At 29.5% G+C, this 55,527-nt stretch carries 38 protein-coding genes (1 of these 38 cut by a window edge); 21 read left to right on the top strand and 17 right to left on the bottom strand.

The features are described from left to right. Positions 1-361: 361 nt before the first annotated feature. From V3V28_RS07345 to V3V28_RS07330, 4 genes are all read right to left on the bottom strand, one after another. Positions 362-832, bottom strand: a complete 471-nt coding sequence (locus tag V3V28_RS07345) for a hypothetical protein (RefSeq protein ID WP_331364374.1) — start codon at positions 830-832, stop codon at positions 362-364. Between the two features lie 93 nt (positions 833-925). Next, complete coding sequence (fabV, locus tag V3V28_RS07340; protein ID WP_331364373.1) at positions 926-2,113, bottom strand: enoyl-ACP reductase FabV; 1,188 nt, start codon at positions 2,111-2,113, stop codon at positions 926-928. 12 nt (positions 2,114-2,125) lie between these two features. After that, positions 2,126-3,073, bottom strand: coding sequence for a phosphoribosylaminoimidazolesuccinocarboxamide synthase (locus V3V28_RS07335; protein WP_331364372.1), 948 nt, complete (start codon positions 3,071-3,073; stop codon positions 2,126-2,128). An 89-nt stretch (positions 3,074-3,162) separates the two neighbouring features. Further along, a complete protein-coding gene (locus V3V28_RS07330) occupies positions 3,163-4,116 on the bottom strand; it encodes a PhoH family protein (protein WP_331364371.1) in 954 nt (317 codons plus the stop codon). Between the two features lie 129 nt (positions 4,117-4,245). On the opposite strand from V3V28_RS07330, the gene V3V28_RS07325 reads away from it, so the two are divergent. From V3V28_RS07325 to gldG, 5 genes are read left to right on the top strand one after another with little or no spacing between them, the layout of a single operon-like run. Continuing rightward, a complete protein-coding gene (locus V3V28_RS07325; protein ID WP_331364370.1) occupies positions 4,246-5,106 on the top strand; it encodes an SAM hydrolase/SAM-dependent halogenase family protein in 861 nt (286 codons plus the stop codon). 3 nt (positions 5,107-5,109) lie between these two features. Continuing rightward, positions 5,110-5,406 carry a putative quinol monooxygenase gene (locus V3V28_RS07320; RefSeq protein ID WP_331364369.1) on the top strand — a complete coding sequence of 99 codons (297 nt, stop codon included), beginning with the start codon at positions 5,110-5,112 and terminating at the stop codon, positions 5,404-5,406. A 23-nt stretch (positions 5,407-5,429) separates the two neighbouring features. Continuing rightward, a complete protein-coding gene (locus V3V28_RS07315; protein WP_331364368.1) occupies positions 5,430-5,960 on the top strand; it encodes a GNAT family N-acetyltransferase in 531 nt (176 codons plus the stop codon). Between the two features lie 53 nt (positions 5,961-6,013). Then, the gene (gldF, locus tag V3V28_RS07310) at positions 6,014-6,733 is read left to right on the top strand and encodes a gliding motility-associated ABC transporter permease subunit GldF (RefSeq protein WP_331364367.1); all 720 of its coding nucleotides are present in this window, start codon (positions 6,014-6,016) and stop codon (positions 6,731-6,733) included. Beyond that, a complete protein-coding gene (gene gldG / locus V3V28_RS07305; protein ID WP_331364366.1) occupies positions 6,726-8,366 on the top strand; it encodes a gliding motility-associated ABC transporter substrate-binding protein GldG in 1,641 nt (546 codons plus the stop codon). Before gldF ends, gldG begins: the two co-directional genes overlap by 8 nt. A gap of 164 nt (positions 8,367-8,530) precedes the next feature. Here the strand turns inward: gldG and V3V28_RS07300 are convergent, their stop codons facing one another. Continuing rightward, positions 8,531-9,292, bottom strand: a complete 762-nt coding sequence (locus V3V28_RS07300; protein ID WP_331364365.1) for an NAD(P)H-binding protein — start codon at positions 9,290-9,292, stop codon at positions 8,531-8,533. Between the two features lie 15 nt (positions 9,293-9,307). Beyond that, the gene (locus V3V28_RS07295; protein ID WP_331364364.1) at positions 9,308-9,973 is read right to left on the bottom strand and encodes an MIP/aquaporin family protein; all 666 of its coding nucleotides are present in this window, start codon (positions 9,971-9,973) and stop codon (positions 9,308-9,310) included. A gap of 109 nt (positions 9,974-10,082) precedes the next feature. On the opposite strand from V3V28_RS07295, the gene V3V28_RS07290 reads away from it, so the two are divergent. After that, positions 10,083-10,931 carry a DUF2911 domain-containing protein gene (locus V3V28_RS07290; RefSeq protein ID WP_331364363.1) on the top strand — a complete coding sequence of 283 codons (849 nt, stop codon included), beginning with the start codon at positions 10,083-10,085 and terminating at the stop codon, positions 10,929-10,931. A 177-nt stretch (positions 10,932-11,108) separates the two neighbouring features. After that, positions 11,109-12,938 (top strand): cystathionine beta-synthase, encoded by a 1,830-nt coding sequence (locus V3V28_RS07285; protein WP_331364362.1) that lies wholly within the window; start codon positions 11,109-11,111, stop codon positions 12,936-12,938. 206 nt (positions 12,939-13,144) lie between these two features. Here the strand turns inward: V3V28_RS07285 and V3V28_RS07280 are convergent, their stop codons facing one another. The 3 genes from V3V28_RS07280 to V3V28_RS07270 form a co-directional block, all read right to left on the bottom strand. After that, a complete protein-coding gene (locus V3V28_RS07280; RefSeq protein WP_331364361.1) occupies positions 13,145-14,464 on the bottom strand; it encodes a sugar MFS transporter in 1,320 nt (439 codons plus the stop codon). Positions 14,465-14,466: 2 nt separating this feature from the next. Then, positions 14,467-15,471: an isoaspartyl peptidase/L-asparaginase family protein gene (locus V3V28_RS07275; RefSeq protein ID WP_331364360.1), complete on the bottom strand. Its 1,005-nt coding sequence runs from the start codon at positions 15,469-15,471 to the stop codon at positions 14,467-14,469. Between the two features lie 89 nt (positions 15,472-15,560). Next, positions 15,561-18,494, bottom strand: coding sequence for a GH92 family glycosyl hydrolase (locus V3V28_RS07270; RefSeq protein WP_331364359.1), 2,934 nt, complete (start codon positions 18,492-18,494; stop codon positions 15,561-15,563). Positions 18,495-18,557: 63 nt separating this feature from the next. Between V3V28_RS07270 and V3V28_RS07265 the strand changes: the two genes are divergently transcribed. The 4 genes from V3V28_RS07265 (at position 18,558) to V3V28_RS07250 (ending at position 25,353) form a co-directional block, all read left to right on the top strand. After that, positions 18,558-20,849, top strand: a complete 2,292-nt coding sequence (locus V3V28_RS07265; protein WP_331364358.1) for a beta-N-acetylhexosaminidase — start codon at positions 18,558-18,560, stop codon at positions 20,847-20,849. Between the two features lie 124 nt (positions 20,850-20,973). Next, positions 20,974-21,678, top strand: coding sequence for a copper homeostasis protein CutC (locus tag V3V28_RS07260; RefSeq protein WP_331364357.1), 705 nt, complete (start codon positions 20,974-20,976; stop codon positions 21,676-21,678). Beyond that, entirely contained in the window at positions 21,671-24,157 is a 2,487-nt protein-coding gene (locus V3V28_RS07255) for a beta-mannosidase (protein WP_331364356.1), read from the top strand. The genes V3V28_RS07260 and V3V28_RS07255 overlap by 8 nt, the downstream gene beginning before the upstream one ends. A gap of 116 nt (positions 24,158-24,273) precedes the next feature. After that, positions 24,274-25,353, top strand: coding sequence for a glycoside hydrolase family 53 protein (locus tag V3V28_RS07250; RefSeq protein WP_331364355.1), 1,080 nt, complete (start codon positions 24,274-24,276; stop codon positions 25,351-25,353). 150 nt (positions 25,354-25,503) lie between these two features. Here V3V28_RS07250 and V3V28_RS07245 read toward each other — a convergent pair whose 3' ends face one another. Beyond that, complete coding sequence (locus tag V3V28_RS07245; protein ID WP_331364354.1) at positions 25,504-28,044, bottom strand: DUF559 domain-containing protein; 2,541 nt, start codon at positions 28,042-28,044, stop codon at positions 25,504-25,506. 78 nt (positions 28,045-28,122) lie between these two features. On the opposite strand from V3V28_RS07245, the gene V3V28_RS07240 reads away from it, so the two are divergent. From V3V28_RS07240 to V3V28_RS07225, 4 genes are all read left to right on the top strand, one after another. Continuing rightward, positions 28,123-29,334 (top strand): RsmB/NOP family class I SAM-dependent RNA methyltransferase, encoded by a 1,212-nt coding sequence (locus V3V28_RS07240; protein ID WP_331364353.1) that lies wholly within the window; start codon positions 28,123-28,125, stop codon positions 29,332-29,334. A 13-nt stretch (positions 29,335-29,347) separates the two neighbouring features. Next, a complete protein-coding gene (locus V3V28_RS07235; RefSeq protein ID WP_331364352.1) occupies positions 29,348-31,513 on the top strand; it encodes an endonuclease in 2,166 nt (721 codons plus the stop codon). Between the two features lie 162 nt (positions 31,514-31,675). Continuing rightward, positions 31,676-35,374 carry a phosphoribosylformylglycinamidine synthase gene (purL, locus tag V3V28_RS07230; RefSeq protein WP_331364351.1) on the top strand — a complete coding sequence of 1,233 codons (3,699 nt, stop codon included), beginning with the start codon at positions 31,676-31,678 and terminating at the stop codon, positions 35,372-35,374. A 93-nt stretch (positions 35,375-35,467) separates the two neighbouring features. After that, positions 35,468-36,697, top strand: a complete 1,230-nt coding sequence (locus V3V28_RS07225; RefSeq protein ID WP_331364350.1) for a threonine/serine ThrE exporter family protein — start codon at positions 35,468-35,470, stop codon at positions 36,695-36,697. A 157-nt stretch (positions 36,698-36,854) separates the two neighbouring features. Here V3V28_RS07225 and V3V28_RS07220 read toward each other — a convergent pair whose 3' ends face one another. The 5 genes from V3V28_RS07220 to V3V28_RS07200 all read right to left on the bottom strand — a co-directional run bounded on the left by V3V28_RS07220 (position 36,855) and on the right by V3V28_RS07200 (position 44,703). Beyond that, positions 36,855-37,601, bottom strand: a complete 747-nt coding sequence (locus V3V28_RS07220) for a head GIN domain-containing protein (protein ID WP_331364349.1) — start codon at positions 37,599-37,601, stop codon at positions 36,855-36,857. Positions 37,602-37,684: 83 nt separating this feature from the next. Beyond that, positions 37,685-40,099: an ABC transporter permease gene (locus V3V28_RS07215; protein ID WP_331364348.1), complete on the bottom strand. Its 2,415-nt coding sequence runs from the start codon at positions 40,097-40,099 to the stop codon at positions 37,685-37,687. 2 nt (positions 40,100-40,101) lie between these two features. Further along, a complete protein-coding gene (locus tag V3V28_RS07210; RefSeq protein WP_331364347.1) occupies positions 40,102-42,513 on the bottom strand; it encodes an ABC transporter permease in 2,412 nt (803 codons plus the stop codon). A gap of 23 nt (positions 42,514-42,536) precedes the next feature. Beyond that, positions 42,537-43,238: an ABC transporter ATP-binding protein gene (locus V3V28_RS07205; protein WP_331364346.1), complete on the bottom strand. Its 702-nt coding sequence runs from the start codon at positions 43,236-43,238 to the stop codon at positions 42,537-42,539. 220 nt (positions 43,239-43,458) lie between these two features. Continuing rightward, positions 43,459-44,703: an efflux RND transporter periplasmic adaptor subunit gene (locus V3V28_RS07200; RefSeq protein ID WP_331364345.1), complete on the bottom strand. Its 1,245-nt coding sequence runs from the start codon at positions 44,701-44,703 to the stop codon at positions 43,459-43,461. A 161-nt stretch (positions 44,704-44,864) separates the two neighbouring features. On the opposite strand from V3V28_RS07200, the gene V3V28_RS07195 reads away from it, so the two are divergent. The 6 genes from V3V28_RS07195 to V3V28_RS07170 all read left to right on the top strand — a co-directional run bounded on the left by V3V28_RS07195 (position 44,865) and on the right by V3V28_RS07170 (position 53,156). Further along, on the top strand, positions 44,865-46,235 hold the full coding sequence (locus V3V28_RS07195) for a sigma-54-dependent transcriptional regulator (protein ID WP_331364344.1): 1,371 nt from the start codon (positions 44,865-44,867) through the stop codon (positions 46,233-46,235). After that, on the top strand, positions 46,236-47,558 hold the full coding sequence (locus tag V3V28_RS07190) for a sensor histidine kinase (protein ID WP_331364343.1): 1,323 nt from the start codon (positions 46,236-46,238) through the stop codon (positions 47,556-47,558). It begins immediately after the preceding gene. 61 nt (positions 47,559-47,619) lie between these two features. Further along, a complete protein-coding gene (locus tag V3V28_RS07185) occupies positions 47,620-48,414 on the top strand; it encodes a pentapeptide repeat-containing protein (RefSeq protein ID WP_331364342.1) in 795 nt (264 codons plus the stop codon). A 270-nt stretch (positions 48,415-48,684) separates the two neighbouring features. Beyond that, positions 48,685-50,448: an AMP-dependent synthetase/ligase gene (locus V3V28_RS07180; protein WP_331364341.1), complete on the top strand. Its 1,764-nt coding sequence runs from the start codon at positions 48,685-48,687 to the stop codon at positions 50,446-50,448. Between the two features lie 75 nt (positions 50,449-50,523). After that, complete coding sequence (locus tag V3V28_RS07175; RefSeq protein WP_331364340.1) at positions 50,524-52,305, top strand: AMP-dependent synthetase/ligase; 1,782 nt, start codon at positions 50,524-50,526, stop codon at positions 52,303-52,305. Between the two features lie 101 nt (positions 52,306-52,406). Continuing rightward, a complete protein-coding gene (locus tag V3V28_RS07170; RefSeq protein ID WP_442957524.1) occupies positions 52,407-53,156 on the top strand; it encodes an NYN domain-containing protein in 750 nt (249 codons plus the stop codon). A gap of 61 nt (positions 53,157-53,217) precedes the next feature. On the opposite strand, the gene leuB is transcribed toward V3V28_RS07170, so the two are convergent. Next, positions 53,218-54,273 carry a 3-isopropylmalate dehydrogenase gene (leuB, locus tag V3V28_RS07165; RefSeq protein ID WP_331364339.1) on the bottom strand — a complete coding sequence of 352 codons (1,056 nt, stop codon included), beginning with the start codon at positions 54,271-54,273 and terminating at the stop codon, positions 53,218-53,220. A 15-nt stretch (positions 54,274-54,288) separates the two neighbouring features. Beyond that, on the bottom strand, positions 54,289-55,527 hold the 3' portion of the coding sequence (locus V3V28_RS07160; protein WP_331364338.1) for an alpha-isopropylmalate synthase regulatory domain-containing protein. 282 nt of this gene lie beyond the right edge of the window; 1,239 of the gene's 1,521 nt are visible here — the last part of the coding sequence; its start codon lies off the right edge, out of view — the gene reads right to left on this strand; the stop codon is at positions 54,289-54,291.

Below are 55,527 nucleotides of genomic sequence, written 5' to 3'. Positions count from 1 at the left end.
TTAATACCTCTAAAATTTTCTCGTAATTTGCTCTAAAGCTGTTCATCTATTTAAATGTTTGAAATTCAATTAAATATACGATTCTCTTAATCAATGAACAGCTTTTTTATAATGCACAACAGGTATTATTTTACAAGTATTTTCTTTGAAACCACTAACTTATTTGTAATTAATTTTACAACGTACACATGTCTAATGTACCAATTCCCCCATGAGTTAATCGTGAATTAATTGTTTGTATAAATAAAAAGCACGTAACAATAATTAAAAGAAAATTTTCTTTCTTTGAAAGAATCATAACTTTATTTTTTAGGGGGAATAACACTAAAATGTAATTAGTAAGCTTAAAAAAACTTATTTACTATAAGTTTTCTAATTCTAATTGATAATCGTATTGCAAATCTTCGTGTAAAGTTGCAATTGCTTTTTTAATTAAAAGTACCTGTCTATCAAAAGTTGCTATTAATCTTGGACTTTTATTAATTGATGGCTTAAATTCTTTTAAACAATAACAAAAGTGAAGTAATAAAGCTACTTCGGTTTCTTTCTTTTTAGAGTACCTAATAAATTTTTTAGTGAGCGTTAAAATTTTACGTACACTTTTTCTAATATAAAAATAACTCTTGGTATTTATTTCTGTAAAAAGAACATCCATTTTATCTTTTACGCTTTGTATATATTGTTCTTCATCATGAGATTCAAACAATAAATACGTCAGTAATTCTTTATTCTCTTTCTTGAATTTTGATAAATGTAAACACAGCTCTTTTAACTCATTTGCAGATTTATGAGAGAGTTCATCTTTTAATTGTTTTACGGTTACCGCTTTCATTAACTTTTTTTCACAAGATAAAAAAAGAAAACCTCACAAAACAAAATCTGTGAGGTTTATATTAAAGTTTCCGCTTTCGAAAGAATACTCGTTTTACTGTATACTTGGTACTTTTACAACTTCGTTTACATCAGCTTCATAATCTACACCATTAACTTTAAAACCAAAAAGGTTGTAAAAATCGTTGCTATACCCTTCTAAATCTCCAATATCAGATAAGTTTTCTGTAGATGCTTCTTCCCAAAGTTTTGCAACTTCTTCTTGAATATCATCTCTCATTTCCCAATCGTCAATTCTAATTCTTCCTTTTTCATCTAAAGCAATATCTCCTCCAAATAAACGCTCGCTATATAAACGTTGAATTTGTTCAATACAACCTTCGTGAATTCCTTTTGCTTTCATTATTTTATATAATAAAGAAATATATAACGGAATTACTGGAATTGCAGAACTAGCTTGCGTTACTAATGCTTTGTTAACAGAAACATAAGCTTTACCACCAATCGATTTTAAATCGTCTGTAATTGTAAAAGCAGTTGCTTCTAAATGGTCTTTTGCAGCACCAATTGTTCCGTTTCTATACACTGGTTTTGTAACTTCTGGTCCAATATAAGAGTAGGCAACTGTTGTTGCTCCTTCTGCTAAAACGTCTGCATCTTTTAATGCATCTATCCACATTTTCCAATCTTCACCTCCCATTACAGTAATTGTATTTTCAATATCTTCTCCTTCAGCAGGATTTATAGATATTTCTGATACATTTCCTGTATGAAAATCTACTGTTTTATTTGTAAAAACTTCTCCAATAGGTTTTAAAACAGATTTAAATCTTTTTCCTGATGTTGGATGTGTTCTAACTGGTGAAGCCAAACTATAAATAACTAAATCAATCCGACCTAAATCTTCTTTTATTAAGGTTACAACTTGCTCTTTAACTTCGTTAGAAAACGCATCTCCATTAATACTTTTTGCATATAAACCAGCTTTATTTGCATGTTTTTCAAAAGCTGCAGTGTTGTAAAATCCTGGTGAACCAGGTCTTCTTTCTGTTCCTGGTTTGTCAAAGAAAACACCAATTGTAGCTGCATCAGATCCAAAAGCACTTGTAATTCTAGATGCCAATCCAAAACCTGTAGAAGAACCTAAAACTAATACTTTTTTAGCTCCTTCGATTTTCCCTTTAGACTTTATATATTCTATTTGATTTACAACGTTTTGTTCACAACCTGTTGGGTGTGAAGTTAAACAGATAAATCCTCTTGTTCTTGGTTCTATAATCATTGTTGTTTGTTTTTAGTTTGATAAAAAAGAATTCACATTCTCTTCAATTCTATTCATTACATTTTCAGTTGAAGCTTTTACAAATGCCTCACCAGTAATCTGTTCGTATAATTCTATATATCTGTTAGAAATCTCTATAATTTTTTCATCAGACATTTCTGGTATTTGTTGATTTTCTAATCCCTGAAATCCGTTTTCAATTAACCATTGTCTTACAAATTCTTTAGACAATTGTTTTTGAGATTCACCTTTGTTTTGTCTTTCTTGATATCCTTCCTCATAAAAATAACGAGAAGAATCTGGTGTATGAATTTCATCAATTAACACAATTTTTCCTTCTTTTGTTTTTCCGAATTCATATTTAGTATCTACTAAAATTAATCCACGAGATGCAGCAATTTCTGTTCCTCTTTGAAAAAGTTTTCTTGTATAATCTTCTAAAACTAAATAATCTGCTTCAGAAACAACACCTTTAGATAAAATTTCTTCACGCGTAATATCTTCATCATGATCACCATTATCTGCTTTTGTAGAAGGTGTAATTATTGGATTTGGAAATTTATCATTCTCTTGCAATCCTTCTGCCATTTCAACACCACATAAAACTCTTTTTCCTGTTTTATATTCTCTAGCTGCATGACCAGACATATAACCACGAATTACCATTTCTACTTTAAATGGTTCACATAAATGACCAACAGCTACATTTTCATCAGGATTTGCAAGCAACCAATTAGGAACAATATCTGCTGTATCATTCATCATTTTTGTTGCAATTTGATTTAAAATCTGACCTTTAAACGGAATTTGACGTGGTAAAATAACATCAAACGCAGACAATCTATCTGTGGCAATCATTACTAAAAGTTCCTCATTAATATTGTAAACTTCTCTTACTTTACCTTTATATACAGACTTCTGCTCCGGAAACTTAAAGTTTGTTTCGTTAATTGTATTCATTCTTTTAGTTAGTTGTTTGTTGTTTTGTGTTTTGTTGTTGGTTGCAAAAATAAACTAAAGACTATTAACCAACAACTAAAAACCAATCCCTATTCTGTTTCTATGCTTTTATATGCACTAATAATTTTTCTAACCAATATATGTCTTACTACATCTTTATCATCTAAAAATACTTGTGCAATTCCATTAATATCTTTTAAAGCTAATAAAGATTCTTTTAAACCAGAAACTTGTTTTCTTGGTAAGTCTATCTGACCGGGATCTCCAGTAATAATAAACTTCGCACTTTTTCCCATTCTGGTTAAAAACATTTTCATTTGATTGTGCGTAGTATTCTGTGCCTCATCTAAAATAACAAAAGCATTGTCTAAAGTTCTACCCCTCATAAACGCCAAAGGCGCAATTTGAATAACTCCTTTTTCTAAATGAGATTCTAATCTTTCATGCGGAATCATATCTCTTAATGCATCATATAAAGGTTGCATATAAGGATCTAATTTCTCTTTTAAATCTCCAGGAAGGAAACCTAAATTCTCTCCAGATTCTACTGCTGGTCTTGTTAAAATAATTCTTCTAACTTCTTTTTCTTTTAAAGCTCTAACTGCCAAAGCAACAGCTGTATATGTTTTTCCTGTTCCAGCAGGACCAACAGCAAATAACATGTCATTTTCCCCCATTAACGTAACCATTTTACGTTGATTGTCTGTTTGAGGTTTTATCAATTTTCCACCAACACCATGCACTAAAATGTCTTTCCCTTTTTTAGACGCAGATGTTTTTTCTTCGTTTCCGTTTGATGTTAAAATACGCTCAATACTATTATCATCTAACTTATTATAGCGATTGTAATATTTAATTAAACGTTCTAAACGAATTTCGAACTCATCTAAAATTTCTGATTCACCATAAATCTTCATTTTAGATCCTCGTGCAACAATTTTAATCTTCGGAAAATATTTTTTTAATTGTTCAATAGTACTATTATGCGCTCCAAAAAAATCTTTTGGGTTGATTTCTTCCAACTCTATAATGCGTTCGTTCAAATGTTAATTTTTTATAGATTTATATCAATTTTATTTCAACTAAAAATAGCGAATTAAATTTCTAAAATGATTAGATTTGCGTTAAATAGTTAACAACTTTTACACATTTAATTAACAGTACAAATTTCTATGGCATTTATAACGCTTACTACAGATTTTGGAACCAAAGACCACTTTGTAGGTGCTGTTAAAGGAGCTATTTATTCTGAACTTTCTGATGCTAAAATTGTGGATATCACTCATGAAATATCACCTTTTAACATTACCGAAACTGCTTATATTTTAAAAAACTCTTACAAAAGTTTTCCTGAAGGAACCATACATATTGTAGGTGTAGATTCAGAATTAAGTGAAGATAACAAGCATATTGCGTTAGAATTAGATGGTCATTTTTTTGTATGTCCAGATAACGGATTAATCTCTATGATTGCCGCTGAAATTAAACCCACAAAGATTGTTGAAATTAATATTCATGATCGAATAGAAAGTAGTTTTCCTGTTTTAGATGTTTTTGCACAAGTAGCCTGTTTTATCGCAAGAGGTGGAAATTTAACAGTAATTGGAAAAGAAATTCAAGAATTTAAAAAAATAATTGAAATTCAACCAAAGACAAATCAACAAGAAAATCAAATTATTGGAGGTATTGTTTATATCGATAATTATGGAAATGTAATTACGAATATTAGTAAAAAAATGTTTCAAGAAATTGGTAAAGGAAGAAATTTTAAAATAACTGCAAAAAAACATTCTTTCTCTAATATATTTTCAAAATACAATGAAGTTGCCAATAATAGCGCATATAGTAATCAACAATATGAAGGTCATAAATTAGCGCTATTTAATTCTGCCCAATATTTAGAAATTGCCATTTACAGAAGCAATCTTGATACTGTTGGTGGCGCTTCTTCTTTATTAGGTCTAGCTTATAGAGATATAGTTACTATTGATTTTATTGATCAACCAGAACAAGAATTCACCACTTTAAATTAAAGCATGTTTGTACGAATTGTAAAAATGAGTTTTCACGCTAAACATATCGATGAATTTTTATCAATGTTTGAAGAAAAAAAGACATTTATTAGAGCTTCTAAAGGTTGCTGTTTATTAGAATTATATCAAGACAAAAACAATCCTGAAATCTTTTTTACGTATTCTTACTGGAATGAAGAACAAGATTTAGAAAACTACAGGAATTCAGAATTATTTAAAAATGTTTGGGCAAAAACCAAAATGTTTTTTAACGATAAACCACTCGCTTGGAGTGTAGATAAAAGAGTAAGCTTAAAATAATAAATAACAATAATTAAAAATAAATGCAAGAATTTTCTTTTTCAACTTTTCCAGAATTATCAACAGAACGTTTAACTTTACGTCAATTAACTTTTGATGACGTTAAACCTATTTTTAGATTGCGTTCTAACAAAGAAATTAATGAACTAATTACAAGAGAAACACCAAAAAACTTAAATGAAGCTGAAGCTTTTATTGACACTTGTTTAAACGAATTTGTTAATGAAAACCGTATTTTCTGGGGACTTGAACTAAATAGTACCAAACAACTTATTGGAAGTATTGCACTTCATAGAATAGATTTAGAAAATAATTTTGCCGAAGTTGGTTACGAAGTAAATCCTGATTATCAAGACGAAGGATATATGAGTGAAGCAATGAGTAAAGTTTTAGATTTTGGAATTACTTCTATGAATTTACAAAAACTAGAGGCTTTTACACATCAAAATAATACTGCTTCAATTGCGTTATTAGAAAAATATCTTTTTGTTTTACAGCCAGAAAGAAAAGATGAAAACATTGAAGATAACAGAATCTATAAATTTGGTAGTTAGTAAACTGCTAGCTTCAGAGTTCTGAAACTTTAAAACTAATAAAAAGATAAATATTGATAACAATTCTAAAAAAAGAATTCAATTCGTTTTTTGCAAGTCCAATTGCCTACTTGGTAATTGGAGTTTTCTTGCTGATAAACGGTTTGTTTTTATGGGTTTTTAAAGACAATTACAATATATTAAATGCAGGTTTTGCAGATATTAATCCTTTTTTCTTTTTAGCTCCTTGGGTTTTCTTATTCTTAATTCCTGCAATTACTATGAAAAGTTTTGCTGATGAATTTAATAACGGAACCATAGAACTTCTAAAAACAAAACCAATTTCTGATTGGCAAATTGTTTTAGGTAAATTTTGGGCTTCACTCCTATTAGTAGTAGTTGCTTTAATACCTACCCTAACATATGTTTATACTGTTTATCAACTTGGAAACCCTATTGGAAATCTAGATTTTGGTAGTACAATTGGCTCTTATATTGGTTTATTATTTTTAGCTTCAACATATACTGCTATTGGCTTATTTACTTCAACTTTATCAAAAAACCAGATTGTAGCTTTTATTTTAGGTGTTTTTATCACTTTTATTTTATTTTATGGTTTTGATGCCGTTTCTACTTCTTTTGGAAACGAATCTATCACCGTAAAAAAAATAGGAATTAACGAACATTTTAAAAGTATTTCTCGCGGCGTTATAGATACCAGAGATATTATTTATTTTATAAGTGTTACCGTTTTCTTTTTATTCATCACTAAAACACGTTTAGAAAATGAATAAGAAAATAAAGAATATAGTACTAATTTTTATTGGATTGATCGTTTTAAACTATGTGAATCAATCATTATATAAACGTTTCGATTTAACTTCGGATAAACGTTATACACTTTCTGAAACTACTAAAGAGATTGTTTCTAACGTAGATAAATTTCTTTTTGTAACTGTTTATTTAGAAGGCGATTTTCCTTCGGAATTTAAAAGATTACAAGTTGAAACAAAACAATATTTAGAAGAATTATCATCAGAAAATCCGAATATAAAAATCAGTTTTGAAAACCCTAATAGTCAACGTGAAGTGTTGGTTAAAAAAGGAATGATGCCAAGTCAATTAACTGTTGAAGAAGAAGGAAAATTATCTGAAGCTATCATATTTCCTTGGGCAGAAATTAATTATGGTAAAAGAATTGAAATTGTTTCTTTATTGCCTTCTGGAATTGTAGCATCTCAAGAAGAACAACTTCAAAAAGCGATTGAAAATTTAGAATATAGTTTTTCTAACGCCATAAATAACAGTGTTCAAAAGCAGCGTAAAAAAGTTGGAATACTTACTGGAAATGGAGAGTTACAAGATATTTATCAATATAGTTTTTTAAGTGAAGTTGCTAAAAAATACAGATTGGCAAAATTCACTTTAGATTCTGTTGCTACAAATCCACAACAAGCTTTAAAAGATTTATCAAATTTAGATTTAGTAGTAATAGCAAAACCAACTGAAAAATTCACAGAAAAAGAAAAGTTTGTTTTGGATCAATTTATTGCAAATGGTGGTAAAACTTTGTGGATGATTGACAATGTACAAGCAGACCAAGATAGTTTAGCTAATACTGGTAAAATGTTAGCATATTCAAGAGATTTAAATTTAACAGACCTTTTATTTTCTTACGGGATTCGAATAAATACAACTTTAATTAAAGATTTATATTCAGCTCAAATTCCTGTTGCAACTGGCGTAATTGGTAACCAAACACAGTTCAAAAATTTAGAATGGTTTTATCATCCTTTAGCTGGTGCAAACCCAAATAACGCAATTACAAAAAATGTTTCTCCTGTAAGATTGCAATTTGCAAATCAGATAGATACTTTAAAAAACAACATCAAAAAAATACCATTATTAGTCAGTTCTTTATTAACACAAAAAGTTGGTACACCAACAATTATAGAATTACAATCTATAGCTAAAGAACCTATAGAAACAGATTATAAAAGCGGAAATCAATTGTTTGCAGTTTTGTTAGAAGGCGAATTTAATTCAGCATATAAGAATAGAATAAAACCTTTTGAAACGTCTCTTTTTAAGGGAAAGTCAGTAAAGAATAAAATGATTATTATTTCTGATGGTGATGTTGGGAAAAATCAAGTTTTAAAGAATGAACCTTATGATTTAGCAAGAGATAAATGGACCAATCAAGAATTCGGAAATAAAGATTTTCTACTAAATTCGGTTGACTACTTATTAGATGATTCAGGTTTAATCAACTTAAGAAACAAATCTTTAAAGATTAGAACTTTAGACAAACAAAAAGCTTTTAAAGAAAGAACTTATTGGCAATTTTTAAATATTGTTTTACCGTTAATATTGTTGTTTGGTTTTGGGTTTGGGTTTAGTTATTTGAGAAAAAGGAAGTATCGTTAGTTTTTAGTTTTTAGTTTTTAGTTTTTAGGAAAAAAGAGAAAATTAAGGTTCAAAAAAAATCTCGATTTAATTTCCTCATAAATTCGAAAATCACTCGAACTGACAAACTCCACAATACTAAACCATTGAACCTTTGTCAATCTGTTACTCTGCATCTTTACAATTTAAAAACTCAATAAATCATCATGAATAAAAGTATAATCTAAAACCTCTTGTACTTTTTTAGAACTGATAATTTTCCATTCATAGTTTTCATTTTCTTCAAATTCTGGAACTTCAAAATCACTACTTAATTTAGCAATTGTATAAAACTCTCTTCTCGTTGGATGATGATTAGAACAGGCGTTAAAAGTTTCATTCCAGCAATTTTGATCTATAATAGTATTAATAATTTCGATACAATCTTCTTTATGAATCATATTCACAAAACCTTTTGGTTGAGGGATTTTTCGTCCGTTTTTAAACCAATTCTCTGGTTGTCTTTCATCACCAAATAAGCCTGCAAAACGAATAATTGTAGTTTCAAAAAAATTGTTCTGCCTAAATAACTCTTCAATTTCTGTTAAAGATGTTTTTAAAACAGCATCTTCTTCCGTTATTACTTTATTAAGTCTTCTATAAACGGAAGTTGAACTAATAAATATTACTTTTTGAATGCTAGAGTTTTCAATTTGTGAAATAAGGTTTTCAAAACCGTCAACATCTTTAGACGTAATTGCAATTATTAAAATGTCAGAATTTAAGAAACCATCAAACGCTTCAAAATCAGAAATATTAACAATAAAAGGTTCAATACTATTCATCTCTAAAAGCGCTAACTTTTCTTCTTTTGTAGTAGAACCTTTTACAGAAAAACCAGCATCCAACAAAGAAATCGCTAAAGATTTACCTAACCAACCACAACCTAAAATACTAATACTTTTCATAAAGTAAAATTGAATTTAACAAGTAATATCATTACAACAATTATCATCTTTTACTAACTTACATGAAACTACGGCTAATATTGCTCCTAAAATTGGCGCAGTAATATACATCCATAAATGTTGCAAATTACCAGATACAATTGCTGGTGCAATAGAACGTGCAGGATTCATAGAAGCGTTAGTAATTGGACCTGCAAACATGGCTTCTAACAAAACAACAGCACCAATTGCAATACCTGCAACGACTCCTATTTCCTTACTTCCAGTTGAAACATTTATAATAACCAACATTAAGAAAAAAGTTAATAATAATTCTAATACAAATGCACGCCAAACATCAACTGTTGTAATGGTTGCCCCTAAAAATTCACTTGCAGGAAATAGGAACCATAAAATTAAACTTGCTACAAAAGCACCTAAAATTTGAGCAATGATATATTTAGGAACTTCTTTCCAAGAAAACTTTTTAGCATACGCAAACGCAATTGTAACTGCTGGATTAAAATGTGCTCCAGAAGTTTCTCCAAAAGCATAAATCATTGCCATTACTATTAATCCCCAAGTTATTGCAACACCTACATGTGTTACTTCTCCACCAGTAACTTCATTAACGGTCATGGCTCCTGTTCCACAAAAAACCATAGAAAAAGTACCAATAAATTCTGATATATATTTCTTCATCTTCTAAATTGAGAAGCAAAGATACACACCTTTAATTTAAGGTTTTGTTAACAATTCTCATTTTTTGAAATCGTAATTTTGATAGAATTAAAAATAACAACCAATAATCATGAAAAAAATTATATTAAGTTTATTTGTACTCGCATTAACGTACGCTACAAATGCTCAAATTGAAACACCTGCTCCAAGTCCATTTCAAAAAGTTGAACAAAAAGTTGGACTTACAGACGTAACTTTAGAATATTCTAGACCTAGTATGAAAGGAAGAGTAATATTTGGAGGATTAGAAGATTTTGATAAAGTTTGGAGAACAGGTGCAAATGCTAGAACAAAGATCACATTTAGTTCAGATGTAACAATTGATGGTAAACCTTTAAAAAAAGGAACTTATGCTATTTTTACAAAACCAGGAAAAACAAGTTGGGACGTATATTTTTATACAGAACATAAAGGTTCTGGAGCTCCAAGAGAATGGGATGATACAAAAGTAGCAGCACAAATTAGAGTAACTGCACAAGAAATCCCTATGGATATTGAGACATTCACAATTACTTTTGATGATTTAACAAAAAATTCTGCTGTTTTAGGAATTATGTGGGAAAGAACTTATGTTGGTGTAAAATTTGAAACTCCTACAAATGCAATGGTAGATAAATCAATAGAGAAAGTAATGAGTGGACCTTCAGCTCAAGATCTATTTTCTGCATCTGGTTATTATTTAGCAAATGGAAAGGATATTAATAAAGCTCAAATGTGGATTGACAAAGCTGTGAAAATGACTTCAGAAAATCCTCGTTTTTGGTATTTAAGACAACAATCTTTAATACATGCAAAAGCAGGAAAAACTAAAAGCGCAATTGCTGCTGCAAAAGAATCTTTAAAATATGCAACTGTAGCTAAAAATGCTACTTATATAAAAATGAACAAAGCTTCATTAAAAGAATGGGGAGCAATGTAAATTGCTTATAAAATAAAAAAACCTCAAGTAAAAACTTGAGGTTTTTTTATTTTAAAACAGCTCATTTTACAATTGATTTTTTCACACAAAAAAACTAACTTCGCTATAAAAATTATAAAAACTAAATTACATCTATTAATTACCTCTTTAAGGTTGAAAAATAAGGAAGACAATAAAATGCTAAACTATATTAAAAACATATTAGACAATATGCCAACAGATTGGCTAAATCTAACAACACATCGATTAGATATTTATAACGAAAAGTTAGCTAAAATCGAATTTTTAGATCAGTTTGAAACCTTATTTAAAAAAAATAATTTTGAAGCATCTGCATTAAAGAAATTACCAACTGCGTACGATTATATTCGATTAGGTCATCCTTTATCTTGTATATTAGAATGGATTATTGGGAATTTAAATAATTTGAAATCAGAAAATATAATCAGCTTTTCATCAAATACGATTCCTATTTTAGCAATTTTAAGAAAAAACTTACTAGAAAAAAAAGACACTCAAATCATTTATAAAAATGAATTACCAACTTTTTTTGATGCTGAAGTAATTAAGCGAGTTTATGGTTATAAATTTGAGTTGAAGAAAGCTGAAAACATAAAAGATATTACTAAATTTAATGGAAGCACAATTTATATTTCTGAACAAGAAAAAATTGGAGCTTTTGAGATCAATTCAAATATTGATTTTTTTATTAGTCTTCATAAAAATCTTGGAAGTATTTTACTAGTAAACGGAAAACAAAATGAAAGTTATATTTCAGATATACAACATGTAAGAAGAAGAGAAACCATTGCAATGACACCAGGTAATTGTCTAACTGCGTTGCATTCTTTAGTTAACAAAATCGCTATTGAACTTCAAAAAAGCAACCTAAAAGTTGATAAAAAAATTGTTTTAGATGCTATTAATGAAGTTACAGAAACAAATACAAAAGCACTCGTTTCTTCAAGCGGATTATCTATTCAATATGCAATATTAATGGGTTTAGTTCATGATGCTATAGAAAATCATAAAGGAAAAGCCATTAAAATTATTGTTCCTACTAATTGTTACGGTGGTACAAATGACCAAGCAAGAAGAGTTGCTGCTTGTATTGACAATGTTGAAGTGGTAGATTTAGCAGTTGATGGAGATAACGATATGGTACAAAGTATTGATACCGTTTTAGCAAAAATTGCGAATGAAAATGCAGTTCCTTATATCATAGCAGAAATACCTACAAATCCAAGAGTTGAAGTTCCAAACCTTATAGATCTCAAAGAAGTTTTAAGTAGAGAACGTAAAACTGCAAATGGTAAAATTACTATCGACCCTGTTTTTATTTTAGATCAAACATTCTGCCCAAATATTCATTTTTTAGGTGAAGGTGAAATACTATCAACCATAAGAACAATTTCTTTTGCAAGTGGATCTAAATTTCCAAGTGGCGGGCAATGTACGGCTGGTTATTGTGTTGGAAATAAGAAAACGATTACATTAATTGAAAAGATAGAAGAACACTTACTACTTTGCGATAATGAAGCTACTAATTTTCAATATAAAATATTAGCAAAACAATTGCCATCAATGAAACAAAGAATTATTGATGCGTATAAAAACACTCGTGAATTTGTAAATTTCATCCAAGAAACGTTACCCGAAGCTAAAATTAATTTTGTTTCAGAAGAATTAGCAGCACAAGAATTTACGCCTTCTGTTTTTTCACTAGATCTTCCTACAAAAGGAAATACGGATGAGGAAAAAGAAGTGCATAAAAGAGCTTTAAATTTAAAGTTAATCAACTTAATGATTACAAAAATCCCTAATGAAAGTAAGTTCTGTGTAAGTTACGGACAGTTAAAAGGATGTTATTGGACAATACCTGCAACCTCTACTCAAGGAACTACTAAAGAAGGAGACAAAGATTATATTGTACGTGCTTCACTTTCTGGAAATATGGATATGGAATTGCATAAAAAAATTTTTTTAGAATTTGTTGAAAATATATAATAAATTAGTAATTTAGAGAAACCAAAATTATAAATCTTATTAAGATATTCTAAAATCTCAAGTGAAAGCTTGAGATTTTTTATTTTAAAAGACAGGTATTTTCACCCTTGATTTTCTTCTAAAAAAAACCGAACTTCGCTAACTACGAATATAAGTCATTAAAACGACGTCATATTCACAACAACGTTAGCGAATTTTCAAAAAAACTATTCTTTCTTCGTTTTAAAGCGTCCATAAAACAGAATATATCCATAACAAGCTATTGTTAAAACAAATGCTATTTTAAAGCCAAAACCATCAATTAAACCTCCAAAAGCAAAAGGAATAATTGCGCCACCAACAATTGCCATACATAGCAAACCAGATGCTTGAGCTTTTAAATCGCCCAAACCTTCTAAACTTAATGTAAAAATAGTTGGAAACATAATTGAGTTAAATAAACCAACTGCCAAAATAGACCACATAGAAAGTAAGCCTGTTGTGTTTATAGAAATTAAAATCATGATAATTGCTAAACTTGCAAAAATGGCTAATACTTTTCCTGGTGCTATAATTTTGGTTAAATAAGCGCCAACAAAACGCCCAATCATTGCGCCACCCCAATAAAAAATAACGAAAATTGCTAATAGCGATTTAGGATCAGAATTTGTAAAAGTTTTATTAAATGTGCTTGCAATGGTATTTGCAATACTCATCATAGTTTCATTACCTGCAACAACTACTGCTAAATTCATGTCAGAAAAATAATTGACTAAAAAGCTACCAATTGCAACTTCTGCGCCAACATAGACAAAGATTCCTAAAGCACCCATTAATAGTAACTTATTTTTAAGCAATGTTATATAACCTCCTTTTGGACTTTCTTGCATTACTTGTGGTAACTTTATAAACCCAAATATCAATGCTAAAACAGCAATGGAAATTGCGATAAATATAAATGGAGTTTGAACTGTTGCAGCTTCAGCAACATAATAATTGGTTTTTTCAACTTCTGATAACAATGCTATCTCTGTTGATGTTTTTACAGAATCGCTCAATAAAAATAATGCGCCAACAACGGGTGCAATTGTGGTTCCTAAAGAATTAAATGCTTGTGATAAATTTAAACGACTACTTGCACCATCTTCACTACCTAACAAAGCTACATAAGGATTTGCTGCTACTTGCAATATTGTAATTCCACCAGCCAATGTAAAATACCCTATTAAAAATACTGGAAAAGATCTTATTGAAGCTGCTGGATAAAATAACAAACAACCTAAAGCCATTGTTAATAAACCTAAAACGATTCCTTTTTTGTAACCAATTTTCGATAAGATAAATCCTGCTGGTAATGAGAACACAAAAAATGCTACAAAGAATGCAAATTGTACTAAAACAGTTTTTGCATACGACATTTCGAAAACATCTTTTAGTCTTGGTACTAAACTATCTACTAAAACAGTAATAAATCCCCAAAGGAAAAATAAAGTTGTTAAAAATATAAAGGCACTCTTATAGGATTTATTCGTTGTTTCTGAATACATACTTATGCTTTGTTAAAATAATCTGATTTAATATTCTTGTTTTCATTGTCTTTATATATGTTGTAACTAAACCATTCATGAATGGAATATGCGCCAGTTTCACCTTGCTTATTCACAGCAATATAACCTACTTGAAAATTCTTAAAATCTTTACCTGGTTTGTTTACAATTCGTCCAATTGCTATTTCACAAGCTTCTTGTGGACTTTTACCCTGTCGCATTAATTCAACAATTAAAAAACTACCCACCGTTTTTAATACTTCTTCTCCTAAACCAGTTGCAGATGCGCCACCAACTTCATTATCAACAAATAATCCACCACCAATAATTGGCGAATCTCCTACTCTACCAGCCAATTTAAAAGCCAATCCACTTGTGGTACAAGCTCCAGAAATATTACCGTTTTTATCAACAGCTAACATGCCAATTGTATCGTGGTTTTCTATATTTATAATCGGTTTGTACTCCGATTTTACTTTCCATTTTTCCCAAGCTTTTTTTGAAGCTTCTGTTAATAAATTTTCTCTTTCAAATCCTTTGGAAACGGCAAATTGTTCTGCTCCATCACCAACCAACATTACATGTGGTGTATCTTCCATTACTTTTCTAGCAACAGAAATTACATGTTTAATATTTTTTACGCCTAAAACTGCTCCATAATTTCCTTTTTCATCCATTATACAAGCATCCAGGGTAACATTTCCATCTCTATCAGGCAAACCTCCTTTACCTACAGATTGCCCTTCTTCATTTGCCTCTTCAATTCTACAACCTTGTTCTACAGCTTCTAAAGCTGAACCTCCTTTTTTTAAAACGTTAGCAGCTGTTTCTACCGCTAAATCTGTTTTCCAAGTAGCAATTACTAATGGTTTAACTGGTTTTAAAGTTACTGGTGCTATTTTTTTTTCTTTTGATTTAGAATCATCACAACTTATTAAAGTTGATGATACAGCCACTAAACCTAAACCTGTTACTGATGCTTTTTTTAGAAAATTTCTACGTTTCATAATTATTCTTAATTTGTCATTGCGAGTTTACGAAGTAATCTCTTTTACTAGAAAGAGGTTGCCTCAATCGTTCCTCATTCGCAATAAAGTTATTTTATCTGAATTTCATCGACAAACAACCAGCTTCTTCCATCGTGTTTATAACCTAAATGCCACTTTGGAAGTTTGCCTAACTTTTTTGCGATGATTTTTATGTATCTAACTTTTTTTGGCTTAATAGTTATTCTTGATTCTTCAATTGTTACATTTTCTTTAGATTGAACCTTTTCAAATTTTCTTTTAGTTATGGATGTAAAATTCACTCCATCAATAGATGTTAAAAAATCAATTTCAGTTGGAAGAAAAATCCAACTTCTTTGGTCTTCTAAACAATTAATCCCTATTTCTGTTATATATTTTATTTTTCCCAAATCAACAATAGCAACTAAATCTGTATCAAAATACCCTTGCCAAGTTCCAGTTCTAAAATCTTCTGCACCTACAATTCCGTCAATCAAAGCATTTGCTCCACCTCCATTGTATTGATTTGCATATTTATTTTCTAAAATTACAGTTAAGTTTGGATCAATTTTAAAGAATTCAGTAGTAATTGTTGCACTTTTTTCATTTCCTCTTTGTGCATACATTTTCAAAGAACTTTTTTCTGAAACTGTAAAAGGTTTTGTATACTCTTTAAACGCATCACCAAAAGAATACATGATTTTCTTATCAGTATCAACAGAATTTAACACCACTTCTGTACTACCTCTAAAAGCAATATCTCCAGTTGCAATAAATGGTGCTGCAACAATTATATGTTCTTCAATTTTTGTTGATGGAATAAATTTGTTTTTTGTTCCCCAAGTTGAAGATTTATTTGTCATTTCAAAAACCAAACTTCCTCCATTCATAATATCTTTATGATTGATATATGAATACTCATAAACATCTCCATTTAATTGTACAGATTTAATGTATTTATTTTCTGATGAACTATTATTTGCCTGCACTGTAAATGATTTTCCGTTTTCTAAATTGATGGTTGCTTTTTCAAACAACGGACTTCCAATAATATATTGATTAGAACCTGGTGTTACAGGATAAAAACCTAATGAAGAGAAAATATACCAAGCACTCATTTGTCCACAATCTTCGTTTCCTGAAATTCCATCAGGCGTATTTGTGTACAATTCAGTTAAAATCTGACGTACTTTTTCTTGCGTTTTAGAAGGTTTATTTACAAAGTTATACAAATATGCCATGTGATGACTTGGTTCGTTTCCATGTGCATATTGACCTATTAAACCAGTAATATCTACTTGATGACGACCAGAAGCTTTATCTTCAGCAACAAATAATTTATCAAGATTTGTTTCTAACTGCTTCTTTCCTCCTAATAAATTTATGAATCCAGAAATATCTTGAGGAACATAAAAACTGTATTGCCAAGAATTTGCTTCGGTGTAATTAAAATTCACTTCATAAGGGTCAAAAGGTGCAAACCACGTATTTCTAAACCTTCCTCTCATAAATTGAGTACTTGGATCAAAAATATTCTTATAATATTGTGCTCTTTCAGAATAGGTTTTAAAATCATCTTCTTTACCTAATTCTTTTGCCATTTGAGAAATGGTCCAATCATCATAAGCATATTCTAATGTTTTAGAAACTGATTCAGATTCTTTTTCAACAGGAATAAATCCGAAATTTTTATAGAAATCCAATCCTAATTTATCACGAGTTGCAGAATGTTTCATAGCTTCAAAAGCTTTGGCAACATCGTAATTTTTTATTCCTTTTAAATACGCATCTGCAATAATAGGAACTGCATGATAACCAATCATACAACCTGTATAATTCCCTGCTAAATCCCAAATTGGCATAATACCACCTTCATCATATTTTGCTAAAAAAGTGTTAACAAAATCGTTCGTTTTTTCTTGTTCTATAATTGTGTATAAAGGATGCGTAGCTCTGTAAGTATCCCACATAGAAAAAACAGTATAATAATCAAAGCCTTTTGCTTCGTGGATTTTTAAATCGATTCCTCTATACCTTCCATCTACATCTTGATATAAATTTGGCGCAATAGAAACATGATACATAGAAGAATAGAAATTGACTTTATTATCTTTATTTGAATCTTCTAAAACAATTTTTTCTAATTGCTTTTCCCAAAAATTTTGTACCGTTTTTTTAACTTCCTCAAAAGTTTGATCTCCTATTTCACCTTCTAAATTTTTTCTTGCTCCTTCAATATCAACAGCAGAAATTCCTACTTTAATAAAAACAGGTTCATTATTTGGATTGTTGAAATTCAAGGCAATTTTTTGCGCACCTACCATTCCTTTTTTTGATGGAGATTGTAAAACATCAGAAAAAGAATGCGATGTTTTAATTACAAAAAATAAACGCTGATCACTTGCCCAAGCTTCAGAAAAACGGTGTCCTGTAATTTCAGTATCAGAAATTCTATTAATTTTTGCGTCTAAAACTTTATCTCTGTGTAATAAATCTAAAATTACAAATTGATTTTCTGCTGAAGGAAAACTGTATTTATGAATTCCACTTCTTTTAGAAACTGTTAATTCAACATCAATATTTGTATCATCTAAATGGACTTTATAAAAACCCGGTTCTGCCACTTCTTTATCATGAGAAAACCTCGATTTATAACCTTCTTTTCCATCAGCTCCATTATTAAAAACTTGTTTGTTTGTTGGCATTAACAAAATATCTCCATAATCAGAAACTCCAGTTCCGCTTAAATGTGTGTGCGAAAAACCATAAATTTCATCATCTGAATAATGATAACCAGAACATCCATCCCAACCATCTAAACGTGTGTCTGGTGAAAGTTGCATCATTCCAAAAGGCATCGTTGCACCAGGGTATGTATGACCATGACCTCCAGTACCAATAAACGGATTTACATAAGAAATAAGTTGTTTGTCTTTTTTTGCTTCAGAAATAATTACTTTTTCTTTACAAGAAATAAAAACGAAAAAAGCTAAAATATACGAAGTTAGAAATTGATTTTTCATCAGTAAAATAAATATAAATTTTTGTCTAAATTAGCAAGATAACCATAATCAATCAATTAGCAAATGGGTACTTTTAGACGAACAACACAAATTACAATATACACAACAGTAGTTCTACTATTAGCTGCGTGTTTTAAGGAAAATAAGATTGCTACTGTACCAAATATTATTCCAATTCCTACAGAACAAGTTATAACTGAAAGAGTTTTTATCCTAAATAACGACACCAAATTAACGTATGATAATGACTTAAAAAACGTTGCTGAATTCTTTAAAAGTTATATTAAAAAAAACAATACAATCAAATTAAATGATGGTTCACAAAATACTATCAACTTTAAAATTGATAATACTATTAGTAATGATGAAGGTTATCAGTTAAAAATTACAACTAAAGAAATCTTGATTTCTGCAAAAAATCAAAAAGGAGCTTTTTATGCTTTTCAATCTTTAAGGCAACTATTACCTACTAATTTTGAAAATTCTACAGAAAGTGAATTTGCTATACAATGTTTAGAAATTAAAGATGCTCCACAATTTGGGTATAGAGGAATGCATTTAGATGTTGGTCGTCATTTCTTTGATGTTGATTTTATAAAAAAATACATCGATTTAATGGCAATGTTAAAAATGAACACGTTTCATTGGCATTTAACAGAAGATCAAGGTTGGCGAATTGAGATTAAGAAATACCCTAAACTACAAGAAATTGCTGCTTTTAGAAATGAAACCTTAATCGGGCATTATAATGATCAACCTCAAAAATTTGATGGAAAAAAATATGGTGGTTTCTATACACAAGAAGAAATTAAAGAGGTCGTAAAATATGCTACACAAAGACAGATTACAGTAATTCCAGAAATTGAATTACCTGGTCATGCACAAGCTGCAATTGCTGCATATCCAGAATTAGGCTGTACAGGAAAACAAGTTAAAGTTGCTACAAAATGGGGTGTTTTCGATGAAATATATTGTCCAAAAGAAAATACATTCAAATTTTTAGAAGATGTAATTGATGAAGTAATTACACTATTTCCTGGAAAATATATTCATATTGGTGGAGATGAGGCTCCAAAAACAAATTGGAAAAAATGTGCGCATTGTCAGAAACTAATAAAAAAGGAAGGTTTAAAAGACGAACATGGTTTACAAAGTTATTTTATCACTAGAATGGAAAAGTATATCAACTCTAAAGGAAAACAAATTATTGGTTGGGATGAAATATTAGAAGGTGGTTTAGCGCCAAATGCAACAGTGATGTCTTGGAGAGGAATTAATGGCGCAGTTGAAGCTGCTAAACAAAAACACGATGTAATTTTAACACCAAATTCTCATTGTTATTTTGACCATTATCAATCTACCAATGAAAATGAACCTGTTGCAATTGGTGGATTTCTTCCGTTAGAAAAAGTATATAATTTTAATCCGATTCCTGAAGAACTTACTATAGAAGAAGCTAAATATGTATTAGGAGCTCAAGGAAATATTTGGACAGAATATATGCAAACTTCAGATAAAGTAGAATATATGGCATTCCCTAGAATGATTGCTTTAAGTGAAGTTGTTTGGTCTAAACCAACTAATAAAAACTATGATGACTTTATAAAAAGGTTAGAATTGTTTAATGAAAGATTGGATGTTATGAGTGTAAATTATGCCAATCATTTATATGAAGTTACTGGTGAATTAATTAATGAAAACGGGCAAATTAGTTATCAATTAGAAACAACTACAAATGGAAAAAGCATACGGTTTACAACTGATGATTCTAAACCAAATAGTTCTTCAAATGTTTCTACTGATAAAATAGAAATTAAAAAAAGTCTAACTATTAAAGCTGCTATTTTTAATTCTGAAGGAAAGCAATTAGGAAGTGTTTTCGAGCAAAAAATAAACCTACACAAAGCCGTTGGAAAAAAGATTTCTTTAAGCGTTGAACCTCATAAATCTTATAATGTCGGAGGAAAAAAAGCATTAATTAATGGTATTTCTGGAAACAACAAACGCTATGGTGACAAAGAATGGTTAGGTTTTAATGGTGATGATGTAGAAATTACTATTGAATTTGATAAACCAACAGAAATCAATTCAATTTCTACACGTTTTCATAACGGAAATGGACAATGGATTTATGCGCCGAAAAAAGTTTTATTTTACTTTGATGATAATAAAAATCCATTTGAATTAAAATTAGAAAAAAGCGATGATTTATTAATCAATGCGATTATGGTTGCAGATCATATGAAAGCTACAAAAATAAAACTTACAATTCCAAATTATGGTAAAATTCCAGATGGAAAACAAGGTGCTGGTCATAAAGCCTGGTTATTTATTGATGAAATAATTGTTGAGTAAAAACATACTGTCAGTTCAAGTGAATTTTTGAAGAATGAAAAAATTTGTATCGAAAACAAAAAACATCTCGATACAATTTTGAGGAAAACTCAAAATCACTCGATGTGACATATTTTAAAAAATTATGAAACTAGAAATCTGTGCAAATTCATATCAATCAGCAATAAACGCTCAAAAAGCTGGAGCAGATAGAATAGAACTTTGTTCTGAACTTTTTGTTGGTGGAATTACACCTTCTTTTGGAGTACTAAAAAATGTTTCAGAAGAAATTACAATTCCTGTAAATGTTTTAATCAGACCCAGAAGTGGTGATTTCTGTTATACTAACGATGAGTTTTTATTGATGAAAGAAAACATCAAACTTTGTAAAAAACTGAAGTTAAACGGAATTGTTTCTGGAGTTTTAAATACTGATAATTCTATTGATATTGCAAGAACAAAAGAACTTATTGAGCTTTCTAAACCATTAACTTTTACCTTTCATAGAGCTTTTGATTGTGTTATAAATCCTAAAGAATCTTTACAACAACTAATTGATTTAGGGATTAATAGAATTTTAACTTCTGGTTTACAAGAAAAAGCAGAAAACGGAATCGAATTACTAAAAGAATTAAATCTTTTAGTAGAAAACAACTTGATACTTCTTCCTGGAAGCGGAATTAACGCAATGAATGCAAAACTTTTTAAAGAAGCAGGTTTTAAAGAAATTCATACTTCTGCTTCAAAAATTATCAGTGACGAAAAAAGTATTTTCTTTAGCAATATTCCACAAACTGTTTCAGATATAGAAACGATTAAAGAAATTTTAAAAGTGATTAAAAATGCGTAAAATAGTATTTCTATTATCAATAATATTTGCTTTTGGCTGTAGTTCTATTGAAAAAGATGTTCCATTAAAAATGTCATTAATCGATAATTGGCAATTTAAAGGAATTGATACTTTAGATTGGAAATCTGCTTCTGTTCCTGGAAATGTATTTACAGATTTATTGAATCATAAACTTATTGAAGATCCTTTTGTAAAAACAAATGAAGAAAAAGTACAATGGGTTTCTAATAAAAATTGGAAATACAAGACAACATTTCAACTCACAAATGAAATTCTAAAAAAGAAAAATATTCAACTTAATTTTGATGGTTTAGATACCTATGCAACCATTTATCTAAATGATTCTTTACTCGGACAAACAAATAATGCTTTTAAAAAATTTAGTTTTAATATTAAAGAATTCGCTAAAAAAGAGAATCATCTAGAAATTATTTTTACAAATACCCATTATAAAGAATCGATTGCTGAAAATAAAAATCCTTATAAATTACCGGAAGGAAAACGTATTTACACAAGAAAAGCACAATTTCAATACGGTTGGGATTGGGGACCAAAACTAAACACTTCTGGTATTTGGAAAGATGTTTCTATAAATTCTTGGGATGATTTAAAGTTTGAAAACATTTACATCAAACAAAAAAGCGTAAACAGAGAAAAGGCAATATTGTCCGTTGAAATTAGTATTGAAAGTCCTGCTGATAAAGACATAAACCTATTCACAAAAATTAATAGAGAAGTTATTTCTTCGAGTATCTCATTAAAAAAAGGAAAACACACATACAAAGTTCCCATAGAAATAGTGAATCCGAAATTATGGTGGACGCATAATCTAGGAGATCCGTATTTGTACAATTTTAATTTTCAATTGATTTCTGATGGGAAAATAAAAGACGAACAGTCAATTAAAAAAGGAATTAGAACTATAAAATTAATTACCAAAAAAGACGCAATTGGAGAATCTTTCTATTTTGAATTGAATGGAAAACCTGTCTATGCAAAAGGTGCGAATTACATTCCACAGAACAGTTTTCAGAATAATGTAACCAATCAACATTATGAAAAGTTATTGTCTGATGTTGTAGCTTCTAATATGAATATGTTAAGAGTTTGGGGTGGAGGAATTTATGAAAACGATATTTTCTACGAATTATGTGATGAAAAAGGAATTTTAATTTGGCAAGATTTTATGTTTGCTTGTGCCATGTATCCTGGTGATAAAGAATTTTTAAAGAATATCAAAGAAGAAGCAGAACAACAAGTTAAAAGATTAAGAAATCACGCTTCCATTGCTTTGTGGTGTGGAAATAATGAAAACTCTGAAGGTTGGAAACGTTGGGGTTGGCAAGCGGATAGAACAGATAAAGAGAAAGAAGAAATTTGGAATGATTATAAAATTGTTTTTGATACTATTTTACCAAATTCAGTGAAAAAATACTGCGAAACTAGTTATTGGAAAACTTCGCCAAAATATGGAAGAGGAAACCCGAAATACAAAACAGAAGGTGATGCACATGATTGGTGGATTTGGCATGATAGTTATCCATTTGAGCATTTAGAAAACAATGTTCCACGATTTATGAGTGAGTTTGGTTTTCAGTCTTTTCCGAGCTTTGAAGCGTTGAAATATATAAACCAGAGTGATACTATTAATTTAAAAACAGATGCTATAAAATCGCATCAAAAACATGCTAGAGGTTTTCAATTGATTAACGATTATATGAAACGTGATTATAAAATTCCTACAAATGATGAAGATTACGTTTATGTAAGTCAATTATTACAAGCAAAAGGAATTGTAATGGGAATTGAAGCTCAAAGAAGAGCAAAACCCTACAATATGGGAACACTCTTTTGGCAATTAAATGATTGTTGGCCAGCAATTTCTTGGTCTAGTATTGATTATTTTGGAAATTGGAAAGCGTTACAATATAAATCTAAAAAGGCTTTTGAAAACTTATTAATATCAACGACGGTTAAAGATAATGAAGCTTCTATTTATATTGTAAATGACAATTTTAACCTTTATTATGAAAACCTATTTATTGAATTAATCGATTTTAAAGGAAATGTACTTTGGTTTGACAAAAAGCTTGTTTCTGTTGAAGAAAATGAAAGCAAGAAAGTCTATAAATTATATATAAGAAATATGAATATTGATACCCAAAAAACTTATTTAAGAATTAAATTTGCAAACGAAACAAGTATTTCTTATTTAGAAAAACCAAAAAACTTATTATTAGAAAATAGTGAAATTATAAAAAGTATAACCAAATTTGGTGAAAAACAATTTTTGATAACTTTAGAAAGTAAAACCCTTCATAAAGATGTTTTTTTACACACAAGTGAAAAAGGGCATTTTACTGACAATTTCTTTGATTTAGAGCCCAATAAAGTAAAGGTATTATTTTTTGAAACAGATGCAAATTCTTTAAATGATTTAAAGATTAAAACACTCAATGATATTTTAACTCTTAATTAAATTAAACAGGTGTTTTCCCTCTTGACTTTTTGACTCAAAAAATCTAACTTCGCTAACTACGAATATAAGTCATTAAAACGACGTCATATTCATGTTAACGTTAGCGAATTAAATAAATGAAATTATCAATTCAAATAATATTTCTTTTCTTAGCATTTAGTTCTTGTGAAAAAGATGATACAAGTATAACTGAACCAGAGAACGATAATTCTATGTACATCTCATCTGTAGATATTTCAAACTATCCTGAAATATTTAATTCAGGCCCTACATTCTATGATTTGGAAGGAAATCAAAATGATTTTTTAAACATACTTAAGGAAAACGGAATAAATACTGTTAGATTGAGACTTTGGGTAAATCCAAGTAATGAACACTCTGGATTTAATGAAGTAAAACAGTTTTCCCAAACCTTAAAAACTAATGGTTTTAAAACTTGGCTAACTATTCATTATTCTGATACTTGGGCTGACCCTGCTCATCAAGAAACTCCAACGCAATGGCAAGGAATAAGTTTTGCCCAATTGAAAGACAGCATATATAACTATACTGAAAAAATTATGGACGAATTACAACCAAATTATATTCAAATTGGTAATGAAATCAATTCTGGTTTGCTTCACCCATCTGGACATATTTCAAATAATTATCAAAAATTTAAAGAATTAATGAATATGGGGATTACGGCAGTAAGAGCCAATTCAACTGAAACTGAAATAATTTTGCATTTTGCAGGTATTGAAGGCTCTGATTGGTTTTTTAATCAAGTAAATACATTAGATTATGATATTATAGGCTTATCATATTATCCAATATGGCACGGAAAATCTTTAAATAACCTCAAAACTAAAATGCAACATTTAAGTGAAACCCACAATAAAAAAATAGTTATTGCAGAAACATCCTACCCTTTTACACTCGAATGGAATGACTGGACAAATAATATTGTAGGTTTAGACGAACATCTAATTTTACCTGAATATCCTGCAACAATTGAAGGTCAGAGAAAATTTATCGAACAAATTAAAATTTTAACCAACGAAGTAGAAAATGGAATAGGATTTTGTTATTGGGGAGCCGAATTAATTGCTTGGAAAGGAAACCAATCTATAAATGCTTCTCCTTGGGAAAACCAAGCGTTATTTGACTTTGACAATAAAGCCTTACCAATATTAAGAGAATTTAAAATTGAATAAAAAACTACTGGCAACAAAGTATAAAAATAATAGTCAAATTGTAGTAAATATGAACATTGTAGCCCGCAATAAAAGTTGTAGTAAACTGAAAAATTCTACTTCCACAGTCGGTTACTATTCTTATACAAACCGTTAGCTAATTATAAATCTCTAACTAATCTCACTCCAAATTTTAGAAGTTTTAGACAATTCTACATACGTTTTTTTAATATTACTATTTTCTGGTTTTGATAAATTAGAATCTTCTTGTAATAAAGAAATTGCAGTATTTCTTGCCGCTACCAAAATTTTTGTATCTCTTACAACATCAGCAATTTTAAGATTTAAAACGCCACTTTGTTGTGTTCCCATTAAATTTCCTGGTCCACGTAATTTTAAATCAACTTCTGCAATTTTAAAACCATCAGTAGTATCTACCATTGTTTTTAAACGGGTTTTTCCTTCCGAAGATAGTTTATAACTAGATAGCAAAATACAATAACTTTGGTCTGCTCCTCTACCAACTCTACCTCTTAATTGATGTAGTTGAGATAAGCCAAAACGTTCTGAACTCTCAATAATCATAACACTTGCATTGGGCACATTTACACCAACTTCAATTACAGTTGTTGCTACCATAATTTGGGTTTCACCTTTTACAAAACGTTGCATTTCAAATTCTTTATCTACAGGTTTCATTTGTCCGTGTACAATACTTATTTGATATTTTGGTGCAGGAAATTCGCGAGAAACACTTTCATAACCATCCATTAAATCTTTATAATCCATGGCTTCAGATTCTTGAATTAAAGGATACACAATATAAACTTGTCTTCCTTTTTCAATTTCATCTCTCATAAACTTAAAAACAGACAATCGGTTACTATCAAAACGATGTACGGTTTTCACTTCTTTTCTTCCTGGAGGTAATTCATCAATTACAGAAATATCTAAATCTCCATAAACAGACATTGCCAAAGTTCTAGGTATTGGCGTAGCTGTCATTACTAGAATGTGAGGCGGAGCCCACCCTAACCCTCCCGAAGGGAGAGAATTATCACTGTTATTTAATTCTTGTGTAATCTTCTTGGTTACTTCTTCAATGTCACCAATAACTTCTTCATTGGTAAACCTTTTTACTTTAAAACCTAATTCTTGTAAAATTTGTGTCCTTAAATTATCTGCTTCTTGTTGTTCTTTTGTGTTATAATATTTTCCATCAACTTCAATAATTAAAGATTTTTCAATACAAATAAAATCAACTATAAATTCATCTACAATATATTGTCTTCTAAATTTTATATCTAGTTTTTTTGTTTTTAACTGTTGCCAAAGAACCTGTTCTGCTGGAGTAGTTTGTTGTTTTCTGTCTTTTTGTAATTCTTTCATCAATTTATAAACTGATGGGCGTGCAGTCATATAGTTTTGGTGTACAGTTTGGGCTCCTTCCCTTTGGAAAGATTGTGATGCGCCACCTTTTTTCCATAATTTAGATCTTTGAGCAACTCCAAATCTATGTTGTTCATCAATAATTGCGATTCCTAGGTTTTTAAACTTTACTTTATCTTCTAACAAAGCATGTGTACCAATTAGAATATGTAAAGTACCATCTTCTAAATTTTTATGAATTTCTCTTCGTTTTTTCACTCTAACAGAACCAGTTAATAAATCTACATTTAAATCCATTTCTGCAACCAATTCAGAAATTGCATAATAATGCTGTGTTGCTAAAATTTCAGTTGGCGCCATAATTGTAGCTTGAAATTCGTTATCTATTGCCAAAAGCATTGCCAATAAAGCTACAATTGTTTTTCCTGAACCAACATCACCTTGTAAAAGACGATTCATATGTGCACCAGACGCAACATCTTTTCTAATTTCTTTTAATACTCTTTTTTGAGCATTTGTTAATTCAAAAGGCAAATGATTCTTGTAAAAAGTATTAAAACTCTCCCCAACATTTTCAAAAACAAACCCTTTTATTTTAGTTTTATTTAAAAGTTTCTTTCGCAGTAACTGTAATTGAATAAAGAATAACTCTTCAAATTTTAATCTATTTTGCGCTTTGGCTAAATTTTCTTGATTTTTAGGAAAATGTGCATTTAACAAAGCATCTCTTTTAGACATCAACTTAAAACTGTCTATTATTTCTTGTGACAAGCTTTCTTTTATTGTTTCAAAAAATTGTTGCAGTAAACTTTGAATATAGTTTCGCATCAACTTGTTAGAAACTCCAGAATTTATTAATCTTTCTGTTGATGGATATACAGGCTGCATTTTAGTTTGCAACTTTTTCTTGTACTCTATAACCAATTCAATTTCTGGATGTGGAATACTAAAATTACCATTGTAATGATTTAGTTTTCCATAAACCACATAAGGTTCATTTACTTTAAGAGAATCTTTAATCCATTTTTGACCTTTAAACCAAACCAGTTCCATGGTTCCTGTAGCATCTTGAAAAGTTGCTACTAACCTACTTCCTCTTTTTTGTGCTACAGATTTTACGCTGGTAATCTTACCTACAACCTGTACTTCAGAAGAATTTGGTTGTAACTCCTTAATGGTGTAAAAAGCAGTTTTATCAATATATCTAAATGGAAAAAAATTCAATAAATCATTACATGTTTTTATACCTAATTCTGTATAGATAAGGGTTGCTCTTTGTACACTAATTCCTTTTATGTATGTAATTGGGTAACTTAAATTCAATTTATAGATATATAAATAACGAAAATACAAAATACCTTTTATTTAATGTATCTTTGCAGCCCATTATCAAGAAAAAAAATGAGATTACACAGAAACTTAACTTTTGCTGTTATTGATAGCATTAGAGATATATTTAACGAAGGTGTTTATGCAGATAAAGCGGTAGAAAAAGCTTTAAAAAGAGACAAACGTTGGGGAGCAAGAGATCGTAAATTTGTTGCAGAAACAATTTATGATGTTGTTCGTTGGAACAGATTATATGCAGAAATTGCTGAAGTTAAAGCACCTTATGATAGAGACAATATTTGGAGGTTATTTTCTGTGTGGTGTATTTTAAGAGGAATTGCATTACCAGATTGGAATCAAATTGGTGATGTACCAGAAAGAAAAATTAAAGGTCGTTTTGATGAATTGTCTAAAACAAGAAAATTTAGAGAATCTATTCCAGATTGGATGGATGAATTATGTGTTTCTGAATTAGGTGAAGAAATGTGGACCAAAGAAATTGCTGCTTTAAATATACAAGCAAACGTAATTTTAAGAACCAATACTTTAAATATTTCAAGAGAAATTCTTCAGAAAAAATTGCATGCAGAAAATGTAATTACAGAGTTAGTACCAAATCACCCAGATGCGTTAATTTTACCAGAAAGAGCAAATGTTTTTAGAACAGAAGCTTTTCATAATGGTTTTTTTGAAGTTCAAGATGCTTCTTCTCAATTGGTTGCTGCATATTTAGATGTAAAACCAGGTATGAAAGTTGTAGATACATGTGCTGGTGCTGGTGGTAAAACGTTGCATTTATCTGCCTTAATGGAAAATAAAGGTCAGATTATTGCTATGGATATTTACGAAAGTAAACTCCGTAAATTAAAAGTTAGGGCAAAAAGAAATAAAGCACACAATATAGACATGCGTGTTATTGATTCTACAAAACCTATTAAAAAACTACATGGAAAAGCAGATAGAGTTTTAATTGATGCTCCTTGTTCTGGTTTAGGTGTAATTCGTAGAAACCCTGATTCTAAATGGAAATTACAACCAGAATTTATTGATAATATTAAAAAGATACAACAAGAAATTTTACAGAGTTATTCTAAAATGGTAAAACCAGGAGGAAAAATGGTGTATGCTACTTGTTCTGTTTTACCTTCAGAAAATCAAAATCAAGTTAAGACTTTCTTAACATCAGATTCAGGAAAAGATTTTATATTTGTGTCAGATAAAAAAGTATTAGCGCATACTTCTGGTTTCGATGGATTTTACATGGCGCTATTAGAACGAAAATAATAATATAAATATGATGAAAAAATTACTCCTTTTTATTTTAGCAATTACATCTTTCAATTCTTATTCTCAAGAAGCTTATTATAACGATGTAGATTTACAATTAACTGGCATTTCTTTAAAAAATGCTTTGGCCACAAAAATAACGAATACGCACGTTAATTTTTTAACTTACACACCAGATGTTTGGATTGCATCTAAAATAACAGATGTAAACCCTTCAAATTCAGCAGAAGTTTTATTAGTATATGGCTATGAAAATGGAACTGATCAACCAATAGATAATGATAGAGAAAGAGGCATAAATGATAATGGAGGTGGTAGTTCTCAATGGAACAGAGAGCATATTTTTCCAAAATCTTTAGGGAATCCTAATTTAGGAACTACAGGTCCTGGATCAGACGCTCATCATTTAAGACCTTCCGACCCAAGTAGAAACTCTTCTAGAAGTAATAGAAAATTTGGTAGAGGTACTGGAAATTCTCGTTTTTCTACAATTGATTTTCATCAAGGTTTAGATGGACCAAATACAGCTGCTTGGTATCCTGGTGACGAATGGAAAGGTGATGTTGCAAGAATGATTATGTACATGTATTTGCGATATGGTAGCGTTTGTTTACCAACCGCTGTTGGTGTAGGTAATAATGCCAATACTCCAGATGATATGATTGATTTATTTTTAGTTTGGAATGTAGAAGACCCTGTTTCTGATTTTGAAAGAGGAAGAAATACATATCATGAAAACACTACTAACTCTTCTGCACAAGGAAACAGAAATCCATTTATAGATAATCCTTTTTTAGCAACAAGAATTTGGGGTGGAGATTCTGCTCAAGATACTTGGGGAATTTACACAACAAATGATTCAGAAGCACCAACTGTGCCTACTGATGTAGCAATAAGTAATATAAACTTTACTTCTTTTGATGTTACTTGGACTGCTTCTACAGATAACGAAGCTGTAACTGGTTATGATGTTTTTGTAAATGGTACTTTAACAAAACAAACAGCAAATACTACTGTATCAATTTCAAACTTAAACCCTAACACAACCTATTCTATAACTGTATTAGCAAAAGATTTAGTTAATAATAAATCTGCACAATCTACAGCTGTAAACGGAACAACATTACAAGATAGTATTGCACCTTCTACACCAACAAATGTAACTACTAGTAATATTTCTGATAGTTCTTTTAAATTAACTTGGACAGCTTCAACAGATAATAATGAAGTTGCATCTTATGAAGTTTATTTAAACGGAAACTTAAACTCAACTGTGACAGAATTATCATATACAATTTCAAGTTTAACGGCTTCTACAAGTTATACTTCTTACGTTATTGCAAAAGATACTTCAGGGAATAATTCTACACAATCATCAACGGTAAATGCAACAACTACCGCTGGCGGAACTGGCGTTGCTTCAGAATTATTTATTTCAGAATATGTAGAACCTGCCGGAGGTAATAATAAAGCAATCGAAATTGTAAATCTTACAGGAAGTACAGTTGATTTAGCTGCGTATGATTTAAGAAGAAACCCTAGTGGTGGTGGTTCTTGGTCAGATGCTTTTTTCCTAGACAGTGGTTCTATAAAAAGCATTCTACCTAATGATGTTTTTGTAATTACAAATCCAGGAGCAGATAATAGTATTTTAGTAGCGGAATCTGATTTGCAAACAAATGCAAATATAGATAACGGTGCACCTTTAAGTTTTAATGGAGATGATCCTGTTGGCTTATTTAAAAATGGAGTTTTAATAGATATTGTAGGTAAATTTAATGGCAGCGAAGGGTTTGTATATCAAGACACTACATTAAGAAGAAATGGAGATGTTAGTGGACCAAATACTACTTATAATGAACAAGGTGAATGGACTTCTTTTCCAGAAAATACTTTTGACGGTATTGGTAGCTTTACAAGTACTTTAAGCACAAAAGAAAACTCTTTTGAATCTTTTAATATCTATCCAAATCCAGTAAGTGGAAATGATTTATTTATAAAAACTTCACAAGATTCAAGTATTAAAATTTACAATGTACTTGGTAAATTAATGCTTACAGATAGTATAAATAGTAGTAAAAGTAAAATTGATGTTTCTTCACTACAAAAAGGAATATATCTTTTAAAAATAATTACAGGAAATGGTAGTACTACTAAAAAGCTAATAAAGTCATAAGTTTTCAAAAAAAAACTAAAAAAAGACAACTTTTTAAGTTGTCTTTTTTTTTGGTTTATAAACACATAAACAATGAACCAATTTCACTTAAATAATTCACTGTAATTAAGTTGAAAAAAGGTAAATTTGCATTTTACAACAAAACGCAAACACAACACTAAAATGATTCATTTCTTTGGAGACAAAAATAGTAAATTTTTCGCTGTTCAAACAACAAAAGAATTAACAGCCAAAACAATTTCTAAATTAACTTGGTTATTTGCAAATCAACCAAAAATAGAAGAAACATCCATAGATGCTTTTTTTATTGGCCCAAGAGCAGCAATGATTACTCCTTGGAGTACAAATGCTGTTGAAATCACCCAAAATATGGGAATCAAAGATATCATTAGAATTGAAGAATTTGTTGCTTCTACTGAAGACGCTTCTGATTTTGACCCAATGATTTCTGAAAAATTCAATGGCTTACATCAAGAGTCATTTGATCTTGATGTGCAACCAGTAGCAATTTTAGATATTGAAGACATCGCTGCATATAATAATCAAGAAGGGTTATCATTAAGTGATGAAGAAGTTGAATACCTAGAAAGTGTTGCGACTAAAATTGGAAGAAAATTAACAGATTCGGAAGTATTTGGGTTTTCTCAAGTAAACTCAGAACACTGTCGTCATAAAATATTTAATGGAACTTTTGTTATTGATGGCGAAGAAATGCCAGCATCTTTATTCAAGTTAATAAAAGAAACATCTAAGCAATTTCCTAACGATATTGTTTCTGCATACAAAGACAATGTTGCTTTTGTAAAAGGACCTAAAGTGGAACAATTTGCTCCTAAAACAGCAGACAAACCAGACTTTTATCAAACAGAAAATTTTAATTCTGTTATTTCTATAAAAGCAGAAACACATAATTTCCCAACAACTGTTGAGCCTTTTAATGGTGCCGCAACTGGTTCTGGAGGAGAAATTAGAGATAGACTAGCTGGAGGAAAAGGTTCTTTACCTTTGGCAGGAACTGCTGTTTATATGACTTCTTACTCTCGTTTAGAAGCTTCTATCGATGCTGTTAAGAACACAAGATATTGGGAAAATAAATTTGAAGCAAGAGATTGGTTGTACCAAACGCCAATGGATATTTTAATAAAAGCATCAAACGGAGCTTCAGATTTTGGTAATAAATTTGGGCAACCTTTAATTACAGGTTCTGTATTAACTTTTGAGCATGAAGAGAATTCTTCATCTAGTGAATCTAAACCTAGAAAACTTGGATATGATAAAGTAATCATGCAAGCTGGTGGAATTGGTTATGGAAAAGCAGAACAAGCATTAAAAGACACACCTAAAGAGGGTGATAAAATTGTAATTCTTGGCGGTGAAAACTACAGAATTGGAATGGGTGGAGCTGCAGTTTCATCTGCAGATACTGGTGCATTAGATTCAGGAATTGAATTAAACGCTGTACAACGTTCTAATCCAGAAATGCAAAAACGTGCAGCAAATGCCGTTCGAGGAATGGTAGAAAGTGAAGAAAATTTTATTGTTTCTATTCACGATCATGGTGCTGGTGGACATTTAAATTGTTTATCAGAATTAGTAGAAGATACTGGTGGAAAAATCGATTTAGATAAATTACCTGTTGGAGACCCTACCCTATCTGCTAAAGAAATTATAGGTAACGAATCTCAAGAAAGAATGGGATTAGTTATTGCCGAAAAGCATATAGATACTTTACAAAAAATTGCAGAACGTGAGCGTTCTCCAATGTACACTGTTGGTGAAGTTACAGGTGATGATCGTTTTACTTTTGAATCTAAATCAACAGGTGAAAAACCAATGGATTTAGCTTTAGAAGATATGTTTGGTTCTTCTCCTAAAACTGTATTAACAGATAAAACTGTAAAAAGAAATTATAAGAATTCAAGATATAAGGTTAAGAATTTCAACAATTATTTAACTCAAGTTTTACAATTAGAAGCTGTTGCTTGTAAAGATTGGTTAACAAATAAAGTAGATAGATGTGTTGGTGGTAAAGTTGCCAAACAACAATGTGTTGGTCCATTACAAATCCCGTTAAATAACGTTGGTGTAATGGCGTTAGATTATAAAGGAAAAGAAGGAGTTGCAACTTCAATAGGGCACTCTCCTATTTCTGGGTTAATTGATCCTGCTGCAGGAAGTAGAAATGCAATTACAGAATCTCTTACCAACTTAATTTGGGCACCACTAAAAGTAAACTTAAAGAGCGTGTCGCTCTCTGCTAACTGGATGTGGCCTTGTAAAAATGAGGGTGAAGATGCCCGTTTATACAAAGCAGTAAAAGCTGTTTCAGAATTTTCTATAGATTTAGGAATCAATGTACCAACAGGAAAAGATTCTTTATCAATGAAGCAAAAATATGCTGATAGTGAAGTAATTGCTCCAGGAACCGTTATTATTTCTGCTGCAGGAAACTGTAATGAAATAAGTAAAGTTGTTGAACCTCTTTTAAAACTTGATGGAGGAAATATTTATTATATTAATATTTCTCAAGATGAATTTAAATTAGGTGGAAGTTCTTTCTACCAAGTTTTAAATACGATTGGTAATCAAGCTCCTGATGTAAAAGATGCTACTTTTGTAAAGAATACTTTTAATACAATTCAAGAATTAATTAAAGGTGATAAAATTACTGCAGGACATGATGTGGCTTCTGGTGGATTAATTACAACTTTATTAGAAATGTGTTTTGCTGATGTTAATTTAGGAGCAGATTTTGATATTTCTTCTTTAAATGAAGAAGACTCTATAAGAGTATTATTTGCTGAAAATTCAGGAATTGTTTTTCAAGCAGACGCTTCTGTAGAGACAATTTTATCAGAAAATAATATTGAATTTTTCAATATTGGAAAGGCAACTAATTCAGGAACTGTAAATATTCAAAACAGTGAAGAAAATTTCTCTTTTGATGTTACTGAAATGAGAGATATTTGGTATAAAACTTCTTTCTTATTAGATCAAAAACAAACTGCTAATAATTTAGCTCAAGATCGTTTTGATAATTATAAAAAGCAGCCTTTACAGTTTACTTTTCCAAAGAACTTTAAAGGAATATTACCAAAGATAAACGCTAAAGGAACAAAACCAAAAGCAGCAATAATTCGTGAAAAAGGTTCAAATTCTGAACGTGAAATGGCTAATGCAATGTATTTAGCTGGTTTTGATGTGAAGGATGTTCACATGACAGATTTAATTTCTGGTCGTGAAACTTTAGAAGACATTCAGTTTATAGGTGCTGTTGGAGGTTTCTCTAATTCTGATGTTTTAGGTTCTGCTAAAGGTTGGGCTGGTGCATTTTTATACAATGCAAAAGCAAAGAAAGCGTTAAAAAACTTCTTTAAAAGAGAAGATACATTATCAGTTGGTATTTGTAATGGAGCACAATTATGGATGGAATTAGACTTAATTAACCCAGAACATAAAGTACATGGAAAATTAGTACACAACGATTCTAAAAAGCATGAAAGTTCTTTTACTTCTGTAATAATTCAAGAAAATGATTCTGTAATGTTATCTAGTTTAGCAGGAACAGAATTAGGTGTTTGGATCTCTCATGGTGAAGGAAAGTTCAACTTACCAGAAGCTGAAGAGAACTATAATATTGTTGCAAAATATGGTTATGAAGGATATCCAAATAACCCAAATGGTTCAGATTTTAACACCGCTATGATGTGTGATAAAACTGGTCGTCATTTAGTAACAATGCCACATATAGAACGTTCTACATTTCAATGGAATTGGGCTAATTACCCAGCAGGTAGAAAAGATGAAGTTTCTCCTTGGTTAGAAGCTTTTGTAAATGCTAAAAACTGGTTAACGAAATAATTTCAAAAAAAAAGTATCTCTAAAGGGCTTTTTTAAAAGCCCTTTTTTTTTTGCTCTAATAATTAATAAAACAACATTATTTAATAAATACAAATGAAAATTCCAGAAAAATATCAATTTATAGTTGCACTAGGAAAAGCGTTGCACGTATACGGTATTCCTTCATATAAGATTCAAGCTTACCTAACAGAAGTTGCTAAAAAACAAGGCATTACTGGTAGCTTTATGGATTCCCCTACTTGGATAAATTATGTTTTCTATGAAGGTGAAAAATCGTATAATTATGTTGAATGTGTGCTACCTGGTTCTTTAAATTTAGGTGCTTATTCTAGAATTGCAGAATTGACTAATAAGGTTATAGATTCTAAAATTGACAATGCCCAATTAAATGAAGAATTGAATAGTATTCATGCCAAAACCAAGGTTATAAATCACTTTCGATTAACGTTGGCACATGCTTTTTCTGCAGGTTGTTTTAGTATATTAATTGGTACTAATTTGGTGTCTTTTGCTTTTTCATTATTGTTAGGCGCATTTATTTATCTTTTAGTTTTTTTAACAAGTAAATCTAAATATTTAGAAAACGTCTTCGAGTCTTTAAGTGCTTTAGTTGTAACTATTATCTGTTGTTTATTAACATTAGTTTTTCCAAACTTTAATTTAGGCTTAACCATATTAGCCTCTATTATTATTTTTATTCCCGGATTAGCAATTACAACTGCTTTAGAAGAAATAACTTCTAAAAGTTTGGTTTCTGGAGGCGCAAAACTTTTTGATGCAATTCTTTTACTATTTAAACAGTTTTTTGGAGTATTGCTTGGTTTAGCATTAATGACATCTTTGGTTGATATCGACTTAACATATCATGTTTCTGAAATGCCAAAATGGACTATATTTTTTGCCATTCCTATATTATCAATTACGCTTTTACCAATATTTCAAGTTCGAAAAAAAGACATGCTTTTTGGAGTACTAACTGGTGTTATTGCTTTTTTAATGACTGTATTATTCTCTGGTTACGGTGTATTAGTGAGTACTTTTATAGGTACTTTGGTTGTGGTTGCAATGAGTCGTTTATTTGGTCTAATTTCTAAAACTCCAAAAACCGTTTATTTAATTCAAGGAGTTGTAATGCTTGTACCAGGAAGTAAGTCCTTTATGGGTTTAAGTAGTTCATTTTTTAATCCGGCTACTACAACAGGTTCTGCAAACTTATTTGAACAAGTTGCTTTTATACTTATGGGTATTATTGGTGGACTTCTTTTTGCGGGTACTTTTAGAGAAAGAAGACCTAGAAAAAATGGTATTGAAATAAAAAAATAAACTCCTTATTATATAAAAAAAAATCAGCTTTTAGAAAATTCTAAAAGCTGATTTTTTTTTTGCGTTAGGGATTGAAGCTTTATTTGAGCTCTTTTTACTTTTTTGTAAAAAAGCGAGTGCGTAAAGCCCGACCTCTGGGAACGCTCAAAAGACAATACTAGAGCACTTTTCTTATGGTAGAATCTCCAATAACAATTCCTTTCTTTAGTTGAGCATTTCCTTTATAAAGTACAGTTGCTTCTCCATAAGCACTTACTTTAATTCTTTCAGAAACATTAAACTGAAAAGTTCCGCTTCCATAAGCTGTTAATTTAGTTTCTTTTGATTTAACGTCTGAAGCCATTACTTTACTTGCTCCATAAGCTGTAATTTTTTGCTTCTTAATGGTTCCTTTTTCCATATTTAAATAACTGTCTCCATAAATAGAAATATCTAATTTATTTACTTCAATATTGGTAATAGTAACTTCAGATTTTCCGTAAATTCTTAATTTGCATTCTTCTTGAATTAAAGGAGTTTGAAATGTCATTTTTTCTTCTCCTCTTAAAGAAAATGTTTCCACATTTACATAGGTAATAATTAGTTTTACTACTCTACCTTTATATAATGGGACTTTCCTTTCAGTATTTTTAATAACAATCTTTTTATTTTTAGTATATGTTTTAGCACCTTCTAAATACACTTGAAGTGTTCCTTTTTCTAATTCGTATTTAAATTTTTCTTTTGGAACATTAATATCTTGAATTTCGATACTTGATTCAGTTCCTTTTTTGAAAATTGTTTCTATATGCGGACTTACAATGACTTTATCAAAGCTTTTATTTAATTTTATAGTTTTCTGTGCAACCAAATTAGTATTGATTAACAGTAATGATATTGATAAAATGAATAACTTGAATTTCATATTTTTATTTTAAAATTAGTTTTGAATAGGTAGATACTATACAAAAGACTTCATAATTTTTAGTTTGTGACTGTTTTTTAAATTTATTCAAACTTTAAATATTTAATTAAGTCTACTTTGGTTGCATTATACGCTTTTAAACCAACGACCACAAAAACTAAAATAGTTAGTATAATTGGTGTAATTATAAATGGTAAAATTGGCATATCTATTCTATATACAAAGCCTTCTAGCCAGTTTTCCATAAAATAATACGCTATTGGAACTAGAATTACAGAAGCAATTAAAGTTATTTTTAAGAAATTTTTTATCAATTGAAACATTATTTCTTTTACTGACGCTCCTAATGTTTTTCTGATTGCAACTTCTTTTAATCTTTGCTGAATAGTTAATGTAGCCAACGCAAATAAGCCTAATAGAGAAATTATAATAACTACTGTTGTTAAAATTAAAAACAACGTTTTTTGGTCTTGATATTTCTTAAATGTTCTTGCGAATCGTATATTTAAAAATTGTGCATTAAAAGGGTAGCCTTGTTCAATATTTTCTTTCCAGTAATTTTCTATATATTTTAGGGTTTCTGCTACATTGTTTGGTTTTATTTTAAATTGAATTTGCCAAAAGTTATTTTTAATCCAATTATAGGTATTCCAATGAACCATCATTGTTGGTACAATTTTGCGATCTAATCCATGAGTATGATAATCTTTAACCATACCAATAACATTTAATGTTATTGGTACTTTATTATCTCCGTAATAACCTGGTTTAATTTTTTCTCCAATTGGGTTTTCGTAAATATTAAATGCTTTGGCTAATGTTTCATTTATTATAACACTTGTAATAGTATCTGATGCCTTATTTTCATCTAAAAACCTACCCTTTAACAAGGTTACATTCATGGTTTTCAAATAATTATAATCTATTGCATTTGCAAATGTTTGAATAGAAAGTTCTTTATGATTTACATTTGTAGACATTGAACTTCCACCTCCTATTGTAAAAGAATTACTGGTTACAACATCTATATTTGGGTGCTTAATTAACTCTTTTTTTGCTAATTCATACTTTTTATATCTATTTTCATATTCATTCATAGATACCATAATAACTTGATCTCCTTTAAAACCCAGATCTTTATTCATCATATAATCTACTTGGTTATAAATTATTAACGATCCTGTAAGAAAAAACCCAGAAATTAAGAACTGAATTCCTAACATAATATTTCTTGCAAAAACACCTTGTTTACTTCTAGAAACATTTCCTTTTAAAACTTCTACAGCTTTAAATTTAGAGAGGTAAATTGCAGGAATAAAACCAATAAAGACAGATACAATTAATGCGATTAATGCAACTTTAGTAATTAATGAGAAATTTAAAATAGAAATTTCTTTATTCATAAAGTCATTAAAAGAAGGCAAAATAAGTTCTACTACCAATAATGATAAAATGAAAGCAATAACTCCTTGAAGCACTATTTCTAAAGCATATTGCTTTACTAACATTAATTTAGAAAGCCCTAAAGTTTTCTTTACCCCTACTTCTTTTGCTCTTTGTGTTGCTGATGCAATTGAAAGATTTATAAAGTTAACACAAGAGATTATTATTAATAAAATAGACAAGGATAACATAACTATAATCAACTGATAATTCCCTTTTCCTTCAGGACCAGCTTCATCTGCAATTGTTTTTAAACGAATATCTTTTAAAGGTTCAAGAATAACTGTTGTTCCATGTTTTTTAAAGAATTCTTCTGTAGAAAGACCATCTTTTTTAGCTTGTGGTTCCGTTGCATTTTTAAACCAAACATCATTTGCTTTTTTATTTATATCATTTAAAACGGCACCTTTATTTGATTTTACAAATAAGTTATTAGAAAAATTTCCCCAATGCCCTTCAGGATTTCTTTTAAATTGAATAACAATATTTGGCATAAAATAATGTTTACCAATTATTTTATAAACGGTAGTAATAATAAAACTTCTATTATTAAATTCAATTGTTTTACCGATAGCAGATTTTTTTCCAAATAAGTTTTTTGCTTGTTTTTCTGATATTGCTATATGGTTTTTACCTTTAACAAAGGTTTCTGAACTACCTTCTAAAATTTCAAAAGGAAAAAAAGAGAAGAAATTAGATGTCCCTTTTAATATATCTTCAATAAATAATTGTTTTCCATCAATTTTAACAACTGAACTATTTAACCAAGCATTACTTAAATAAAAGTCATTTATTTCTGGTATATCTTCTTTATACTTAACACCTTCTGCATTTGTACTGCTAGCCCAAATATCTCCATCAGACATTTTATGAATTACTCTGTAAATTTCATCTACATTAAGGTTTTCTGCATTGTAGCTTTGCTCATCATTAAAATATAACAACACCAATAATAAACCAGCAAAACCTACGGTTAACCCTAATATATTTATAACCAGATTTAACCAGTTTTTCTTACTATTTCTAAAGAATATTTTAAACCACGTTTTTAACATAATTATTCGAATTTTAAATATTTAATTAAATCAATTTTTGTTGCGTTGTAAGCTTTTAAACCAACAACTACAAAAACTAAAACTATTAATATAATTGGGGTTAATACATAAGGTAATATTGGCATTTCTACTCTGTACACAAAGTTTTCTAACCAGTTTTCCATAAAATAATACGCAATCGGAATTAGTATTATTGAAGCACTAACTACTACTTTTAAGAAATTTTTTAATAGTTGAAACATAATTTCTTTTACGGATGCTCCTAGCGTTTTTCTTATAGCAACTTCTTTTAAACGTTGCTGAATTGTTAAGGTTGCCAAAGCAAATAAGCCTAAAAGAGAAATTAATATTACTAGAATTGATAGTATTAAAAACATTGTTTGTTGCTTTTGATATTTATCATAGGTTTTTGCAAAATTTTGATCTAAAAACTTATAAGAGAAAGGATATTTAGCATCCACATTTTGTTTCCAAAAGGTTTCTATTTCTGCAATTGTTTGGTCAATATTGTTTCCTTTTATTTTAAATTGAATTGCAGGCATCCAAGTTTTTGCAAATTCAAAAGTATTCCATAACCCCATAAACATTGGAGCAATTTTAGTATCAAAACCTTCAAAATGAAAATCTTTAATAACACCAATAATTTCAAATTTCACATCTTCAGACCAACCAATGTCTACTATTTCGCCAATTGGATTTTTAGCAATACCCAATTTTTTTGCAGCAGTTTCATTTATAATTAATTTATTTAAAGAGTCTGATGCAATGTCTTTAGAAAAATTTCTTCCTTTTAAAATTTTAATTTTTGCAAAGTCTATGTAATTATAATCTACTAAATTAGATGCTGCATTAAAACCAATGTCATTAATTTTATGATTTAAAGAAGTACCGTTTACAAAACCATCTCCTGGCACAAACATACTTGAGGTAACTGCAGTTATGTTTTCATTTTTTGATAAAATTTGTTGTGTTAATAAGAACTTTTTATACTCATTTTCAATATTAAAAACCTCGACAGATAATACTTGTTCTTTATCGAAACCTAAATCTTTTTGCAGCATATAATTAATCTGATTTCCTACAATTAGCATACTTATTATAAAAAATCCTGATATTAAAAACTGAAGTCCAAGCATTACATTTCTTGCTGAATTCCCTTTTTTACTTTTAGAGACACTTCCTTTTAAAACTTCTATCGCTTTAAAATTTGATAGATATAAAGCAGGAATACTTCCAACAAAAAATGAGATAATTACAGCAACTAAAAATAGCGTAAACAATGAACTGGTATGTAAAATTGAAATATCTTTACCTACAAATTCATTAAAAAAGGGCAATACCAATTCTACAATTACAAGCGCAATTACAAAAGAAATGAGACCTTGAAAAACAATTTCAAATACATATTGAAAAAGCAATTGTTTTTTTGATAAACCTAATGTTTTCTTTACACCAACTTCTTTAGCTCTTTGACTTGCTGAAGCCACAGATAAATTAATAAAATTAACACAAGAAATAAGAATTAACAAAATAGACAAGCCCAACAAAACTATTAATAATTGATAATTCCCTGTTCCACTTGGTCCCCCTCTTTTTGCAGAACTATGTAAGTAAATAGTGTCTAATTTATCTAAAAGTACAGTTGGTATTCCATAACGTTTATCAAATTCGTCTATGGTTACACCAGCTTCATTAGCATAAGGCTTATAAGCATTAATAAAAATTTGATTCATTTTTGACTTTAAAACAGCCAAATCTGTACCTTCTATAATTCTACAAAACAATTCGTTATTATGATTTCCCCAATTCACTTCAAAAGCTTCTGAAAACTGAATTAATAACTCTGGCTCTTGATGCGTGTTTTTTGGCAATTTATAAATACAGGTTACAGCATAATTTTTATTATTGATTTTAACAAAATTACCAACTGCTTTTTCATCTTTAAAAAGACGATCTGCATATTCTTTCGAAATCGCAATATTGGTTCTTGTTTCTGCAAATTTTGCAGTAGAACCTTCAATAATTTCAAAAGGAAAAAAATCAAAAAACTGTGGCTCTGTAAAGATTACTTTATCCGTAAACTCAAAAGCATCTTTATACTGTAAAACTCTACTTCTGTAGTGTAAACCCACCATTAAAGCTTCTGTAACTTCTGGTATTTCTTTAGGATATGTTAAATACATTCCTGGATTTACAGAGTTCCAAACTTCACCAGATTTTGGTTGTTTTATGTTTACTCTGTAAACACTTTCTTTATTCGGGTTCCACTGATTGTAACTCTTTTCTTCATTTAGATATAATAAAATGATTAATAAACCAGCCAAACCAAGTGTTAATCCACTGATATTTATCAATGCATTTAACCAGTTTTTCTTACTGTTTCTAAAGAATATTTTAAACCATATTTGTAACATAGGTACTGTTTTTTTGATAAATATTACTTAACTAAAACATCTACTTTATGTTCGTTTGTTTTTTCTGAAATAATTTCTCCATCTTTCAATGTGATAATTCTTGATGAGAATTGTGCATCGTAAGAAGAATGCGTTACCATAACAATAGTAGCACCTGTTACATGTAATTCTGTTAGTAATTCCATAACATCATTACCGCTTTTACTATCTAAATTTCCAGTAGGTTCATCAGCTAAAATCAACTTCGGGTTTGTAACCAAAGCTCTTGCTACTGCAACTCTTTGTTGCTGACCACCAGACAATTGTAACGGAAAATGTTTTGCTCTATGTGCAATACCAATTCTTTCTAATATTTCTGTAACTCGTTGTTTTCTTTCTAAAGATTTTACTTTATTATATATTAATGGCAACTCTACGTTTTCATAAACCGTTAATTCATCAATTAAATTAAAGTTTTGAAACACAAACCCGATATTTGCTTTACGTAAACCCGCTCTTTGTTTTTCGCTAAAAGCTGCCACTTCTGTTCCATCAAAAAGGTAACTTCCATCATTTGGAGCATCTAACAAACCAATGATGTTTAAAAGTGTAGATTTACCACAACCTGAAGCTCCCATTATGGAAACAAATTCACCTTTTTTTACTTCTAAACTCAACTTGTTTAAAGCTGTTGTTTCTACTTCTTCTGTTCTGTAAACCTTTACTAAATCTGTTATTTTTATCATCACTTATATTTTTTAAATTGTTATTTTATTTTTGATACACCACATAGAAACATAGTGCTACACAGTGCAATGTTTACTCTGTTTCTACTTGGTAAAATTGAACTTTTTTTGTAAACATTCTTTTTAATTTATTAGTTCTCGATACAATTTTTCTTCCTCCGTCAGAAAAATCACTCGAACTGACATTTTTGAGGCTTTGCGACTTTCTAATCTTTTTAACTTACTCAATATTAATTTCTTCTACGTTTTCATAATCATCATAACTAGAGGTAATTACTTTATCTCCTTCTTGTAACCCTTCTAAAACTTCATAATAAAAAGGGTTTTCTCTACCAATTTTAATCGTTCTTTTTACTGCTTTATTTTCAGAGTTTAAAACAAAAACCCAAGCACCATTTGTACTTTGATAAAACAATCCTTTTGATAATAATAAAGCTTCGGTTTTACCAGATAAAAACACTTTCGTTTTTAAAGACATTCCCCTTTTTACAACACTTGAAAGTGAATCTTGTTTAAAGTTTAATTCTAATTTAAACTGCCCTCCAACAATTTCTGAAAATACTTTCGATAATTTTACTTCGTAGTTTTTTGCGTTTAATGTAACAGTACCTAAAATTCCTTCTTGTAATTTAGAAATGTAATATTCATCTACATTCGCAACTAATTTATAGCCATCTAAAACGTCCATTTTACCAATGGGTTGTCCTTGATTGTAGCTTTCTCCTAAAATTGGATTGAAAGAAGACAGCAAACCATCTACAGGCGCTTTTACTACAAAATTTTCTTTGTTTTTACGCAATAACTCCAAGCTTTTCTCCATATTTTCTAAAGAAGTATTTATTCTAGATAACTGATTGTCTCTACTTTTTTTTTCGTTAAAAACACTCTTTTTTATCACGCCATTTCTTTCTTTTTGAAACTTATATTCTTGTTGCGTTTTTTGATAATCATTTCTAGCAATTACCTCTTTTTTATATAAAGTAGAATCTAATTTATACTGTCTATTCGCGTTTCTAAAATCATTATCAATGCTTAATAATTGTTGGTCTAAACTTAATTGCTGATTTTTAATATTTACACGTAAGTTTCTTAAATTATTAATTTGCTCTACCATTGCTGTTTCTTGGGTTAAATAATTTAACTCTGCATTTGGGTTATATACTTTTAAAAGTGATGTTCCTTTTTTGATGATTTGTCCGCTTTCAACAAAAATTTCTGAAACAGAACCACCTTGAATTACATTTACCAAAACAGATGTTTTTGGTTCTACTCTACTGTTAAATAAAATAACATCTTCAAAATCTCCTTTTTTAACTTCACGAATACTAATACTGTCTTTTTTTAGATTCACTTGCTTTTTTCTTGTTGCATTGATTAAAATAATCACCAATAAAAAAGCAATCGGAAGACCCCATAACAACATTTTTTTAATTTTTTTATTTTTAGGTATAATCTGCTTGTCCATAATTTCTGTTTCGTTTGATAATCTATATGCCAGAAATATGCCAGCTAAAAATAAATTTCAAATACCTGACTATCAGATTAATGGATTAAGTACGATTTTAAAGAGTGTTCAAAAACGAACATTTATTTGTTCATATTCAAACAAAACACTACTTATGTACTATGAGAAAAAAAGAAGCCAACATTTTAATAGTAGATGATGATGATGATATTTTATTTTCGGTTAGAATTAGCTTAAAAAAATACTTTTCTAAAATTGTTACCGAAAATAATCCGAAGAACATCAATTCACATTTAACAAAAAACACCATTGATGTTGTCTTGTTAGATATGAATTATAGAATTGGTTTTGAAGATGGTAAAGAAGGTTTGTACTGGTTAAAAAACATCAAAGAAATTAGCCCAGAAACCACTATTATATTAATGACTGCTTTTGGAAGCGTAAATTTAGCTGTAGACGCTATTAAAAAAGGCGCAACTGATTTTATCTTAAAACCCTGGACTACAGAAAAATTATATGCTGCTGTAAATGCTGGTGTAGAATTATCTCGTTCTAAAAGAAAAAATACGCAATTAGAAACTATTCAAGAAAGACAAGACAAAGATTTTCATCAAAAAACAGAACATATTATTGGTACTTCTTCTGCAATGCAATCTGCTATGAATTTGGTTAAAAAAGTGGCACCAACAGATGCCAATGTTTTAATTTTAGGCGAAAACGGAACAGGGAAATTTGTATTTGCCAAAGAGATTCATTTGCAATCTAATAGAAAAAATAATCCATTTATACACGTAGATTTAGGTTCTTTAAATGAAAACTTGTTTGAAAGTGAATTGTTTGGCTATGTAAAAGGTGCTTTTACTGATGCGCATAAAGATACGTTAGGAAGATTTGAATTGGCAAAAGGTGGAACTATTTTCTTAGATGAAATTGGCAACCTCCCACTCCATTTACAATCTAAATTATTAACGGTTATTCAGAATCGAAAAGTGACACGTTTAGGTGAAGGAAAAGAAACAGAAATTGATGCGAGAATTATTTGTGCTACAAATGCACCAATTCATAAAATGGTTGATGAAGAAACGTTTAGACAAGATTTATTATTCAGAATAAATACGATTGAACTAAACTTGCCTCCACTTCGTGAAAGAACAAATGATATTAAATTATTAGCCACTCATTTTCTTGGAAAACTGACACAAAAATACAGAAAAAAGATAGAAAATTTTACTTCAGAAGCTTTAAAAGCGATGGAAAATTATCATTGGCCAGGAAATATTAGGGAAATAGAACATATTGTAGAACGTGCTGTAATTATTACAGATAATGATGAAATAGAAATTTCTGATTTGCATTTTTCAACAAAAAAATTAGACATAAATTTAGAGGGCAATTTAAATTTAGAAGAAACAGAAAAAGTGTTAATTCAGCAAGCCATTCAAAAACACCAAGGCAATATTTCTAGAGCCGCTAAAGATTTAGGGCTAACAAGAGCTGCTTTGTATAGAAGATTAGAGAAGCATCAATTATAAATGGGAAAACCACAATACATACAAATTATAATTAGAATACTATTATTGATAGTGAATGGTGTAGCTATCTTTTTTAGTTTTAAAAAAGGGTTCTATGTAAACACTATTGGATTTTCTCTATTGCTATTATTTCAGTTTTACTTATTTACAGAATATCTTTTAAAGCTATTTACTGACATCGAAAAATCAATAGATTGTTTATTATTTGATGATTATTCCAATACAATTTCTTTAGAAAAAAGAAAAAACCCATTACACAATAAAACTGCATTATTATTAGAAAAACATCGATTACAAAGTCTTCAAAAATCTTCTGAACAATTAATATTCAGCAATATTATTGAAAGTTTAGGAATCGGTATTTTAATCCTGAAAAAAGACACAAATGGAATAATTTCTGTTTTCCAACTGAACAAAGCATTTGCTTCCTTTTTAAAAATTCCTAAATTTTACAATTGGAACCTTCTTAATAAAAAAATTGGAACATTAACAGATTATATTGATGAATGGAAAGAAAATAGGCTCACAATTTCATTAACCATCAATGAAGAAAAAGAAGAATTTTTCTTAAAAACATCAGTAACTAAAACCAATAAGTTTGGCTATTTGGTTGTTTCTTTGGAAACGATTCAGCAATTAATAGACAAAAAGGAAAAAGAAGCATGGTATAAATTAATGAATGTAATGTCTCATGAAATTATAAATACCATTACGCCAATTAGTAGTTTAGCTGAAAATCTACACTCTTTATTACAAGAAGAAAACACAGACGAAGATACAATTGATGAACTTTCACAAGGTTTAAGTATTATTAAAAGACGTTCGTTACATTTAACTTCTTTTGTAGATACGTATAGAAAATTGGCGGAATTACCTTTACCAAATAAGAAAGAAATTAATTTAACGGAAACAATTCAGAATACTTTAGAATTATACAAACAAGAATTTTTAGTTAAAAAAATCAACTTAATTTTTAATGCAAAAGATGATTTTATTATCAATGCTGATAAAAATCAAATTGAACAAATCTTAATTAATTTAATTTCGAATTGTTTGTATGCACTTACAGGAACTGAACATCCAGCAATAGAAATTCAGCTTTCAAAAGATAATAGTAGATTACATTTAGAAATATCTGATAACGGAATTGGTATTTCTAATGAAATTAAAGAAAATATTTTTGTCCCTTATTTTACAACCCGTAAAAATGGTTCTGGAATTGGTTTAACATTGACTAAAAGCATTATTGAAGCACATAAAGGAAGCATTCATTTTAATTCTAAAAATGAAAAAACAACGTTTATAATTACATTTATTTTATAAAAACTGTCACGTTTTAACTTTTGAGTGGTCATTTAATAAAACACTTTAAAACTCAAATAAAATGAAAAATAAATTCACACTTTTAGCCATTAGCTTATTTTTAGTTAGTTCTATTTCTTTTGCTCAAAAAACAATTGAGGCAAAAGATATTATGAAAGATATTAAAGCAGGAAAATCTATATCTTATAGTAACAAAACAATTGTTGGTACTTTAGACTTTACTTATATGGATTTAGCTTTAGAAAAACTACCAAAGAAAAAGAAAAGTGGTTGGTTTAATTGGAATTCTGGTAATTCATCAAATGTAATTAAAAAACTAATTGATGTAAAAATTTCTTTTACAAACTGTACTTTTCAAGATGATGTTTTAGCCTATATCCCAGATGAAGATTCAGGTTACACTTTTACAGCAAATTTTGAAGATATTGCAATATTTAAAGACTGTAACTTTCAAAGAAAAGCTATGTTTAAATACTCTCGTTTTGAGAGAGATGCAGATTTTTCTGGTACTACTTTTGACGATGACACTACTTTTAAATATGCGAAATTTGATCAAGATATTAGTTTTCAAAACTCAAAATTTGATGAAGTTGCAACTTTTAAATATGCGAAGTTTAATAAAAACGTAAGTTTTTCTAATTCAGTTTTTAAAGATTCTGCAATTTTTAAATACACAAAATTTAATGATGGAGTTTCTTTTAAAAATTCAAAATTTGAAGAAGACTTAAATATAAAGTATATGAATGTTGATGGTGATTTTGATATATCTAATATGGATGTTGCTTATGATATTGACTCTAAATACACAAAAATAAACGGAAAAAGTTTCAGTAAATATCTTGTAGACAAAAAATAGGTATTTATACGCATATACAGTTTATTTAATATTTATAAATTGCGACCGATAGGATTGGTTGGATTAGGGGCTAACCAAAAATATTTAACTAGCTTACTTTTTAAAGGTAAGCTAGTTTTTTTTGCTTTAAATTTCAATAAATATTCTTTCATAAATGTAATTCTCCTTAAGTCATTTCATCAAATGATTTCAACTAATAGGGTGAGATTAAATACTAGCCTTTTAATATTTAAAAAAATATTTTATTATCTTGTCTCTAAATAATAATGTATGTCTGTAAATATTTCTCGCATTTTCGATTTCATTTATGACCAATTAGAAAACGCTCCTCAAGAAAAATGTTTTAACTATAAAAAGAATGATACGTGGAAAAGTATTTCTACTCAAGAATACATACATTCAGCAAATAAAGTAAGTAGTTCCCTATTAAAATTAGGTGTAAAACCAAATGATAAAATTGCAGTAATTACAGAAAACAATAATCCTAATTGGCATTTTTTAGATATCGGAATCCTACAAATTGGTGCACAAAATGTTCCTTTATATGCAACATTATCAGAAAAAGATTATGCTTATATTTTAAATCATTCAGACGCTACTTATTGTTTTGTTTCTAATAATGAATTATACGGAAAAGTAAAATCTGTTCTAGATAAAACACAATTAAAAGGAGTATTTTCTTTGGAAGAAATACAAACAGAATACAGTTGGAGTTCCTTTTTAAAATTAGGTAATAAAGAAAACTATCAACAAAAAATAGAAACCCTTAAAAAAAATATTCTTCCAGAAGATTTAGCTACAATTATTTACACTTCTGGTACAACCGGAACTCCAAAAGGTGTGCTATTAAGTCATAAAAACATTGTCTTTACTGTTATTACAACAATGAACTCTCTAGACTTTAATAAAGAGAACAAACGTGTTTTAAGCTATTTACCTGTTTGTCATATTTTTGAAAGAACTGCTTCCTATTTAAATTTATACAATGGAAGTGAAATTTACTTTGCAGAAAGTATCGATAAAATTGGCGACAATATCAGAGAAGTAAAACCAGGTTATTTAGCAGTTGTACCTAGATTATTAGAAAAGATATTCGATAAAATTGTAGATAATGGAAGCCAATTAACGGGACTTAAAAAACAACTCTTCTTTTGGGCTTTAGAATTAGGTGAAAAATATGAACCCTATAATAAAAATGGAGTTTGGTATCATTTTAAATTAAAAATTGCTAATAAACTAATTTTTTCTAAATGGAGGGAAGCTTTAGGTGGTGATTTAAAATTCATGATTTCTGGAAGTGCTCCTTTACAAGACAGATTAATTAGAGTTTTTACTGCGGCTCAAATTCCTATTTATGAAGGTTACGGAATGACAGAATCTTCACCAGCAGGAACCATAAATGATCTTCGAAATAATGGATTAAAAATAGGAACCGTTGGTAAACCTTTAAAGGATATAACTATAAAAATTGCCGAAGATGGAGAAATTTTAATAAAGGGTGATAATGTAATGATGGGTTATTACAAAAATGAAGAAATAACTAACAGAACAATTATCAATGATTATTTGCATACTGGTGATATTGGAAAAATAGATTCTGAAGGTTTCTTAACTATTACTGATAGAAAAAAAGAAATTTTTAAGACTTCAGGAGGAAAGTATATAGCACCATCGGCATTAGAAAGTGAGTTCAAAAATTCTCGTTTTATAGAACAAATTATGGTTATTGGTGAAGGTGAAAAAATGCCCGCAGCACTAATTCAACTTCATTTAGATTTTGTTAATGATTGGGCAAAAAGAAAAAACCATGTAATTAAAGAAATAACTTCTGATAAAAAACTGATTGAAAGAATTCAAAAAGAAGTAGACTTTTACAATAAAAAATTTGGAAAGTGGGAACAAATTAAAAAGTTCGAAATCACTCCAGATGAATGGACTATTGAAGCTGGTCATTTAACTCCTACAATGAAAATGAGAAGAAAGATTATAAAAGAAAAATACAAAGAATTACATCAAAAAATATATAATTCTTAATTAAAATGAGTATTTATTATCATTTGCGAAATCAATGTAAATTTACTACTTTGCAATACTTCAAAATAGAAATTTATGGCAATAGAAATTACACGCATATTTGATTTTCCTTATTATCAGTTAGAAACATACAATCTTAAAAAAGCACTTACTACAAAATACGATGGTAAATGGGTTTCTACCTCTACACAAGAATATATAGATAGAGCGAATGCTATAAGTCGAGGGTTGTTAAAATTAGGGATCCAACCAAATGATAAAATTGCGATAATCTCTACCACAAACAGAACAGAATGGAATATTTGTGATATCGGAATTTTACAAACTGGTGCCCAAAGTGTTCCTATATACCCAACTATTTCTAAAGAAGATTATGAATATGTTTTAAACCATTCTGAAGCCACTTATTGCTTTGTTTCGGACACAACAATCATAGAAAAATTAAATCAAATTAAAGGTAATACAAAACTTAAAGGAGTTTTTACTTTTGATGAAATTACTGATGAGAAAAGTTGGAACGAAGTTTTAGAAGCTGGTAAAGACACTAGTAACCAAGATGAAGTTGAAGTTAGAAAAAGCGCTGTAAAACCTAGCGATTTAGCTACTTTAATTTATACTTCAGGTACTACAGGAAGACCAAAAGGTGTAATGTTATCTCACGGAAATATAGTTTCTAATGTATTAACAAGTGAAGAAAGTGTTCCGTTAGAAAAAGGGAAAGATAAAGCATTAAGCTTCTTACCTGTATGTCATGTTTTCGAAAGAATGATTTTATATTTATATCAATTTTGTGGTACGGAAATATATTTTGCAGAAGGAATTGATAAACTAACCGAGAATGCGCAAGATATTAAACCAAATGTAATGACGGCTGTTCCGCGTTTATATGAAAAGATTTTTGATAAAATCATTTTAAAAGGTGAAGATTTAACAGGTATAAAAAAGAAATTATTTTTCTGGGCTGTAGATTTAGGTTTAAAATATGAGCCTTATGGAGCAAATGGTTGGTGGTACGAAAAGCAATTGGGTTTAGCACGTAAACTTATTTTCTCTAAATGGCAAGCTGCTTTAGGAGGTGAACTTAAAATAATGGTTTCTGGAGCTTCTGCTTTACAACAAAGATTAACAAGAGTTTTTGCTGCGGCAGGAATGCCAATTATGGAAGGTTATGGTTTAACAGAAACATCACCTGTAACTTCTGTAAATTGTGTAAATCAAAATGGAGAAAGACGCTTTAGAGTTGGAACTGTTGGAAAGGTTATAAATAATGTGGAAGTTAAAATTGCAGAAAATGGAGAGATTTTAATTAAAGGCCCTAATGTAATGCAAGGGTATTATAAAGACCCAGAAAAAACAGCAGAAGTTCTAAAGGGTGGTTATTTTCATACTGGTGATAAAGGGGAATTTGATAAAGATGGCTTCTTAAAAATTACTGGTAGAACAAAAGAAATGTTTAAAACTTCTGGTGGTAAATATGTTGTACCACCATTATTAGAAGGAGAATTAAAACAATCTTTATTTATAGAACAAGTAATGGTTGTTGGTGAAAATGAAAAAATGCCAGCTGCAATTATTCAACCAAATTTTGAGTATTTAAAAGATTGGGCAGCAGATAATAATGTTTCTTATACTTCTAATGAAGAATTAATTACAAATGAAAAAGTACTTGCAGAAATCACAAAAGCTGTAAAGTTTTGCAATAAAAACTTTGGTAATTGGGAGCAGATCAAAACCTTTAAATTAACGCCAGATGAATGGACTATAGATGGTGGTCATTTAACACCAACTATGAAAATGAAACGAACTGTTATTATGAAAATTTATAAGCATTTATATGATGAAATTTATAAAAAATAATTAATAAAATAATTAAAGCCTTTCAATTTTGAGAGGCTTTTCTTATAAATCTAAAAAAAATCACTGTTCTTAAATAGAAGAATAGTTAATTCGTTAAAATAATGGAAAGTAAATTCAACATAGCTGTACTTATAGATGGCGATAATGCACAACCTAAATTAATAAAAGAAATTCTAGAAGAAGTTTCTAAATATGGTAAAGCTACAATTAGACGTATTTATGGAGATTGGACTTCTCAACAAATGAATAGTTGGAAAGCTATAATAAATCAGCACTCTATAAGCCCAATTCAGAAGTTTTCTTATACTACCGGAAAAAACTCAACAGATGGTTCATTAATTATTGATGCTATGGATATTCTTCACGGAAATAAAATTGAAGGTTTTTGTATTGTATCAAGTGATAGTGATTATACAGGTTTAGCAAAACGAATTAGAGAAGAAGGATTATATGTTATGGGAATTGGAGAAAAGAAAACTCCGGAAGCATTTGTAAAATCTTGTGAAATATTTACATATACTGAAAATCTAAAAAGTGAAGAGCCTGAAATCAAAAAGGCAAAATCAAAAGAATCAAATGTTGCTCCAAAAATAAAAGTAGTAGTTGAAAAACTGAAGCTATCTAAAGATGATTGGAAAACAATTAACAAAGCATTTGATATTTCTACAAATGAAGATGATATCGCATACATTTCTGCTTTAGGATTAAATATTAGAAAAATTGATCCAAGTTTTGACCCAAGAAGTTATGGTTATAAAAGCTTAACAAAACTCTTTGCAAACATAGATAAGTTTGAAGTAATTAAAAAAGACGTCGGTGGCTCAAATCAGCCATTATTAAGAATAAAATAAATTTATTACAAAAAAAAGCTCTCCTAATGGAGAGCTTTTTAAATATATAAACTCAATTTTTCTAAATGCTTTTCGCTAACCAGTCTCCCACTTCATTTGTACCGTAAGCTTTTCCGCCATCTGCTAAATCTTCAGTTACAAAACCTGCATCTAAAGCACTGTTTACAGCTGCTCTAATTACTTTTCCTTCTTCTTGTAAACCAAAGTTTTCAAACATCATTGCTGCAGATAAAACTGTAGCCATTGGGTTTGCAATATTTAAACCTGTTGCTTGTGGATAAGAACCGTGTATTGGCTCAAATAAAGCGTTTTCAGTTCCTACAGAAGCTGAAGGCATTAATCCCATAGAACCAGAAATTACAGAAGCTTCATCTGTTAAGATATCACCAAATAAGTTTTCAGTAATTAATACATCATAACTATTTGGCCATTGCACCAAACGCATAGCAACTGCATCTACAAACTCATAGGAAACCTCAACTTCTGGATAATTTTTTTCCATTGCTTGTACCGTTTCTCTCCATAATCTTGAAGTTTCTAAAACATTTGCTTTATCAACACAACATAATTTTTTAGAACGCGTCATTGCCATTTCAAAACCTTTTACAGCTAAACGTTGTACCTCTGCTCTTGTGTATACACAATTATCAAATGCAGTTTCTCCTCCATCTCTTCTACCTTTTTCACCAAAGTAAATACCTCCAGTTAATTCACGTAAAAAAACTAAATCAGTTCCTTCAATTCTTTCTCTTTTTAAAGGAGATTTATCTAACAAAGAAGGAAACGTAAATGTTGGTCTTACATTTGCAAATAAGCCTAATTTTTTACGCATTTTTAATAACCCTTGTTCTGGACGAACTGTCGCAGAAGGATCATTATCATATTTTGGATGCCCAATCGCACCAAATAAAACAGCATCAGAAGCTACACAAATATCATGTGTTGCATCTGGATAAGGTTCACCAACTGCATCAATGGCAGCAGCACCTGTTAAAGCAGGGTTCCAGGTAATTTCATGATTGAATTTCTTTGCAATTGCGTCCGAAACTTTTACTGCTTGGTCTATAACTTCAGGTCCTATTCCATCTCCTGCTAATAATGCGATATTTAATTTCATTTTGTAATTATTTAATTATATGATGTTTAACATCTTTTCTGTAGCTTTAATTGCAGATACTGTTTGATCTGAATCTAAACCACGTGTTAAAAATTCTTTTTCTTCACTTTTCCAAGTAATAATTGTTTCACATAATGCATCAGAATTACTTCCCGGCGGAATTCTAACATTATAGTCAATTAACTTTGGTAATTCTTTTTTACTATGTGTTTTATATAATTTTTTTAAAGCATTCATAAATGCATCAAATTGTCCATCTCCTTGGGCGTGTTCTTCATAAATAACACCTTCTACTTTAAGTTTTATAGTAGTAGACGGTTTCATTCCTTTTGCACTTCCTAATACATAATTTTCTACAATTACACGTTTTTCAATAGTATCACTATCTAAAACATCAGAAATAATATATGGCAAATCATCTTGGGAAACAACTTCCTTTTTATCTCCTAATTCTATAATTCTTTGGGTTACTTTTTTTAATTCATCATCATTTAAGCTAATCCCTAAATCTTGTAAGTTCTTTTGAATATTTGCTTTTCCTGATGTTTTCCCTAATGCATATTTACGTTTTCTACCAAAACGCTCTGGCATTAAATCATTAAAATAAAGATTGTTTTTATTATCTCCATCTGCATGAATTCCTGCAGTTTGTGTAAAAACATTTGCGCCAACAACTGGCTTGTTTACAGGAATTCTAAATCCTGAAAATGTTTCTACCAACTTACTAACTTTATTTAATGCTTTTTCATTTACAGTAATTTCAAAATCTTTTAAAAAGTCGTTGATTACCGCGATTACACTTGACATTGGTGCATTTCCTGCACGCTCACCCATTCCATTAATGGTTAAATGCAAACCGTTTGCACCAGCTTTTACAGCTTCCATAACATTTGCAACTCCTAAATCATAATCATTATGACCATGAAAATCGAAATGAGCAGTTGGGTATTTCAGGCGAACTTCAGTAATAAAATCAGAAGTTTCACCTGGAGTTAAAACTCCTAAAGTATCTGGTAATAAAACGCGTTCTACATTTTGAGCTGTTAAGAAATCTAAATATTCAAAAACGTAGGCTTTTGAATTTCGCATTCCGTTAGACCAATCTTCTAAATAAACATTGGTTTTAATATCGAGTTGTGCTGCTAAATCAATAGTTGCTTTGATATCTGCAAAATGTTGTTCTGGTGTTTTTTTAAGCTGATGTGTTAAGTGGTTTAAAGATCCTTTGGTTAATAAATTTTGAACTTTAGCGCC

Source organism: Polaribacter sp. (assembly GCF_036480315.1).
Classification (GTDB): Bacteria; Bacteroidota; Bacteroidia; order Flavobacteriales; family Flavobacteriaceae; genus Polaribacter.
Note: the sequence above shows the minus strand (reverse complement) of the source record. Positions and strands in the feature narration are given on the sequence as shown.

Bases quoted from the DNA above. Each gene is read 5' to 3' on its own strand.
- V3V28_RS07345 (WP_331364374.1), bottom strand. From the start codon at position 832: ATGAAAGCGGTAACCGTAAAACAATTAAAAGATGAACTCTCTCATAAA.
- fabV (WP_331364373.1), bottom strand. From the start codon at position 2,113: ATGATTATAGAACCAAGAACAAGAGGATTTATCTGTTTAACTTCACAC.
- V3V28_RS07335 (WP_331364372.1), bottom strand. From the start codon at position 3,073: ATGAATACAATTAACGAAACAAACTTTAAGTTTCCGGAGCAGAAGTCT.
- V3V28_RS07325 (WP_331364370.1), top strand. From the start codon at position 4,246: ATGGCATTTATAACGCTTACTACAGATTTTGGAACCAAAGACCACTTT.
- V3V28_RS07320 (WP_331364369.1), top strand. From the start codon at position 5,110: ATGTTTGTACGAATTGTAAAAATGAGTTTTCACGCTAAACATATCGAT.
- V3V28_RS07315 (WP_331364368.1), top strand. From the start codon at position 5,430: ATGCAAGAATTTTCTTTTTCAACTTTTCCAGAATTATCAACAGAACGT.
- gldG (WP_331364366.1), top strand. From the start codon at position 6,726: ATGAATAAGAAAATAAAGAATATAGTACTAATTTTTATTGGATTGATC.
- V3V28_RS07300 (WP_331364365.1), bottom strand. From the start codon at position 9,292: ATGAAAAGTATTAGTATTTTAGGTTGTGGTTGGTTAGGTAAATCTTTA.
- V3V28_RS07295 (WP_331364364.1), bottom strand. From the start codon at position 9,973: ATGAAGAAATATATATCAGAATTTATTGGTACTTTTTCTATGGTTTTT.
- V3V28_RS07290 (WP_331364363.1), top strand. From the start codon at position 10,083: ATGAAAAAAATTATATTAAGTTTATTTGTACTCGCATTAACGTACGCT.
- V3V28_RS07285 (WP_331364362.1), top strand. From the start codon at position 11,109: ATGCTAAACTATATTAAAAACATATTAGACAATATGCCAACAGATTGG.
- V3V28_RS07280 (WP_331364361.1), bottom strand. From the start codon at position 14,464: ATGTATTCAGAAACAACGAATAAATCCTATAAGAGTGCCTTTATATTT.
- V3V28_RS07275 (WP_331364360.1), bottom strand. From the start codon at position 15,471: ATGAAACGTAGAAATTTTCTAAAAAAAGCATCAGTAACAGGTTTAGGT.
- V3V28_RS07270 (WP_331364359.1), bottom strand. From the start codon at position 18,494: ATGAAAAATCAATTTCTAACTTCGTATATTTTAGCTTTTTTCGTTTTT.
- V3V28_RS07265 (WP_331364358.1), top strand. From the start codon at position 18,558: ATGGGTACTTTTAGACGAACAACACAAATTACAATATACACAACAGTA.
- V3V28_RS07260 (WP_331364357.1), top strand. From the start codon at position 20,974: ATGAAACTAGAAATCTGTGCAAATTCATATCAATCAGCAATAAACGCT.
- V3V28_RS07255 (WP_331364356.1), top strand. From the start codon at position 21,671: ATGCGTAAAATAGTATTTCTATTATCAATAATATTTGCTTTTGGCTGT.
- V3V28_RS07250 (WP_331364355.1), top strand. From the start codon at position 24,274: ATGAAATTATCAATTCAAATAATATTTCTTTTCTTAGCATTTAGTTCT.
- V3V28_RS07240 (WP_331364353.1), top strand. From the start codon at position 28,123: ATGAGATTACACAGAAACTTAACTTTTGCTGTTATTGATAGCATTAGA.
- V3V28_RS07235 (WP_331364352.1), top strand. From the start codon at position 29,348: ATGAAAAAATTACTCCTTTTTATTTTAGCAATTACATCTTTCAATTCT.
- purL (WP_331364351.1), top strand. From the start codon at position 31,676: ATGATTCATTTCTTTGGAGACAAAAATAGTAAATTTTTCGCTGTTCAA.
- V3V28_RS07225 (WP_331364350.1), top strand. From the start codon at position 35,468: ATGAAAATTCCAGAAAAATATCAATTTATAGTTGCACTAGGAAAAGCG.
- V3V28_RS07220 (WP_331364349.1), bottom strand. From the start codon at position 37,601: ATGAAATTCAAGTTATTCATTTTATCAATATCATTACTGTTAATCAAT.
- V3V28_RS07215 (WP_331364348.1), bottom strand. From the start codon at position 40,099: ATGTTAAAAACGTGGTTTAAAATATTCTTTAGAAATAGTAAGAAAAAC.
- V3V28_RS07210 (WP_331364347.1), bottom strand. From the start codon at position 42,513: ATGTTACAAATATGGTTTAAAATATTCTTTAGAAACAGTAAGAAAAAC.
- V3V28_RS07205 (WP_331364346.1), bottom strand. From the start codon at position 43,238: ATGATAAAAATAACAGATTTAGTAAAGGTTTACAGAACAGAAGAAGTA.
- V3V28_RS07200 (WP_331364345.1), bottom strand. From the start codon at position 44,703: ATGGACAAGCAGATTATACCTAAAAATAAAAAAATTAAAAAAATGTTG.
- V3V28_RS07195 (WP_331364344.1), top strand. From the start codon at position 44,865: ATGAGAAAAAAAGAAGCCAACATTTTAATAGTAGATGATGATGATGAT.
- V3V28_RS07190 (WP_331364343.1), top strand. From the start codon at position 46,236: ATGGGAAAACCACAATACATACAAATTATAATTAGAATACTATTATTG.
- V3V28_RS07185 (WP_331364342.1), top strand. From the start codon at position 47,620: ATGAAAAATAAATTCACACTTTTAGCCATTAGCTTATTTTTAGTTAGT.
- V3V28_RS07180 (WP_331364341.1), top strand. From the start codon at position 48,685: ATGTCTGTAAATATTTCTCGCATTTTCGATTTCATTTATGACCAATTA.
- V3V28_RS07175 (WP_331364340.1), top strand. From the start codon at position 50,524: ATGGCAATAGAAATTACACGCATATTTGATTTTCCTTATTATCAGTTA.
- V3V28_RS07170 (WP_442957524.1), top strand. From the start codon at position 52,407: ATGGAAAGTAAATTCAACATAGCTGTACTTATAGATGGCGATAATGCA.
- leuB (WP_331364339.1), bottom strand. From the start codon at position 54,273: ATGAAATTAAATATCGCATTATTAGCAGGAGATGGAATAGGACCTGAA.